This window comes from Segatella copri (assembly GCF_009494835.1).
Classification (GTDB): domain Bacteria; phylum Bacteroidota; class Bacteroidia; order Bacteroidales; family Bacteroidaceae; genus Prevotella; species Prevotella copri_F.
Genome location: NZ_VZBE01000055.1, coordinates 1 through 57,671 on the forward strand (window position 1 = coordinate 1; position 57,671 = coordinate 57,671).

At 44.2% G+C, this 57,671-nt stretch carries 48 protein-coding genes (1 of these 48 running past the window's edge); 26 read left to right on the forward strand and 22 right to left on the reverse strand.

Annotated elements, in window-relative coordinates; genetic code table 11:
* Positions 1–90: 90 nt before the first annotated feature.
* Positions 91–909 (reverse strand): hypothetical protein, encoded by an 819-nt coding sequence (locus tag F7D47_RS07365; RefSeq protein ID WP_153086073.1) that lies wholly within the window; start codon positions 907–909, stop codon positions 91–93.
* 296 nt (positions 910–1,205) lie between these two features.
* On the opposite strand from F7D47_RS07365, the gene F7D47_RS07370 reads away from it, so the two are divergent.
* The gene (locus F7D47_RS07370) at positions 1,206–2,114 is read left to right on the forward strand and encodes a helix-turn-helix transcriptional regulator (protein ID WP_153086074.1); all 909 of its coding nucleotides are present in this window, start codon (positions 1,206–1,208) and stop codon (positions 2,112–2,114) included.
* A gap of 97 nt (positions 2,115–2,211) precedes the next feature.
* Here F7D47_RS07370 and F7D47_RS07375 read toward each other — a convergent pair whose 3' ends face one another.
* Positions 2,212–3,873: an ATP-binding protein gene (locus F7D47_RS07375; protein ID WP_228113396.1), complete on the reverse strand. Its 1,662-nt coding sequence runs from the start codon at positions 3,871–3,873 to the stop codon at positions 2,212–2,214.
* A gap of 248 nt (positions 3,874–4,121) precedes the next feature.
* On the opposite strand from F7D47_RS07375, the gene F7D47_RS07380 reads away from it, so the two are divergent.
* Positions 4,122–5,255 (forward strand): AAA family ATPase, encoded by a 1,134-nt coding sequence (locus F7D47_RS07380; RefSeq protein WP_153086076.1) that lies wholly within the window; start codon positions 4,122–4,124, stop codon positions 5,253–5,255.
* A gap of 137 nt (positions 5,256–5,392) precedes the next feature.
* Here F7D47_RS07380 and F7D47_RS07385 read toward each other — a convergent pair whose 3' ends face one another.
* Together F7D47_RS07385 and F7D47_RS07390 are read right to left on the reverse strand one after the other, a co-directional pair.
* Positions 5,393–7,120, reverse strand: coding sequence for an alpha-amylase family glycosyl hydrolase (locus tag F7D47_RS07385; protein WP_153086077.1), 1,728 nt, complete (start codon positions 7,118–7,120; stop codon positions 5,393–5,395).
* A 66-nt stretch (positions 7,121–7,186) separates the two neighbouring features.
* Positions 7,187–9,289: a glycoside hydrolase family 97 protein gene (locus F7D47_RS07390; protein WP_153086078.1), complete on the reverse strand. Its 2,103-nt coding sequence runs from the start codon at positions 9,287–9,289 to the stop codon at positions 7,187–7,189.
* Positions 9,290–9,504: 215 nt separating this feature from the next.
* On the opposite strand from F7D47_RS07390, the gene F7D47_RS07395 reads away from it, so the two are divergent.
* Positions 9,505–11,148 (forward strand): DUF6377 domain-containing protein, encoded by a 1,644-nt coding sequence (locus F7D47_RS07395; RefSeq protein WP_153086079.1) that lies wholly within the window; start codon positions 9,505–9,507, stop codon positions 11,146–11,148.
* A 96-nt stretch (positions 11,149–11,244) separates the two neighbouring features.
* Here F7D47_RS07395 and F7D47_RS07400 read toward each other — a convergent pair whose 3' ends face one another.
* The 6 genes from F7D47_RS07400 to F7D47_RS07425 all read right to left on the reverse strand — a co-directional run bounded on the left by F7D47_RS07400 (position 11,245) and on the right by F7D47_RS07425 (position 19,096).
* Positions 11,245–12,525, reverse strand: a complete 1,281-nt coding sequence (locus F7D47_RS07400; protein ID WP_153086080.1) for a C10 family peptidase — start codon at positions 12,523–12,525, stop codon at positions 11,245–11,247.
* Between the two features lie 34 nt (positions 12,526–12,559).
* Positions 12,560–13,477, reverse strand: a complete 918-nt coding sequence (locus F7D47_RS07405; protein ID WP_153086081.1) for a hypothetical protein — start codon at positions 13,475–13,477, stop codon at positions 12,560–12,562.
* Positions 13,478–13,514: 37 nt separating this feature from the next.
* Entirely contained in the window at positions 13,515–15,242 is a 1,728-nt protein-coding gene (locus F7D47_RS07410; RefSeq protein ID WP_153086082.1) for a RagB/SusD family nutrient uptake outer membrane protein, read from the reverse strand.
* 44 nt (positions 15,243–15,286) lie between these two features.
* A complete protein-coding gene (locus F7D47_RS07415; RefSeq protein WP_153086083.1) occupies positions 15,287–18,493 on the reverse strand; it encodes a SusC/RagA family TonB-linked outer membrane protein in 3,207 nt (1,068 codons plus the stop codon).
* A gap of 185 nt (positions 18,494–18,678) precedes the next feature.
* Entirely contained in the window at positions 18,679–18,903 is a 225-nt protein-coding gene (locus F7D47_RS07420) for a BRO-N domain-containing protein (RefSeq protein ID WP_228113397.1), read from the reverse strand.
* Positions 18,878–19,096, reverse strand: a complete 219-nt coding sequence (locus F7D47_RS07425; protein WP_153082918.1) for a hypothetical protein — start codon at positions 19,094–19,096, stop codon at positions 18,878–18,880. Before F7D47_RS07425 ends, F7D47_RS07420 begins: the two co-directional genes overlap by 26 nt.
* Positions 19,097–19,230: 134 nt before the next feature.
* Here F7D47_RS07425 and F7D47_RS07430 point away from each other — a divergent pair, with 134 nt between their 5' ends.
* The 4 genes from F7D47_RS07430 (at position 19,231) to F7D47_RS07445 (ending at position 23,718) form a co-directional block, all read left to right on the forward strand.
* Positions 19,231–19,911 (forward strand): hypothetical protein, encoded by a 681-nt coding sequence (locus F7D47_RS07430; RefSeq protein WP_153086084.1) that lies wholly within the window; start codon positions 19,231–19,233, stop codon positions 19,909–19,911.
* 228 nt (positions 19,912–20,139) lie between these two features.
* On the forward strand, positions 20,140–21,354 hold the full coding sequence (locus F7D47_RS07435) for an ATP-binding protein (protein WP_153086085.1): 1,215 nt from the start codon (positions 20,140–20,142) through the stop codon (positions 21,352–21,354).
* An 18-nt stretch (positions 21,355–21,372) separates the two neighbouring features.
* Complete coding sequence (locus F7D47_RS07440; protein WP_153082921.1) at positions 21,373–21,762, forward strand: nitroreductase family protein; 390 nt, start codon at positions 21,373–21,375, stop codon at positions 21,760–21,762.
* Between the two features lie 12 nt (positions 21,763–21,774).
* Positions 21,775–23,718, forward strand: coding sequence for a MutS-related protein (locus F7D47_RS07445; RefSeq protein WP_153086086.1), 1,944 nt, complete (start codon positions 21,775–21,777; stop codon positions 23,716–23,718).
* Positions 23,719–23,788: 70 nt separating this feature from the next.
* Here the strand turns inward: F7D47_RS07445 and greA are convergent, their stop codons facing one another.
* Entirely contained in the window at positions 23,789–24,253 is a 465-nt protein-coding gene (gene greA, locus F7D47_RS07450; protein WP_006848453.1) for a transcription elongation factor GreA, read from the reverse strand.
* A gap of 156 nt (positions 24,254–24,409) precedes the next feature.
* On the reverse strand, positions 24,410–25,540 hold the full coding sequence (locus F7D47_RS07455; protein ID WP_153086087.1) for a 5-methyltetrahydropteroyltriglutamate--homocysteine S-methyltransferase: 1,131 nt from the start codon (positions 25,538–25,540) through the stop codon (positions 24,410–24,412).
* 223 nt (positions 25,541–25,763) lie between these two features.
* Between F7D47_RS07455 and F7D47_RS07460 the strand changes: the two genes are divergently transcribed.
* From F7D47_RS07460 to F7D47_RS07470, 3 genes are all read left to right on the forward strand, one after another.
* The gene (locus F7D47_RS07460) at positions 25,764–26,240 is read left to right on the forward strand and encodes an Lrp/AsnC family transcriptional regulator (protein WP_117695577.1); all 477 of its coding nucleotides are present in this window, start codon (positions 25,764–25,766) and stop codon (positions 26,238–26,240) included.
* A gap of 11 nt (positions 26,241–26,251) precedes the next feature.
* Complete coding sequence (locus F7D47_RS07465; RefSeq protein ID WP_153086088.1) at positions 26,252–26,950, forward strand: M15 family metallopeptidase; 699 nt, start codon at positions 26,252–26,254, stop codon at positions 26,948–26,950.
* 458 nt (positions 26,951–27,408) lie between these two features.
* Entirely contained in the window at positions 27,409–28,575 is a 1,167-nt protein-coding gene (locus F7D47_RS07470) for a DUF3810 domain-containing protein (protein ID WP_228113398.1), read from the forward strand.
* 145 nt (positions 28,576–28,720) lie between these two features.
* On the opposite strand, the gene F7D47_RS07475 is transcribed toward F7D47_RS07470, so the two are convergent.
* Genes F7D47_RS07475 through F7D47_RS07485 form a run of 3 tightly spaced genes read right to left on the reverse strand, consistent with a single transcriptional unit; the run spans position 28,721 to position 30,225 of the window.
* On the reverse strand, positions 28,721–29,218 hold the full coding sequence (locus F7D47_RS07475; RefSeq protein ID WP_182429290.1) for a hypothetical protein: 498 nt from the start codon (positions 29,216–29,218) through the stop codon (positions 28,721–28,723).
* Between the two features lie 33 nt (positions 29,219–29,251).
* Positions 29,252–29,638, reverse strand: coding sequence for a hypothetical protein (locus F7D47_RS07480; RefSeq protein ID WP_153086089.1), 387 nt, complete (start codon positions 29,636–29,638; stop codon positions 29,252–29,254).
* Between the two features lie 47 nt (positions 29,639–29,685).
* Positions 29,686–30,225, reverse strand: coding sequence for an RNA polymerase sigma factor (locus F7D47_RS07485; protein ID WP_117586395.1), 540 nt, complete (start codon positions 30,223–30,225; stop codon positions 29,686–29,688).
* A 463-nt stretch (positions 30,226–30,688) separates the two neighbouring features.
* Here F7D47_RS07485 and F7D47_RS14755 point away from each other — a divergent pair, with 463 nt between their 5' ends.
* The 7 genes from F7D47_RS14755 to F7D47_RS07520 all read left to right on the forward strand — a co-directional run bounded on the left by F7D47_RS14755 (position 30,689) and on the right by F7D47_RS07520 (position 35,158).
* Complete coding sequence (locus F7D47_RS14755) at positions 30,689–31,087, forward strand: A1S_2505 family phage non-structural protein (RefSeq protein WP_194252626.1); 399 nt, start codon at positions 30,689–30,691, stop codon at positions 31,085–31,087.
* Between the two features lie 29 nt (positions 31,088–31,116).
* Entirely contained in the window at positions 31,117–31,824 is a 708-nt protein-coding gene (locus tag F7D47_RS07495; protein ID WP_153086091.1) for a hypothetical protein, read from the forward strand.
* Positions 31,818–32,645: an ADP-ribosylglycohydrolase family protein gene (locus F7D47_RS07500; protein WP_153086092.1), complete on the forward strand. Its 828-nt coding sequence runs from the start codon at positions 31,818–31,820 to the stop codon at positions 32,643–32,645. The genes F7D47_RS07495 and F7D47_RS07500 overlap by 7 nt, the downstream gene beginning before the upstream one ends.
* Positions 32,646–32,704: 59 nt before the next feature.
* Entirely contained in the window at positions 32,705–32,920 is a 216-nt protein-coding gene (locus tag F7D47_RS07505; RefSeq protein ID WP_153082927.1) for a DUF3791 domain-containing protein, read from the forward strand.
* Complete coding sequence (locus tag F7D47_RS07510) at positions 32,917–33,393, forward strand: DUF3990 domain-containing protein (protein WP_118190282.1); 477 nt, start codon at positions 32,917–32,919, stop codon at positions 33,391–33,393. The genes F7D47_RS07505 and F7D47_RS07510 overlap by 4 nt, the downstream gene beginning before the upstream one ends.
* Positions 33,394–33,405: 12 nt before the next feature.
* Positions 33,406–33,621, forward strand: coding sequence for a hypothetical protein (locus F7D47_RS07515; protein WP_022120289.1), 216 nt, complete (start codon positions 33,406–33,408; stop codon positions 33,619–33,621).
* Positions 33,622–34,342: 721 nt separating this feature from the next.
* Positions 34,343–35,158: a hypothetical protein gene (locus F7D47_RS07520; RefSeq protein WP_153086093.1), complete on the forward strand. Its 816-nt coding sequence runs from the start codon at positions 34,343–34,345 to the stop codon at positions 35,156–35,158.
* Between the two features lie 437 nt (positions 35,159–35,595).
* Here F7D47_RS07520 and F7D47_RS07525 read toward each other — a convergent pair whose 3' ends face one another.
* The gene (locus tag F7D47_RS07525) at positions 35,596–38,757 is read right to left on the reverse strand and encodes a glycoside hydrolase family 2 TIM barrel-domain containing protein (RefSeq protein WP_153086094.1); all 3,162 of its coding nucleotides are present in this window, start codon (positions 38,755–38,757) and stop codon (positions 35,596–35,598) included.
* A gap of 13 nt (positions 38,758–38,770) precedes the next feature.
* Positions 38,771–40,945, reverse strand: coding sequence for a TonB-dependent receptor (locus F7D47_RS07530; RefSeq protein WP_228113399.1), 2,175 nt, complete (start codon positions 40,943–40,945; stop codon positions 38,771–38,773).
* Positions 40,946–42,098: 1,153 nt separating this feature from the next.
* On the opposite strand from F7D47_RS07530, the gene crcB reads away from it, so the two are divergent.
* The 9 genes from crcB to F7D47_RS07575 all read left to right on the forward strand — a co-directional run bounded on the left by crcB (position 42,099) and on the right by F7D47_RS07575 (position 51,778).
* Positions 42,099–42,479, forward strand: a complete 381-nt coding sequence (gene crcB / locus F7D47_RS07535; RefSeq protein ID WP_144151266.1) for a fluoride efflux transporter CrcB — start codon at positions 42,099–42,101, stop codon at positions 42,477–42,479.
* A 224-nt stretch (positions 42,480–42,703) separates the two neighbouring features.
* Positions 42,704–43,312 (forward strand): DUF6621 family protein, encoded by a 609-nt coding sequence (locus F7D47_RS07540; RefSeq protein ID WP_022120293.1) that lies wholly within the window; start codon positions 42,704–42,706, stop codon positions 43,310–43,312.
* 37 nt (positions 43,313–43,349) lie between these two features.
* Positions 43,350–44,591, forward strand: a complete 1,242-nt coding sequence (locus F7D47_RS07545) for a saccharopine dehydrogenase family protein (protein ID WP_006848470.1) — start codon at positions 43,350–43,352, stop codon at positions 44,589–44,591.
* A 19-nt stretch (positions 44,592–44,610) separates the two neighbouring features.
* The gene (recA, locus tag F7D47_RS07550; protein ID WP_022120294.1) at positions 44,611–45,642 is read left to right on the forward strand and encodes a recombinase RecA; all 1,032 of its coding nucleotides are present in this window, start codon (positions 44,611–44,613) and stop codon (positions 45,640–45,642) included.
* Positions 45,643–45,972: 330 nt separating this feature from the next.
* On the forward strand, positions 45,973–47,877 hold the full coding sequence (dnaK, locus tag F7D47_RS07555) for a molecular chaperone DnaK (RefSeq protein WP_117586402.1): 1,905 nt from the start codon (positions 45,973–45,975) through the stop codon (positions 47,875–47,877).
* Between the two features lie 198 nt (positions 47,878–48,075).
* A complete protein-coding gene (locus tag F7D47_RS07560) occupies positions 48,076–48,930 on the forward strand; it encodes an HAD family hydrolase (protein ID WP_022120297.1) in 855 nt (284 codons plus the stop codon).
* A 171-nt stretch (positions 48,931–49,101) separates the two neighbouring features.
* Positions 49,102–49,461: a hypothetical protein gene (locus tag F7D47_RS07565; RefSeq protein WP_118190275.1), complete on the forward strand. Its 360-nt coding sequence runs from the start codon at positions 49,102–49,104 to the stop codon at positions 49,459–49,461.
* A gap of 130 nt (positions 49,462–49,591) precedes the next feature.
* Positions 49,592–50,338: a peptidylprolyl isomerase gene (locus F7D47_RS07570; protein ID WP_022120299.1), complete on the forward strand. Its 747-nt coding sequence runs from the start codon at positions 49,592–49,594 to the stop codon at positions 50,336–50,338.
* Positions 50,339–50,458: 120 nt separating this feature from the next.
* Positions 50,459–51,778: a DUF4861 domain-containing protein gene (locus tag F7D47_RS07575; RefSeq protein WP_367379482.1), complete on the forward strand. Its 1,320-nt coding sequence runs from the start codon at positions 50,459–50,461 to the stop codon at positions 51,776–51,778.
* Between the two features lie 34 nt (positions 51,779–51,812).
* On the opposite strand, the gene F7D47_RS07580 is transcribed toward F7D47_RS07575, so the two are convergent.
* The 5 genes from F7D47_RS07580 to F7D47_RS07600 form a co-directional block, all read right to left on the reverse strand.
* Positions 51,813–52,709 carry a DMT family transporter gene (locus F7D47_RS07580; RefSeq protein ID WP_153086096.1) on the reverse strand — a complete coding sequence of 299 codons (897 nt, stop codon included), beginning with the start codon at positions 52,707–52,709 and terminating at the stop codon, positions 51,813–51,815.
* Between the two features lie 192 nt (positions 52,710–52,901).
* Positions 52,902–54,056 (reverse strand): family 16 glycosylhydrolase, encoded by a 1,155-nt coding sequence (locus F7D47_RS07585; protein ID WP_153086097.1) that lies wholly within the window; start codon positions 54,054–54,056, stop codon positions 52,902–52,904.
* A 93-nt stretch (positions 54,057–54,149) separates the two neighbouring features.
* Entirely contained in the window at positions 54,150–55,541 is a 1,392-nt protein-coding gene (locus F7D47_RS07590; protein WP_153086098.1) for a hypothetical protein, read from the reverse strand.
* Between the two features lie 72 nt (positions 55,542–55,613).
* Positions 55,614–57,140, reverse strand: coding sequence for a RagB/SusD family nutrient uptake outer membrane protein (locus F7D47_RS07595; RefSeq protein ID WP_153086099.1), 1,527 nt, complete (start codon positions 57,138–57,140; stop codon positions 55,614–55,616).
* 28 nt (positions 57,141–57,168) lie between these two features.
* A protein-coding gene (locus tag F7D47_RS07600; protein ID WP_153086100.1) for a SusC/RagA family TonB-linked outer membrane protein crosses the window boundary here: on the reverse strand, positions 57,169–57,671 show its 3' end. Its footprint extends 2,758 nt past the window's final position; only the last 503 of its 3,261 coding nucleotides appear in the window; the start codon falls outside the window, past its right edge; the stop codon is at positions 57,169–57,171.

Below are 57,671 nucleotides of genomic sequence, written 5' to 3' on the forward strand. Positions count from 1 at the left end.
GCTTATTTTAACACAAAAAAGCTCTCAAAAATTTGGTGATGTCTTAGGAATCATGAGAAGACTCATTATCACTATTAAGATGAACTATTATTACTTTAAGGCACTCGCCTCAAAACATTTATTATTCATATGACTACTCCAGTATCCAGGACGTGCTTTCTCAACACTAATCATAGCTTTGAATAATTCAAGAAAATACATAGACATACTTTCTTTTTCGTCACCATCCTTATAGTTTTGAGTTCTTGATGGGTGGAACATATCTATAAATGGATATGATTTACCATCTATCACCAACTCATATATCTTTACCGGGTTATAGCCATCTCCACCATAAAGCTCCTCTCCCCAATCAAACAGATTGTCAATTATGTTGTAGCACACATCACCACCCAAGATGACAGAAGGGTTACAGAATCGAATCTGCTCTTTCAACACTTCAATTCCTTTCTTTGCATACTCCTTTAAGTCACTTCGCACTGAGCGCTTTTTACCATCAGATTTCTTAATGTTGATATAAGCTGCATCAGAAAGGTAATACACTAAATCATCATTGTCAGATTGGTTTACAAAGTCTATTACCTCTTTCTCTGAAACTTCATTAAAACCTTTATTTGACAATAGATGAATCAAACTAAGATATTGACGCAGATGACTACGTAATGTTATCTGGTCTTTGAAAGGAATAATTCCTTCTCCAATCTCTTTTGCAATACCATCTTGATTGAGACTATACGATTTCTCATCATAAGCCTCTCGGTTCATTATCATCACTTTGAACGGAGTTGAAGCATACTTATCAGGGAAAATGACTCCATCTCTAATCGTATATGAAGCATCCTTAAAAATACTATTGTACAAAGCCCATAGCTTATCTTCCCACTTATTATATTCTAAAATATTTTCCATATTTTATCTAACTTCGCAACACTATAATTTATATTCTACAAACACCCAAGCTGCAAAAAACTGCCTAGGATTATGCCATATCAGAAATTTCTCTAATCTTAGTGCTACATGAATAGAATAGCAAAACTCTGAATGACATGGCAAAATTACAAATAAAATATGAAAATTGGCTGCACAGGTTCGTTTTTTTTCGTAAAACGATGAAATAATTGAAATCTGCATGAAATAAATCTATCTTGTGCAACATATTTTCCTACTTTTCCGTTATCTTTGTATCCAAATAAAAGAAACAGAATATGGCTATCAATCAATTGAACAAATATGTCTGGCTCGTGGAAACCATCCATCGGGCTAGAAAAAGGGGCGGCATCACCTTAAAGGAAATCCAAAGCAGATGGAAGGATTCTGATCTCAGCGAAGGAACGGAACTCTCTCGCCGTACCTTCATCAACAACCTCCATTCCATCGAGGAACTGTTTGAAATCAGCATCAGCTGTGGCAGCGGATACCGCTATTACATTGAGTATGGTGACTGCTTCGAGGAAGGAAGTGCCAGAAGCTGGATGCTCAATGCCTTCTCCCTCAATGCCATGGTTGGCAACAGTCACAAGCTCAAGGAGCGTGTACTCTTGGAAGATATGTCTTCTGGCAGAAACTATCTGGAAGACATCATCAAGGCGATGCGTGACAACCGCGTCATCTCCATATCCTACTATAGCTTCAATACAGAGGAGTATCATGAATTTGATATTCATCCTTATTTCGTAAAGGCTTTCAAGAAGCGTTGGTATGTGGTGGCTTACAGTCCTGGCACAGATGACATCAGATGCTATGCGCTCGACCGTATGGAGAATGTCACTATCTCTGAAGAAACATTCAAATTGCCAGAGGATCTGGATCCTGCTGAATATTTCAAGGATTGCTTCGGCATCATCAACTACGAGGACTCTGAGGTGCAAAAGGTGGTACTCAAGGTGGATGCATTCCAAAGCAACTATATCCGCAACCTTCCTCTCCATACCTCACAAAAGGAAACGGAGCGCACAGATGAATATTCTATCTTTGAATACCATCTGAAGCCTGAATTCGATTTTGAACAGGAGATATTCTCCAACATGGATACCATGGAAGTATTGGAACCTCAATGGCTAAGGGAGGATATTGCCGAAAAATTGAGAAATCTCACAAAGAAATACCAGATTTAATCAATTAAGAAATATCAGATACAATCATCTGAAACTAGGAGAAAAAGGCGGCAAATACATTTTTCGTATTTACCGCCTTTCCTTTATGGATGATGCATCAGAACCCAACCTTTCTCTTGGGGGTTCTTCCTTCCAGCCTTTCACTATCGCAATACCCGACAAGAGATTTGAGCATATCCGCCGGTTTGCCATGCAAAATGGATTGGATGGTATAATGACGGGCAATGTTCTCAATCTCTCCACCACTGAAATCATATCTGGCGGCAAGGAAAGAAGCATCAGCATCATTCAAAGATGGTATCATCGTTTGCCAAATCTGTAAACGCCCATGCAAATCAGGCTTTTCAAACTTCACTTTATAAAGGAAACGACGCTCGAAAGCCTTGTCCATATTCTCGGCAAGATTGGTTGTGGCAATAAGAATGCCATCAAGCAGCTCTATCTCCTGAAGAATGATGTTCTGGATATTGTTCTCCAGTTTATCCACAGCCTTCTCTGCACCCACCATACGCTTACCGATGATGGCATCTGCCTCATTGAAGAGCAGAATAGGAGTCTTTGCCGATTGTTTCACCATCTTTCTGTAATCATCAAAGATACCCTTGATGTTCTTTTCGCTCTCCCCTACCCACATACTCTTGATATCCGAGATGTTAACCTGTATAAGGTCACGACCCGTTTTTCTGGCTATCTGAAGAACCGTCTCCGTCTTTCCGGTACCTGGTGCACCATAGAATAGGCAGGCAAAGCCACTTCTGAAATTGGTTTCCTTCAAGCGGTCTCGAATACCCTGGAAATTCTTTTCATCCAAAAGAGCTGCGAGTTCTTCTACCAGTTTACGTTCCTTATCGTTGTAAAACAGCTGTTTAGGCTTGATACTCTCAAAGGATAACATGCCACCTTTAGGACGGGAGCCTCGCATAGCAGAAAGGTTCATCTCCGAAAAGAGCAGCTTCTTAGCACTGTCTGTAATCTTAAAGGATTCCCTGTCGGCAAAGCCGTCATCGTTGGTATATTCTATGAACTTTTTCTGCAAGAAACGATGATTGCCTTGGCTAAGGTCTCGCTTAGCCCATCGCCAGACCGACTCACCTTCCTCATAGATGAAATCCAAGTCATGGCAACGGATGTCATCATCGCCATCAATAACAAAGAGTGTACACAGCAAGATGAAAAGCGGAAAATCTTTATTCTCCACATTTATATCATACAATGCCATTGCCTTGACAAAAGCCAGGTTGCTATTCATGCCAACCAGTGCTCTGAGTTTCTTTCTCAAAACCTGCTTGTTCAGTTTTTCGCAGCGGCATTTCGAGAAAAGTTCATCAAACTTATCAAACAATTCTCTGGCTGTGAATTCATCCACATCGGAAGGAATATAGCGCCGATTATGCTGGAATGCCTCCATCACCTCCATCGGGATGCTATAATTGAGTCCTTCAATCCGACTCTGACAGACATATTCCTTATCGATAAGTTCCTGAGTTTCGTTGGAATATCTGAGCAATGTAAGGATTCTGCAATCCAGGTATTCCGTCAAATCAGAAAACCGGATATGGGTATCATAACATCGGTCGGCAAAGAGCGCCATAAGGACACTTGCTCGCTTGGAGATACACAGTTTATCGGAAACAAAACCAAGATATGGATCTGCTTTCTGATAAAACTCTTCTCCGAGAGAAGACCCTTTAGCCTTCTCTACGATTATCTCGAAGGCCTGGAGCAAGTCCATCTGCCCCACATCTTTCTTATCTAACATTTGCTTAACCATCATCATACGACATTAATACATTCATTTTTGGATGCAAAATTAAGATGTACCTATGAAAGTTGGTTTCACAGATTGAGAAAATTTTCTTCTGTGCAGCTATTTTGATGGATAAGCACAGGCAAAATACAAGTTTTAAAAATTATTAGGAAAAGAAGTGGCGATAGTTACATAAAAAAGTACTATCTTTGCATTTCATAAAATATGTAACATAAAACATGGAATAGATATAAAACATTATGGAACAGCTGAATAACCCATTTGTTATCTACGGATATAAGGGAGCAGAATACTTCTGCGACCGCAAAAAAGAGACGGAAGTCATCATGAAGGCTTTGCAGAATGAGCGTAACATCGTGCTCATCTCTCCTCGACGCATCGGAAAGACGGGACTCATACACCATGTCTTAGAGAACATCAGTAAGCAGGAGCCTGAAACGCATTGTTTCTATCTCGACATCAATGCCACAAGAAATCTGAGCCAATTCATCCAATTATTGGCAAAGACGGTTATCGGGAAGGTTGATACTTTCTCACAAACTGCCATGCGCAAGATTACCACTTTCTTTGCCGGCTACAAGCCTACGATGTCGTTTGATGAGATGACGGGAATCCCTACGTTCTCGATTACGGTTTCGCCAAGCCAGAGCGAGGATTCTCTCAAACATATCTTCGAGTATCTGAAACAATCGGAGAAACGAATCTATATTGCTATCGATGAGTTCCAGCAGATAGCCGAATATCCCGAAGATGGCACAGAGGCTCTGCTGCGCTCCTACATCCAGTTCTTGCCGAATGTATATTTCATCTTTGCAGGCAGTAAGCAGCACATGATGACCGACATGTTCCTGTCGGCAAAACGCCCATTCTATCAGAGTTCGCAAATTCTCAACCTTCCTCTCATCAACAAGGATGAGTATCATCGTTTTGCCAACAGATGGATGGGAACCCGGAATCTAACCATGGAGCATGATACCTTTGCCTATCTATATAATAAGGTGGATGGTCAAACCTGGTATATTCAGGATATTCTGAACCGACTCTATCAGAACGGAAAGGAAATTACGACAGCGGAAATTGATGATGTAACCCTGGAATTGGTGAACGAACAGGAAGTGGCATTCGTGAATTACTACGATTCCCTTACAGACAATCAGGCAGCCCTTCTATCTGCCATTGCCCAGGATAAGGCTGTCACCTCCATTCTTTCGCAGGATTTCATCAGCCGCCACAACTTGCCTGCTGCCAGCAGCGTGAGTCTTGCTCTCAAGACGCTGATCAATAGAGAATTCATCTACAAGTACAATGGCAGCTATATCATCTACGACCGCTTCTTCGGGATGTGGTTGAGGAAGAACTGTGCTGGAAATTAATCATTGCAAAAAAATCCGAAACAGATAGCTGACAACGCTTCTGTTTCGGATTATCTTTTTGTATTCTTTCTTATTCTTCCTTAAAATCCATGCGGATTCTGATATTTAATAAAGCTAGCAATAATCATGTTCACAGGTTACTTAGCCACCTTGAATACAGCGGCACTAATGCCTGAAGCCTTGATGGCATCGGTCTTCTTACCTGATTTATATACAACCTTGCCTGTAGAAAGAACAGAAACTGCCTTGCCACCTACAGAGCTGATGTTGAGAGAGGCTGCCTTGGCACCAGGATTCACGACAACAACATACTTCTCCTCACCCAAAGTGCGCTCATATACCATCGGATATTCCTGACCCTTCTGGTTCAGGAGCTTCCAATCGCCCTCATTGTCAAGAGCCTTGGCTGAATGACGCAAAGCGGTCAGCTTACGGGTATATGACAACAGAGAATTCTGATCTCCCTGCTGAGCTTCAACGGTCAACTTTCCGTTTTCCGTATCTACAGGGAAATAGAGTTTATCAGGCGCACTCGTTGAGAAGCCGGCATTCTTGCCCTTGGTCCACTGCATCGGAGTGCGGGTACCAGAGCGTTCATTGCTACCCTCCTTGTTAGGGAGATTCATCTGATACTTCATACCAATCTCATCACCATAATAGATAAATGGAACACCTGGCATGGTGAGGAAGAAGGTCATCGCCACCTTCAACTGGTCTGGCGTGTTGCGGGTACCGATGTTAGGACGCTGGTAATCGTGGTTGGCAGATGGAACAGCGATGTAGCCGAGATTCTTGGTGGCATTGAAAGCCTTGGTATAGTTCTCGCTAAATTCCTTAAGCGAACCCTTGCCCTGCTTGTCGAAATAGCAGTTCTGATAGCTCTGCTCCCACTTGCCCCATGGAGTCTTGCGGTCAAAGAACAAAGAGGCATAGCCCTTAAGACCGAAATGGATGTAGAAATCGATGTTGAAGCCGGCAGGAATGGCTTGCTGCGGATTAGCCCACTCTGAAATCAGGACGGTCTCAGGATAGTACTTGTCCTTCCATGCACGCATCTCATTCCAGAGTTTGGAAACCTCCTTCTTGTCAGGGTCGTTCTTGATGAGCGATGACGCCATATCAACACGGAATCCATCCACACCCTTATCAAACCAGAAAGCCATGATGTTACGTATTTCCCTGCGAACAGCCTGTGGTCCAGGCGCATCTACGCTCTGCTCCCAAGGATGATTTGGGTCTGGATGAGCAAAGCCATAGTTCAAGGCTGGCTGGCACTCGAAGAAATTCTTCTCATAATACTTGGCACGAGGAGCATTCGCCTCCACATATCTGCCTCGGGTACTAGACTCCGGACTTGCCTCCTGATGGCGGGCTTCTATTTCTTTCTTCTCGCTCTCAGGAATATCGTTCATCCATATATAATAGTCGCTGTAACGCTGGTTAGGATCTTTCTCGGAAGACTCCTTAAACCAGGCACACTTGGTACTGGAATGTCCTGCCACCAGGTCGAGACAAACCTTCATGCCACGCTTATGGGCCTCATTGACCAATGTAACCAAATCAGTATTGGTACCGAATCGAGGATCCACCTTGTAGAAATCGATGACATCATAGCCACCATCAAACCATCCCGACTCAAAGATCGGATTGAGCCAGAGGGCGTTCACACCCAGCGACTTGATGTAATCCAACTTGGAAGTGATACCCGGCAAGTCACCAATACCATTGCCATCAGTATCCATATAGGAAGATGGATAAATCTGATAGAAAAGTGCATCACTCAACCAAGCTGGTCCCTTCTTCTGTTCTGCCTGAGCAGAAAGTGTGGTTGCCGCCAAGGCAGCAACCAACAACATTTTATTCATTCTTTTCATGAGCATCATTATTAATTCAAGAAAACTTTCTTTCATAATAACTCAAAATCCTGCATTTTATTGCGCAAGAAGGCTAATTGCGAATCCGCCACCTGCAACGGAGTTCAACTTCAAGACAGACTTGCTGGTTACAGTCTTCTTGGTGATGACATAAGCCTGCGGATTGGTCTTGTAATTGGCATTCTTTGCATCCTGATAGATGGTAGCCACATACTTCTTGCCCTTCTCGAGGAAATCGAGCTTTACGGTAGACTGATGAGCCTTCATGCCCGTAACGCCACCGACAAACCAGTTATCAGAACCCTTTGCCTTGCGGGCAGCGGTGATATACTCCATTGGTTCAGCCTCCAGATAGATAGACTTGTCCCAATCTACAGCCACATCCTTGATAAACTGGAAGGCATCCATGTGCTTCTCGTAATTCTCAGGGAAATCGGCAGCCATCTGCAATGGACTGTACATCGTTACATAAAGTGCCAACTGACCGCAGATGGTAGAGTTGCAATGAGAACCATTGGCGCAATCCATTTCAAAGATACCCGGTGTATAATCCATCGGACCACCCTGCAGACGGGTGAAAGGCAAGATGGCGGTATGTCCCGGTTTGGTACCTCCGAAAGCCTGATATTCAGTACCGCGAGCACTCTCGTTGCCAATCAGGTTAGGATAAGTGCGGCAGAGACCGGTAGGACGCACTGCCTCATGTGCATTTACCATGATGTGATAATCGGCAGCACGGGTTACGGCATGCAGATAGTGATTGATTTCCAACTGACTGTAGTGATGCTCGCCACGAGGAATGATGTTGCCAACATAACCGCTCTTCACTGCATCGTAGCCATAATCCTTCATCAACTGATAAGCTCTGTCCATATACTTCTCGTAGTTCATTACAGAAGAAGAGGTCTCATGATGCATGATGAGCTTCACACCCTTGGAATGCGCATACTCATTGAGCGCCTTGATGTCGAAATCAGGATATGGAGTCAGAAAATCGAATACCTTTTCCTTCATATAGCCACTCCAGTCTTCCCAACCGATGTTCCATCCTTCTACCAGGACTGCATCGAAACCATGGGCTGCAGCAAAGTCGATGTAACGGCGCACATTGGCATTGTTGGCAGAATGCTTGCCCGATGGCTTGGCATGTACATAGTCGGTTCCATCCAACTTCACGGTAGGATAATCATGGGTATAAGCCCACTCACCCTTACCGGAAATCATCTCCCACCATACACCTACGTACTTCACAGGATGAATCCAGGAGGTATCCTTGATCTTGCAAGGCTCATTGAGATTGAGAATCAGGTTGGAAGACAACACCTTGCGGGCATCATCTGTAATGACCATCGTACGCCAAGGACTCTTGAACGGAGTCTGCATGTATCCCTTCATACCCTGTGCATCAGGGGTAAGCCAAGAGGTAAAAGTCATGGTCTTGTCATCCAGGTTCAGATGCATGGCAGGATAATCTACCAGGGCAGCCTCATGCAGGTTGATGTAGATACCATCATCAGTCTTCAACTGGAGTGAGGTCTGTACACCGGTATCTGAAAAGACAGTCTGCGAGAGATTGCTGCTGACAGCAGCATGCAAAGCTGGACGGATGCCCGACAGACGGGTCTTGGTGTATTCATACTCCTGGGTATCGTAATCACCCGGAATCCACCAGGCGGTATGATTGCCCGTCATGGCAAATTCTGTACGCTCTTCCTTGATTGTAAAGTAGTTGAGATTGCCTTTCTGAGGGAACTCATAGCGCAATCCTACTCCATCGTCATAAACACGGAAGCGGACGTTCATATAACTGTCTGTAGAATTCTGCTTTAACTCTACCAGCATATCATTATAATGATTGCGGATAGACTTGTTCTCTCCCCAAACAGGAGTCCAGGTCTCATCGAAAGTGGAAGTTTTCTCATTGATGACACTAAAATCAGAAAGCAGATCCTTGCCATCCTTGCCGCCCTTGGCGAGCTGATAACCCAGACGGCTAGGCTTGATGATAGTCTTGCCCTGATAGGTCACACTATAGGTAGGCACAGTGCCATCCAAGGTGAAGTTCACCTTGATTTGTCCGTTAGGAGAAGTGATGTCTCCTGCATCTGCAGAGATGCCAAAAGCCATCAGAAGGCTTGCGAGCAAAAAGAGTTTTTTCATATTTTTTGTTTAAAATTGTTTGTTGCTGCAAAAGTACGGCAAAAATCGATAAGTTGGTACGAATAGTAGGTTCTTGGTAGATTACCGCTATCTACCAACCTCCTCACCTCTCTGAATATCAACATTTTGCTAATTCTCAAAAAAAACGGCTAGTAGATGCGAGATTCTCTATGTTTTTTATTATTTTTGCAGCAGAATCTAAAAACATAGGAAAAATGAGACATCTTTTCGTTATAATCATCACACTGCTGATGCTACAGCCGATATACGTAAAAGCAGACAACAGCCAGCTCTACAAACAGCTGGATGCTGCCCTGGAAAAACGTGCGCATTATGTAGAAGTAAAAGAGAAAAGTCTGAACGACATCAAGCAGGGTGCCAAGTATGTAACCAGCAACGAGGACAAGCTCAAGCTTTACGAGCAACTCGCCAATGGATACAAAGCCTACGAGTATGATTCGGCGATGACTTACGTAAAAAAAGGCCTCGTTCTTGCCCAAAAGAGCAACAACATCTTATATCATAAAAGATTCCAACTTAGCCAAACCAGCCTGCTTATCACACGTGGATTCTATGCTGAAGCAAAAAACATCATGCAGAAGATAGAACCCAAGGAAGAAGATCCGCTTGACTATCAGTTTCAATACTATTATACACTTTACGGACTATACAACAACTGGTCAACCTATTGTGAGAACAATGAATTCAGCAAGATTTACGACCAGCAGAAAGTGGAATACCTGAAGAAAACATTAGAACTGTCGCCAAAGAAAGATGCATTCTATTACTACCTGCTGGGAGAGTTATACTATTACAGCAATCATTCCAACAATAACAAGACCATCCAATACTACAAAAAAGCACTGAGTATGGAAAAGCCGGACAGCCGTCTCCATGCCATGACCGCCTTTGCCCTATCCGAAATATACAAGAAATCCAACAACCAGAAACTGACGGAACATTACCTGCTGGTTGCAGCCATCTCAGACATCACTTCTGCCACAAAAGAAAACGTAGCCCTGCAAGACATCGCACTCTTCATCTACAAACATAAGACCAGAAGTCTGAATAAAGCCCAGGAATACATCAACCTATCCCTGGAAGATGCTTATGCATACAACAACCGGTTGCGCCGCATTGAGATTTCATCCAAATTGCAGATGATTACCAATGCCTATACAGATGACATCAGAGCCACCAACAGCATGCTCTACATCGCACTATCGGTCATTTTCCTGCTCTTGCTCGGAGTGGGACTTAGCAGTCTGTTCATCCGCAAGAAGAACAAACTTCTGAAACAGAAGAAAGACGAAATCACGGCTACATCGGCAAAAATGGAAGTTCTCAACAGCCAGTTACACCTCATCAACGACGAACTGAAGGACACCAACCAGAAGCGCGAGAGACTGATAAAGGTGTATATTGACCTGTGCTATAAGAACATAGAGAGAAACAGCAAACTGCGCACCTTGGCAGTAAGAAAGATCAAGGCCAACCAGAGTAAGGAGCTGCTGAGCCTCCTTTCTTCCTCAACCAATACAGAGAAAGAGAACAAGGAGTTTCTGACGGAATTTGACAAGGCATTCCTGTCTCTGTACCCAACTTTTATAACCGAGCTGAACAAGCAGCTTACAGAATCGGCACACATCCAGCTGAAAGAGAATGGAGAAATGCCCCCTATCCTCCGTGTGTGCGCCCTGTTAAGATTAGGCATTACCGAAAGTTCAAAGATAGCCGGCATCCTGTCTTATTCGCCACAAACCGTATACAACTACCGTTCCCTGCTCAAGAACAATGCCATCGACAAGGAGCACTTCGAAGAAAATGTGCTCAGACTCTGTATGGTTATCGCAGACTGATCGGAGAAAGAAAAAGATACCTATATTTATAACAAATCCCGACAGGCAACAACATACCTGTCGGGATTTTTTAATTATCTGCAATTGATGAGAAATCTACTTTACTATATATTTCTTGCCACCACGGATATAGATACCATCATGTTTCACCGGGAGCAATACCTTTCGGCCATTGATATCATAAACATCGGAACGGCAAGGCTTAGTAAAACCGGTAACAGGAGTTAAGCCGGAAGTCAAATCATAATTGATTTCACCATCATCAGGGCAATGAATAACCACCATTTCCTGATACCACTGATACTCCTCATCAACGGAGACACCATTATCCGTATACTCCAGAGGAAGGAGGCTCAAGTCGAAATAGCCATCACCAAAACCACCATAGCCCCAATTTACTCCTACGTTTCCATCAGCATCATAACCATCCAGCACAAAGGCATGGGAAGAAGTCTTGTCGTTTCCCTGCTTATTGGATGTACCGGCATACAGAATAGGATGCCCGGCGCTCAATTCCCGGTAAATAACCTTTTTCCAGGCTGCATCATCATAGTTATTGGTCTGGGGATAATCCTTATAGCCATAATACTGGGTAAGATAGCCGAAATGCTTCTTCATGCCAGCCGCAGCATCTTGCAAAGATGCGCCACTGCCATCAAGAGAATAATTCATACCAGCCACACAACCGCAATGAAACATCAACTTGGCTACGGCGGCAGCCTGTTCCGAACAGTAGTTATCACCCGAATAAGCAGGCAACATCTCCGTCCACTTATACTCTCCCATACTCAGCATAGCAGTACGTTTCTCATCGCCAATGCTATAAGAAGCGACACCCTTGCCACGGGATGGATACTGGTATACAGACATAATCTGTGCCATAGCCGTAGCCACGCAACCCACCCAGCAATTTTTGCCATTTACTTGTGGGCACTGGCTATTGAAAGGAGCATCCTGGCCCCATTTTACGGCAATAAGATGCTCAACACTCGACTTGCAACCTGCAGGGATAACCTGATAACCCGTAGAAGCAGCACGAAGTGAAGCGTCATTAATTCTAGCCAAGAACCAGCCCAAGGCAGGATTATCACCAAAAGTACCCTCGTCAGAATAACCTATCACAGCCTTGAACGCATCATCATTGGCGAGAACTACAAATCCGTTCCGGTTGCGTCCTACAACCGTATAAGCATCCGTCTGTCGCATAACCCGAAGGCTCTCACCTACTCCTCCACGAGAAGTTTTCCCGCCAACAGAAGGCAAACGCTCCCCCAGCACCTCACTGGCTATCTCCAATTTCTGCTGAAGGCTCCTTTCCTTTGCCTCAGAGCAAAGGAAAGAAGCCAACATCAGAGAAAATATAAGAATCTTCTTCATAAGTCCAAAATCTTTAGGAAATCATTCGGTATTTCTACCAAACGCCATACACATTTACAGACTGCTGCTCAACACTGGAATCTATATATCCATTCAGATAGATGTATTTCTGTGTGAAGTCTATATAAGAATAGGTACTATAGCTATATCCACCATACCACATGAAAGAGTTGATATTTACATCTCCTACCGTCCAGTTCCACAAATAGTCGCCTGTAGAAGAATCAACACCAGCTACGATATAGTTTTGCTTATAGGTCTGATAGTCATATATGGCAGCACCCTTTCCTTCCACAGGAACCAGTTCACCGGAGCAATCAGCCAGATTATCGGCATTGAAAGTGCCATTAATCTTGAAATAAAGATCAGCACCCGAACCCAACATATTGGTGATATAAAACTGATTGACACCTTCCAGCTGGTAGATATCAGAATAGGTAACAGGCAAATCTGTGAAACCTGCGTAATAGAACCGCACATTCTCCAGTACTTTCTTCCACTGAGAAACCAGCACCGTTGACTGCAGCACCGTGCTTCCATCCTGCTTGGTATAAGGATCGGCATAGGCTTCATCGACATCTATCTTGAAACCAAATTTCTTTTTAGGTGTCAAGCCCTTTACAGAAATGGTCAGCGTAGCCTCCTTCTCGCCCTGGGCAAACTCAACCGTAGCAGGCACCTGAATGGCAGTTGTATCAGTATACTCTACCTTGACAGGAACACTCGCAGCCTCAGCGGCTTCCTTACGGCAAACCTTCACATCAACGGTTTCCTGGTCTGGAGTAAGAATAAACTCTGCCGCATTGCCGGCATCAAAATACACTCCCATGCAATTGTCTGGGGCAGGATTGCCTGGCGCATAATCATCGTCATCGCTGCAGGAAGAGACCCCCAACAGGAGACCAGCCGAGATGGCAAGCCCCAAATATCTAAAAAACTTTATATTCTTCATTGTCAATTCCATTTTAAAGATTGAAAAATCTCCTCATTTACTCACTCTTTGCCTCTACCACACTTGTAGGGTCCGGATTCAGTTCCACAGCCGGATTAGAACTCTTCTCATATTCAGGGATATAACAATCCATCCACGGAGCCACGAAACCATACTTGGAATTCAAGCGGTGACTCTCCAGGAAGTTGGTACCCGTATAGGTACGGACAACAGCTTCCTTAAGACGCTTATAATCAAAATACAGCAGTCCCTCTCCCCAGAGTTCGATACGTTTCTGAAGCAGCACGGCATCTTCAAGTGATTCGATGTCTGTAGCCTGACACTCATAAGAGCCATCTGTATAGCGATAAGCATTCATGAAATCATTCAAGACGGTCTTGGCAGCATCCACCCCTTCAGTATGGGCAATGGCCTCAATATAGATGAGATACATCTCTTCTACACGCATCAATGGAATATCACACAAACAGCCCACATAGAGGTCAGACAAGTTACCTGAACCCGGATGATATTTCAGGTTGGTGTAAGCAGGCAGTTTAGCCCATTCTGCTCCATCCAGCAAGGTAGAATAGCCTGCCGGAACCTCGGTCTTGCCAGCATCCTCAGGGGCAACCCAAGTCTTCTTTCGCCAGTCGGCATCAGGTATCTGATTATAGAGCGAAGCACCTATCATACGGTAAGCCTTGCCATAACCACCCATGGAGAATGCAGTAGATTCAGAAGATACCGTACCCATCCAGGAATGGTACCAGCTGCCCAATTGCTCCTTTGTTCCCAGCGAAGCCTTCCATATCCAGGAAGAATTAGCAGTATTGAAACCTGTCTTCTTATTATACCATTCGCTCTGAGACATTGGCTGGCAACCGGAATTGTCGATGGCAGCCTGTGCGTATGAGGCAGCCTTGGCAAAACAGTCATTAACCGCCGTAATGCCCAAGGCATCATAGCCGTCAGCATCATTCTCATGAGCTAACTGGGCTGTCAGATCATCTGCCGAATCATAAAAACGAGAACCCAGTTCCAACCAGAAGCGTGCCTTCAAACCATCTACCACGCTCTCATCCGGCTGATCCTTGCCCGTACGCTTATAGCCCTTCAAGTATGCCTCAGCCTTATTCAGGTCGTGCAGGATGAAGCGATACATGGTATAATAAGGTACACGAGGATTGTTCTTACCCTCCTCGCCTGTAGTCTTCTCGGTCACGATAGGCACGGTAAGCCCCATTATCTTGGCTGCTTTGGCATCAAAGTCAGAGAATCCGGTCTTCTTGAATTCAAACATTCTTGCCATATCCAGGTATGCCAAAGCACGGTAAGCATAAGCTACACCGGCAGACGCCTTTGCTGATTCAGATGCTCCTTCCACATCGAGCGACGAGATGATACTGTTGGCATTGTTCACTAAGCCATAATAGTAGAAATAGGTGTAATTGAATGGGCTACGGAGTCCCTTACCATTCTCTATAGATGAGAAATAGTCGTAATCTGCATTGTAAACCGGAAAATCCTCTGTCATCACATCACGGATAATCATCTGGCTGGGATAACCGTTGTCGTAAGCCGAACCGTCGCCATACACACCACTTTTTACCATATAGGCACTCAAACCGGTCAGCAAGCCCTGCTGAGCCGTCTCAGACCCCTGCACCTGACTGCCTGTTGCATAATCCTTTGGCAGTTCCTCCTCCAGACAGCTCTGCATCATCAAGCATGAAGAGAGCACTACTGTGAACAGAGAAACCTTGCGAAATATATTGTTCATCATATAAAATTCTCCTTATCTATATAAAAATCTCCTTATCTAACAGTTTAAAATTGAAGTGTAATACCACCAGAGATGGTACGAACAAACGCATACTGCTCGTTGCTAGGTGAGCCGGTGAAACTTGTACGAGGGTCGAATCCCTTTCGCTTGCTCCACAAATAGACATTGTCTGCCGAACCATAGACACGAACCTTAGTCAAGCCCAAACGACGTGTCAGGCTCTTTGGCAAGGTATAACCGATATTGATGCTCTGCAGGTTGAGATAACTTCCATTAATCAGGAAACGGTCAGAAGATGAGCTTGCATCCGTATCATTATACTGGAGGCGAGGGATGTTGGATCCTCTGTTACTTGGAGACCAGGCATCCAGCATATCCTTATGGAAATTAAAACCTGTCCAGCTATCATGAGGAACACTCATCAGACTCTGATAACCTGAATCGTAAGACTTGCCGCCGATGGAATAAGTGAAGTTCACACCGACATCAATACCTTTAAACGACAACGATGTGCCAAAGCCACCATAAAGATCCGGAGTCGGGTCGCCACAGGCAAAGTAAGAGCCTTCCGACCATTTTGCCGACTTGCCCAGCGAACCATCTTCGTTCTCAACATACCATGTGGATTCTCCTTTCTCATTTACGCCTGCATATTTCTTCAATCTCCAGGTGTAGATAGGCAATCCTTCACCATAATAATAAGAACCGTTATGATAACCGGCATATCCGCTCAGCATCTCGTTCTTGTTCTCATCAAAAAGCTTCGTTATCTCATTGGTATAGTGGGTGGCATTGAGATTGATGTTCCACGCAAAATCCTTGGTGCGGATTACATCTCCTGCAAGATTCAGTTCTACACCACGGTTCACCATGTTACCCACATTAGAGTAATAGCCTGCATAACCCATTGACATAGGCACGCTGATGAAACAGAGCATGTCAGTGGTCTTGCGGTAGAAATACTCCACATCACCGGTCAGACGACCCTTGAAGAGTTCGAATTCAAGACCTGCGTTGATATTGGTATTGGTCTCCCAGGTAATCTTATCATTACCCTTTGAAGCAAAGGTCAGCGCCATGTCGCCATTCATGCTACCGATGCCGTAAGTATCCAGATAACGATTGTTACCGATGGCATCGTTACCCTGCTGACCGAAAGAGAATTTCACCTTCAGCATGTCGAGCCAAGACTTGGTGCCTGCCATCCAATCTTCCTTGGTCAGTATCCAGGCACCACCGAAAGAATAGAAATCGCCCCAGCGATGGGCTGGAGAGAAGCGGGATGAACCGTCACGGCGATAAGATACCTGGCCGAAATACTTGCCATCATAATCATACATGCCACGGAAGAAGAAACCTTCGGTGTTGTAATTGGTCTGATTAGAATATGTCGGCTCATTGGTAATAGCACCTGCCAACTCATGGTTTTCTTTGAAAGAGAACATGTTGGAACGGCCGCCATATACGTATTCATAAGTCTGCTTATAGTTCTCATGACCCAACAACAATGTCATGTTGTGCAGACCAAAAGAACGGGCATAGTTTACCAACTGCTGGAAGTTGACTGTATAATAACGGTAATGTCCTACGGTTACCTCACCATTAGGATAAGTCGTTGCACCAAATCCATAATAAGGCTGCTGGGTACTCTGATAGCGATATTCATAGTCATCCACCGTACCGTTCAAGGTAATCTTCAATCCCTTGACAAATGTTGGGGTAATCTCAGCAAAACCATTGATACCGAAAGTATTTCCTACAGAATGGGATGCCTGAAGCTGGTCATCCTTCAACTGGTTGACCTGAGAGAGTACAGGTCGATTCAAGCCTGCATTCATTCCGTTACCATAATCATATATCTTACCATTATCATCGGTCATGATATTGCCATTGCCATCTCTGAGATACAGCGGATAGATAGGAGCGATGGTATTGACCATGTAGAAGGTATTGGTAGTACTATTGTTTCCATCAGAATCTACCTCTGTGGCATAGTCTGTAACGGTATGGGCATAGTTTACGTTACCACCCACCTTCAGCCATTCATTTGCCTTATAGGTAGCCTTCAGGCGTGCAGTATATCGCTTAAACTGAGATCCGTATGCGATACCAGGGTTATCCAGATAGCCCAACGAAGCATAGAACTGGGAACTGTCGTTTCCACCATTCACATTCATATTATACTCCTGTCGGAGGGTGTTTCGGTAAGCCGCCTTGAGCCAGTCGTCCGGACTAATCGTATAGTCCTTTCCGTTATAAGAGATTTTATTGCCCAATGTGGCATTAGGATTCAGCTTTCCATTATCGCCAATGAGATACTGTCCCTCAGGCACATTGTAGCAGATATAACCCAATCCGCCCATTTCTGAAGAACCACCAATTGCGTTATTGGCAGCCACATGAGCCGCATAAGCTGACATACCCTTGCCATTGGTATAGTAATTATATAATGACTTATAATGTGTCTCATAATATTGACCGGGATCTGAAATCATATCATAAGTCTGAGAGCCACGGCTATTGCTGCCCCATTTGGCATCAACAGTGATGACGGTCTTGCCCACCTGCGGATTCTTGGTGGTAATCATAATGACACCATTGGCACCACGGGCTCCGTAGAGTGCATTACTTGCCGCATCTTTCAACACGGTAACAGATGCCACATCCGCTGGGTTGATGTCACTCCAGGAACCATAATAAGGTGCACCATCTACCACGATCAACGGATCCTGACCTGCATTGATTGAGCTGATACCGCGTACACGGATGGTAGGGGTAGAAGACGGATCGCCAGATGTATTTATCATCTGCACACCCGCTACCTGACCATTGAGGGCATCTACCACATTGGTTACCTGACGCACGGCAATTTTATCTGCATCCACTACGCCTGCTGAACCCGTGAAAGAGGATTTCTTCTGCTCACCATAAGCCACAACAATCACTTCGTCGAGCTGGCGGTCTTGAGAGTGCATGCTTACCTTCATACCTGGAGCCGCCTTCAATGTCTGGGAATCCATACCGAGATAGGTGATGACTATCGCCTCTCCTTTTTTAGCACTTGGCAAGCTGAACTTACCGTCAATGTCGGTCACGGTTCCGGTCTTGGAACCTTTCACCATGATCTGGGCACCTACTACAGGGTCTCCGTTCTCATCGAAGACCTGCCCCCCCACCTGTGCGGAAGACTGTGCCAGCACTTGCCCCGAAGCAGCCAGCAACAGGGAAGCAAATAAAACCTTCATTCTCATAATATCTGTCTCTTCTTATAATTATTATCTCTCTTTATCTTGAATACACCTCTTTATATATAGCTAGTTATCCTTTACAAGTTTTATATAAAATATGTATTCGGTTGCAAAGGTATAATAAAATCCATTAACCACCAAACAAAAATTCGAATATTTATGTTTTTGAGTTACAAAAAGTTACTTTCTTATCCTAAATCAATATCTAAATGCAATAACAAACATGGATAACCACCCGTCTTGCGAATCTGTGGCAGCACATCAGCCGTAACCCAGTTTTTGAACTTCACGGCAGTAGAAAGCTTAGAGCCGAGCACCAAAGCATAGAAACCGCTCTCGTTGACATAGAGCATCAGAGTACGACGCATCGCCTCGCTTCCATCCTTCTTAAAAGCTTTTGCCTTTACTTTCACTTGCTATGCGAAATAGACACAAAGACAGGATTAGTTGAACGGCAGGAATACCAGCTTCTTTCTCCAATGATAGCTTGCAGAGGAGATGACCTAGTCCAAAACGGGTAAAAAGTGCCATTAAATTGGTTCGCAATGAACTTTTAACACTTAATATGTTTGATAACTCAGAAAAATTACTTAATTTTGCTTTCATAACAGTTACTCTTTAAATCGTTGTTTTTTTGTTCTTTAGCGATTACAAAGATACAACTTTTTATCGAGAAACTGTTATTTTTACCCTATTATTTTGGGGTGGGAAACTTTAGTAAGATCATCAAATGTAGAATTATGGAAAGAAAAAGTTATTCTATAGATATAAATCGCATTGCACAATATGCCATGTATGCATATTGCATTTTCGCATTGTTTTCGCTGGCATTTTCTGTTTGCAGACAAGCGGGCTTATCCTTCAGAACAAGTCCCATCCTGATTCCAATAAGTCCCATTCTGGTTACCATCAAGCAACTGGTCTTGCAGCTCGCCCCTATAGCTTTATGGGGAATATTCCGTTACACGCTACCGGCAGGCGTAAAATTGCTACGACGCTGCAGCGAGTTGATGGTACTTTACTATGTGCTCTCATTCATCCTGGGCCAATGCTTCAATCTTCATCTCGTAACGATGATGCAGAACGGACAGATTACCCAAATGGCTTCCATACTCACCTGGACAGAAAGCACGATGGGCCTGATTTCCGTCATCGCCTCCCTGGTAGCCGGCTGTCATCTGTGCAGCAAACACAGGGGCAACATGCGCAAACTGGGCATAGCCCTTGTCCTGGTTTTCATGGTATGGCTGATATGCTCGAATCTACTCCCTGTAGCAGTGTTTTATCTGGCAGGTAACACCCAGCAGGCAGCCTTCACCTGCATGAATCTCATCAGTATGATAACCACAACATCGGCTTATATATACGCATACTATAGGATGTTTCGGGCAATAAAAACGATAGGATGTTTCGGGCAATAAAACCAAATAAATACAAATTCTCGGATATACAGATTACAGAAAGTGTTATCAGTTTTACAGAAAGAAATTTGCAATACGCTGCAAATTTCACCCAGAAGTACAAGAAATTTGCAATGCGCTGCAAATTTTCCGAAAAAGTTTCGTATATTTGCAGCGCATTTCATTTTTAGCAATCAAGATAGAATGCAAAATGAATAGCAAAGTGAATAAATAGAACATAAAGAGAATATGATAGAGCGTAAAGAATACATGAATCTCCTGGAGAAATGGAGAGACAAGAAGGCCATCAAGGTAGTAACAGGCATACGACGCTGTGGCAAGTCATCGCTGCTGAGAATGTTTAGGGAGAAACTTCTCTCGGACGGAGTATCTGAAGAACAAGTACAGAACCTCAACTTCGAGGATCTCGACAACGAACCGTTCCTCGACTATAAAATTTTATATGCGCACGTAAAGCAGAACCTGTGCCCAGACAAGATGAACTATCTCTTCTTTGACGAGATACAGATGGTGGAAAATTTCCAGAAAGTGATAGACAGCCTGTTCCTGCTAGACAACGTAGACATTTACGTTACTGGCAGCAATGCCTACCTGCTCTCTGGCGAAATAGCCACCCTGCTCACCGGAAGATACATCGAAATCAAACTCTTCCCTTTCTCCTTCCGAGAATTCATGCAAACGCAGCCTGCCCATACTTCCCGAGAGCTCGCCTATCGCCAATACATCGAACTGGGTTCCTTCCCATACATTCCCCAAATCTGCCAAGACAGAGAGATGGTGCGTGAATATCTGTCAGGTCTCTACAACACTATCGTACTGAAAGATATGGTGAGCCGCAAGAAGATAACCGATGTGATGATGTTGCAAAGTGTGGTAAGATTCCTTGCTGACAATATAGGCAACATATCCGTAATCAAGCGCATTAGCGACACCATGACCTCGCTGGGCAGAAAGACTACATCTCATACGATAGAAAACTACGTCTCTGCCCTCACCGACAGCTATATCTTCTACCCAGTGCAGAGATATGATGCCAAGGGTAAGCAGCTATTGAAGACTGGACAGAAACTTTATCTTGCCGACATAGGTCTGCGCCAAGTCATCAATGGCACCAAAGGTGGCGACTTGGGGCACGTACTGGAAAACATCGTGTATCTGGAACTAGCACGACGAGGCGGAGAAATCTATGTAGGCAAAGCCGGTGATGCAGAAATAGACTTCGTGGTAATCATTGGTGAACACAAGGCATACTATCAGGTATCGCTCAGCGTAAGGGATGAGACCACGATGCAGAGAGAATTGGCACCCCTGAAGTCCATCTCCGACAATTTTCCAAAATATCTGCTCACCCTGGACAACGACCCCGTCCAGTTTCATGATGGAATCAAGCAAGAATATGTGCTCGACTGGCTTATGGAATGCTATGATTCGCCTAAAAAATAAGACTCACATAGAAAAACAATGATGGAAAAGAATCAGATTTTTGAAAATATTATGAGCCGTACATCGGTGAGAAGTTATACAGACATGCCACCGCTCGCCATCGTGGTTTGCGGATGCCTTGACAAGACGCTGGAAGGCACAGAGCAGGAGTTCTGGATTCAAGACTGTTCGGCAGCCACGGAGAACATTCTGCTGATGGCTCACGGTCTGGGACTCGGCGGTGTATGGACAGCCCTCTATCCCCTGAAAGAACGGTACGAGGGAATGCAGCAACTGCTGCATCTGCCCAAAACGATGATTCCGCTCAATACCCTCATCATCGGATATCCGAAGAATCAGGCGGAAGCAAAGGATAAGTGGAAGGAGGAGAATATTTCCTATAATAAATGGATGGAGAAAAATTCATAATAAAGAAAAAGTATGAATATCAAGGAGAATTATCAACAATATGTAAGCCGATACGCTGCTGAGGTGGCTGCCCTGAAGCGTAAGAATACGGGATTTATAACGGGCGAGCTGCTGGCTTTCGGCGGCATCCTCGCCTTCCTGATCTGCTATTTCGCATTGGATGGGGATACACAGAACTATCTGATGGGGGCGGCGCTGTGCCTGATTGCCTATTTGGGAATCAGACGACTTGACGACAAGAACAAGGAGAAGATAGAGCATCTTTCGGCTTTGCTCAAGGTTTATCAGGACGAAATCAAGGCTTTGGAGGGCGATTTCTCGCCTTTCGAAACGGGCGATTTCTATCAGAATCCGCAGCATCCTTATTCCTTCGACCTCGATGTCTTCGGCAAGAGTTCGCTGTTCAACCGTATCTGCCGAACCATCACATCGGGCGGTTCGGAGGCACTCGCCAGGAATCTTACCCGGGAAACGCCTCTGACCATGGAGGATATCAAAAGAAGAAGGGATTTGCAGAAGGAATTGGCTGGAGAAGGCGAAAACTGGCGAATGGAATTCCTGGCACTTGGCGAAAAGAACAGAAGCCAGACTGTGAATGGCAAAATGGTGAATGGCAAGACGAAGAAGATTGATTCTGCTGCGGTGGTGGATGCGATGCAGAAGGTTTCGAAGATGGAGGTGCCGGCATGGTTTGGGTCTCCGATTTCGCTCGTTATCGGATGGCTGCTGATTATCGGAGTCATCGGTTCCGTGATTTTATCGATATGCGATATGGTTTCGGTGGATTTCGCCCTGTGGTGGGTATTGGTTCAATACATGGTGGTGTTCTTCGTCTGCAAGCAGACACTTGATAAGATAGACAGCAACGGCGGCAAACTTCGCCATCAGCTCATCGCCTATGCCCAGATACTTCAGCTTATCAACAGGCGCAATTTTCATAGCGAATTAGGCAAAGAGATGCAGAATTCCCTGGCAGATGCCCTGCCTTCCTTTGCCCAACTGGAAAAGATATTGAAGGGATATGACAGAAGAGGCAACTTCCTGGGTCTTTTCTTCACCGATGCCTTCATGCTGAGCGATTTCTTCCTGGTTCGCAGTTTTCTGAAATGGAAAAATACCTATATGGTGAAGATGGAGGAATGGATGCATATCATCAGCGAGATGGATGCGATGGTTTCGATGGCGGATTTCAGATATAATCATCCGGAGGCGGAAGAGGCGGAATTTGTTTCGGGAAGTCCGGAAGCAGATACAGATAGCGATGTTTCTGAAAATGCAGGAATCGGAAGTCCGGAAATCGTGTTCGAGGGAAAGAATCTCTATCATCCTTTCCTGGGTGCCAAGGCGGTGAAGAACGATTTCACCATCAAGGACGACAACTATTATATCATCACCGGAGCCAACATGGCGGGAAAGAGTACCTTCCTGCGTTCGCTGGGCGTGAACTATATCCTGGCAATGGCGGGTATGCCGGTGTTTGCGGATCAGCTGAAGATTTCACGTTTCAGATTGTTCTCGAGCATGAGAACCACCGATGATTTGACGCATGGCATCTCTTACTTTAATGCTGAGCTGATAAGACTGGAGGAGCTGCTGAAGTTCTGCAGGGAAAGTGCTGAGGGAAAGTGCTGCAAGGAAAGTGGAGAAGGCAATAAGGAGCCACTCCGAACGCTGATTATTCTGGATGAGATTCTGAAGGGAACGAATTCATTGGATAAGCTGAATGGTTCGAGAAAGTTCCTCGAAGCCATTGCCAAGCAGCCGGTGAGCGGTATCATCGCTACCCACGATCTGGAGCTCTCCAAGATGGAGAATGATGCATCAGGAAAATTCCACAACTATTGTTTCGAGATAGATTTAGGCACAGATGTTACCTATACTTATAAGATACAGAAGGGTGTGGCAAGAAACCAGAATGCCACCTTCTTGCTGAATAAGATTCTGGAGAAATATTAGAATAAAAAGAGAAACTCCCGATAGTTTGATCAGTTTCAAATTATCGGGAGTTTTCCTTTTAAAGAATACATTATAACTCCACGCTATCCAGGCGGAATTTGAGCAAGCCGGCTGGTACCTTTACCATTACCTCTTCACCTGCCTTCTTACCCAGAAGGGCCTTGGCGATAGGCGACTTGATGGAAATCTTGCCACTATGCAAATCAGCCTCGTGAGGATTTACTATGGTATAATTCATGCTGCACTTGTTGGCGAGATTGGTAATCTTAATCTTGCTCAACAAGCCAACGGTATCGCTCTTCAGGCGAGACTTGTCGATGACACGGGCATTCTCCAAGACCTTCTGCTTGAAGCTGATGCGGCTCAAAAGCTTGCCCTGCTCACGCTTGGCTGCATGATACTCGAAATTCTCACTGAGGTCGCCCTTATCGCGGGCCTCAGCTATCGCATCGCGAACGGCTGGCAACTCTACGTTAACCATGTGTTGAAGTTCGGCCACGAGCTCATCGTAACCTTCCTGAGACATATATTCCATTTTCTCTGATAATCTTAATGAATGATGTTTTTAATTTTCGGGGTGCAAAGTTACTAGTAATTCATGAAAACACCAAACATTTTTGATAAAAAGTAAATAAAAAAAGAGAAGATGTGCAGCCATGACAGACAACACATCTTCTCCCTGAATATATCATTATCCCCAAACTTCCTCGGAAATCTCTCTCACCAGATCTATCTTTGCCCACTGCTCAGCATCGGTCAGCTTATTACCAATCTCGCAAGAGGCAAAACCGCATTGAGGACTGAGACTGAGCCGATCGAGGGGGATATATCTGGCTGCTTCTCGGATGCGGGCGATGACCGTAGCCTTATCTTCCAGCACCGGAGATTTGGAGGTTACCAGACCCAGCACCACCTTCTTGCCATCAGCCACATACTTCAACGGCTCGAAACCACCCGAACGCTCATCGTCATACTCCAGATAGAAGGTATCTACATCTTCATGGGCGAAGAGATAAGGAGCTACGGCATCGTAGGCACCCTTGGTGGCATAGCAGGAATGATAATTGCCACGGCATACGTGGGTGTTGATAGTCAACCCCTCAGGTTTGCCCTCGATGACAAGATTGTTCACCTTCAGATATTGCAGGGCTTCCTGCTCAAGGGTGAAACCTGTGCCCACCTTAGCCTTCCAGTAATCGCTATCCACAATCATTCCCCAGGTGCAGTCATCCAGCTGGACGGTACGGCAACCGGCTGCATAAATCTCCTGGAAGAAGGTGCGGTAAGCCTGAGTAATATCCTCAATCAGTTGGGTGGTGTTAGGATAGAACTTGCGGGTATTCTCGGCATTCTTGCCACGGAACAGTTCGGCAAGGAACTGAGCCGGAGCAGGAACCGTCTGCTTTGCCTCGAAGATATATTCGCCATTGGCATCCAACTCCTCAAACTGCTTTACAAAGAGGAAATCCTTGATAAAAGGATGATTCTCGCCGGTAATCTTGCCGGTCAGTTGGATAGAACCCTTGGTTGTCTCCTCGCCATGGAATTGGTAGCCATGCTCCAGTTCGATATGCTCCACGCCATTGAATCCCCACATAAAGTCGAGATGCCAATAGCTGCGGCGGAACTCGCCATCGGTGATATAAGGCAGGCGATGCGCCTTCTGCTGACTGATGACCTCAGTAATCAGCCGGTCTTCTACGGCGCGAAGGTCGGTGGCAGAAATCTTGCCATCAGCAAACTTAGCTCTTGCTTCCTTCAACTCTGCAGGGCGCAAATAGCTGCCCACTGCCTCAAAATGTATATTTCTTACGTTGCTCATATTTTTATCTCCTTATTATTATTTGATGTGAATGACTCTTTATCCTGTCATTACCGATGAATGACGCTTTGCATCCGGAATTGCGGGTGCAAAGGTAAGAAGAAGAATTTTATTTGCCAAATATTCTCCGTAATTCAGAAAAATATACTATCTTTGCAGCGAATTAAGCAAATCAGCAGAATATTATTCTGTAAGAATCAGTAAAAACAGAAATAAAGGAACAATGACAACAGAAGAAAAACTTGATGAAACAGACATCAGAATACTGAAGTTACTGCAGCAGAATTCCCGACTCACCGTCAAGGAGCTTGCTGCAAGAGTACACCTCTCCCCTTCTCCCACCTTCGAGCGGCAGAAGCGGCTGGAACGCGAGGGATACATCCAGCGATATGGAGCCATCGTAGACCATCACAAGTTGGGGCACAACGTAATCGTGCTCTGCAATATCCGGCTCAAGCAGCATACCCATGACCTGATTCAGCAATTCATGGATACCGTGCAGACCATCGACCAGATAACGGAATGCTACAACACCACCGGCGATTATGACTTCCAGATCAAGGTATACGCCCGGGATATGAAAGCCTATCAGGACTTCATGCTCAACACGCTGGGAAACATCGACTGCATCGGAAGTCTGCACAGCATCATCGTGATTGGAGAAATCAAGGATTCGCATTATATTCCCGTAGCAAAATAAGGAGAAACGTGATGAAAGCAAAAAATATATTGATGATATGCCTGTTTATTTCCGGACTTTTCTGCCTCCCATCCAAGGCACAGCAGCCTGGAGAAAACGTCAGTTCTCAAACCATCAGAAAATTGGGCGAGAAGCATTTCTTCTCCATCTCCACTATTCCTGATGATATCTTCCGCCTGATGCAGGGCAAGACATACAAGAAGAACTGTACCGTGGCAAGAAGCGAACTGAGATACATAAGATGCCTGCACGTAGACAAGGACGGCAGAAACATCGTAGGAGAGATGGTGGTGAACAGGGCGATAGCCACAGATGTGCTCGATATTCTGAAAAAGCTCTACGAGGCAAAATATCCGATAGAACGGATGAGACTCATTGACTACTGGGATGCCGACGATGAAAGGGCGATGAGAGCCAACAACTCCTCCAGCTTCAACTTCCGCTTCATCTCACATACCCATACGGTATCGAAGCACGGAAGGGGACTGGCCGTAGACATCAACACCCTCTACAATCCTTACCACAAACGACTGAAGAACGGCAAGGAAGTGGTGGAGCCTGCCACCGCCCGTCCCTATCTGGACCGCAGCAAGAACCACGCTTATATAATAAAGAAAGGCGACCTCTGCTACCGGCTTTTCAAGGCAAAAGGATTCCGATGGGGAGGTGACTGGAAACACAGCAAAGATTACCAGCACTTCGAAAAATAGAAATGCAGGAAAGAACAGCCAGCAAGGAAAGGACATAAAAAAAGACTATGCCTATGTTACATCATTTCTTTAGTAACTATGGCATAGTCTTTTATTATCCTAACGATCTTTTTATATGTAACACTAATTTAATTCACCTGTTACAGCCTTTTTATAATACATTGTAACTAGCTGTACCAGACAGAATTATATTCTCTACGTTCATCGTCCTCATTATAGAGGTTCTCATATTCAAGGTTCATAGCCTCGAATGATTCCTGCGTCTGTTTCATAATAACTCCTCCTCTATTTATTAAGTTCAACTTTTAATATGGCAAAATTACTAAAAAAACAGATTTCTGATGTCAATATTTCAGAAAACTTTTGTATTTTTGCACCATCTCTGCACATCAGGGGCAAAAAGTGCAAAAAAGACAGCTCTGTTCAAGAGCCATGCAAGATAAAAAACAAGAAACAAGATGAAGATATTACATACTTTACGACTCGACAGAATGAAGTGGCGCCACTGGGTACTGCTGCTGTTGCTCATCCTCGTCACCCTTACCAAGATAATTCCTCTCTGGGGAGTTATCTACACCTATCGTGTTTATCCCGTTATCGGCACCCTTCTTTCGCCCATCTCAGGCATCTTTCCCTTTGCCGTGGGCGATATTTTCATAGCTCTCAGCATCGCCTGGGTCGTCCTCTATCCTATCTACGAGATTGGATTACGGAAGAAACTCGCCCGTCGGTTTATCTTTCTTGCTGCCAAGAGCGGCGGCTATCCGAAGAAAAAGGTGGTCTTCGGGAGGGTAATTGAATATCTGCTGTGGGTATATGTATGGTTTTATGCAGCTTGGGGACTGAACTATTCGCAGCCTGTTATCTATTATAGAGTTGGCATGCAGCCTGCTGAGGTTTCGAAAGAGAAGTTCAGGAAATTCGCCTACCAGTATGCTGACAGCCTCAACCTTTTGAGTGAAGAACGGAGAGGGAAGAGTGAAAAATCTGACAGTATCGTGGATGAAGATTTGAAGAATCGGGTGCGGGATGCGGTTCTGAAGGAATATAACAAGATAGGCTATCGGGAGGGCATCAATCCGCCTTTCAACCAGCATCCACATGCCAAGACGATGGTGTTCACGCCCATCAGTTCGATGTCGGGTGTAACCGGCAGCATGGGACCGTTCTTCTGCGAATTTACGCTGAACGGCGATATCCGGGCGCACGATTATCCTGCTACCTATGCCCATGAATTTGCTCATTTCCTGGGCATTGCTAACGAAGGAGAGGCGAATTTCTACAGTTATCTCGTCTGTACGGCATCACAGGATAAGGCGGTGAAATTCAGCGGATATTACCACATTCTGCCCCATGTATTATATAATGTATTCGACATTCTCGGCGAAAAGGAGGGTGAGAAATACCTGAAACATATCCGGCCAGAGATAATCAGGCTGCTGAAAAGCGACCGCCAATACTGGCAGGGCAAAAGATGCAAGGCACTGGATGCCGCCCAGGATTTCTTCTTCGAACTCTATCTGAGAGGCAACCATGTAGAAGGCGGCAGAAAGAGCTATGCCGGCGTCATCGGTCTGATTCTGGCTTGGGAGAACAAGCAGGAAAAATCTCTTATGAAAAGATGACAGAAATAATTACATGAGAAAGAAAAGACGATTGGCGCGCGTTCTTGCACCAATCGTCGTTCGCATATATTTGAATATAGAAAGTAATCTTTTTTCCTTGATAAGAGGACTAATATATTATTACGCTAAACATTTCTGCCGTTTTTTACTTCTGCTGTGCAGGTCCATGCATTCTTCTCGGACCTGGTCTTCCATCCTTACCCATTCCCTTGCGCGGACCTTTCTGGGCAAAGCGCTTCATCATCTGTCGCTCCAGTTCGTAAACACGCTGAATCTGCTGCTGGCTCAGGAACTGTGAATACTTCTTGTAGTATTTCTGACGGATGTTGAGAATCTTCTCGCTCATCTCGAAACGCTGCTTGATTTCCTGTTCGGTCTGAGCATCCGTTTTCATTTCGCCCTTCTTGTGATGAGGGCGAGGACCTAAAGCCCATACCTCTTTCTGACAATCAGTATAGGTCTCGATAAACTTAGCGTTGGTCTTTTCATCAAGCCCCAAATTACGAGAGATGTACTGAGCCTGCTTTTCAGCCAACTGTTCACGACTGAGGCGCTGCTTCTGGTTAGGCGTCTGTGCACATACACTTGTAGTAACCGTCATCATGGCGATGACCATCATTAAAATACCCAAAATTCGTTTCATAACTCTATCATTTTAAATTATTATTGAATCCGTTTAATTGTTGAGGAACACATCCTCCTGATATACAGAGAGAAGATAAGCCTGATCGGCAGAAGACAGCTGTGCGAAAGCCTGATCTACCTCCTGTATTCCGTTATTCACCTGTGAAGGTTGAGAAGAAGAGGCTGAGAAATCGATGTTGAGTACCAGGAGTACTGCCACCGATGCTGCCACTGCCATTGCAGTCGCCCATATCACCTTCATCAGAGGTCGTTTCTTCGGCTGTATCCTGGCAGGTGCCGGTTTGTCGTTCTTCACCTGCTCCAGGATATTGGCTTCCATCTCCTTGAAGAATCCTTCTGGCGTAGAATAAGGCATCCGCTTACCCACCTTGCCGAAGTCAAACTTCCCGGTTTTGTTGAAATCAAAATTTGTATCCATATTCTTTTCCATTTTGAATAACCATTAAAAACTCACAGAACTCTCACTTAACCGTTCGAATTCATGTACTTGATAATTTTCTCTTTGGCAACATGATAGCTTGCCTTGATACTGGCTGGCGTGGAATCAGCGACCTTCGCTATTTCGTCGAACCCGAGTTCATCGTAATATCTCATATTGAATGCCAGCTGCTGCTTAGGCGGAAGCGAGAGAATCGCTTTCTGCAGTTTTACTGCCACCTTATCATCGAAGTCGATATAATTATCTGCTGGGATGAGACTGACGCCCGTTGAATCTGATTCCAGAGAAACTTCTTTCTGTTTCCGTTTGCTGATGAGCCGCAGGGCCTCGTTGGTAGCGATGCGGTAAATCCAACTTCTCAGTGAGCAGTCGCCCCGATATTGATTGAACGAGCGATAGATTCTCACAAAAGTTTCCTGCGAAGCATCCTGTGCATCATCATGCGAAACCACCAATCGGCGTATGTGCCAGTAAACCGGTTCCTGATACTTCATCATCAGCATTCTGAATCCGTTCTCCGGGCATTCCTTCAGCGTATCCACTATGCCTTTGTCATTTACACTCATATTCGTTTATTTTCATGAACGTTACGATTATATGACCTTAAGAAAAGGGAAAAGTAAAAAGCGGGATGCATTTTTTTTCGATACCTGCTTAATTTTTCCTCCTTTTTTCTCTTTTAATATTATAGAGAAGAGAAAAAAGGGAGCTATTTCTCCGCTTTCTCAAAGAAAAAGTATATATTTGCAAACAGATTTAGAATATCGAATCGATATGAAGAAAGAAAAGAATTTTTCAGAAACTGATTTCCAGAAGAAGGCATTAGAAAGCTTATCGGACGATGAGATTCTGCAGGGCTTCAAGGATGCCGATGCCAGAATCGTGAGGGAGTATTACTACGGATACTGCCGGGTGGCTTATTGCATCTACGATAAGCGATACGACCTGCAACACAAGCCGGGCATGATGGCTTCAAGAATATGCAACGAGGAAGCGGCTGAAGAAAGTAACACATTAAATAATAGTAATATGGAAGATAAGAAGAAGGGAAGAATCACTCCTCGCTGGATTGATTCTTTGAAGGAAAACGAGATTTTTGTGTTTGGCAGCAATCTGGCTGGCATGCATGGTGGTGGTGCTGCCCGCATTGCCCGCCTGCATTTCGGTGCCGTCATGGGCAAGGGTGTAGGTTTGCAGGGCCAGAGTTATGCCATCCCTACGATGCAGGGCGGCGTGGAAACTATCCGTCCATACGTGGAGGAATTCATTATCTTTGCCCATCAGCATCCCGATCTTCATTTCCTGGTAACCCCAATAGGTTGCGGCATCGCCGGCTTCGAAGCCGAAGACATCGCCCCATTGTTCGAGAATGCAAAGGAGATGAAGAACATCAGCTTGCCGGAGAGTTTCTGGGAGGTGATAGAGTAATTTTCTGAAGAAAGAGTGGAAAATAGGTTTTGAAAAAAGCAAAAATCATGCAGAACTTGAAAGATACTTTAGAATCATTTTCCTTGAGTGAGGATACACGGAGAAAAATTCTGAACGAAGACCACCCATTCGGGAATCAGGGCACCCCATTCATCCCTTCTGAATTCAAGGAAATCGCTCAGATAGCTTTAGCCGGTCACTTCCTGGTAACTGCTGGAGTCCAACAGGTAACAGTACAACCCACATGTGTGGAGTTCTACTATCACGAAGAGGCCGAGGGTGGCATCAAAGACCCCATCGTATATCATCGCAACCCCAAGAGTGGTTCTCCCAAGAGCATCTTCAAGTTGGGCATTCTGCACAACCATGTTTCAGGAATCGACATCACGTTCGAGAAGGGCACCCATCCCGAAGATGCCATCAGGGCATCTCTGCTGATACGTGAGTTTTCTGTAGATGGAAACCCACCCGACAGTCGTTCCACCTTATTATATGATATGCTTTATTCGCAAGCCTCCATCTTCGATGGCTTCTCCATCAAATGGGTTGATGGAGAAGAAAAGGCAGAGGTAGAAGCTGATGTGCGCAAGAACGTGGCGAAATATGATGAAAACGGCCAGAAGATGCAGGCAAAAGAGCATCAGGAACTTCTCGACAAAGGGTTCACCCTGACAAAAGACAGGAAGCATATCCAAGACCCACGGCCATGGCAATTTAAAAAGAAAAAATTATGTTAGGAGCAATGATAGGAGATATTGCTGGCTCAAAATATGAGTTCAACAATACGTTTGATTATGATTTCGAGATGTTCGGCGAAGGATGCGACTTCACCGATGATACCATCTGTACAGTGGCGATAGCTGATGCGATACTGAACGGGCGAAACTATCAGGAAAGCCTGCTGGATTGGTGCCGCCGCTATCCTTCTCCAAAAGGAGCGTATGGCGGAAGATTCGCGGGGTGGATTCGTTCTCTTGATCCACAGCCATATAATAGTTTTGGCAATGGTTCGGCAATGCGAGTATCGCCGGTGGCTTGGCTATTCGATGACCTGTCGCAGGTTTTGGAAGAGGCAGAGAAAACGGCTCTTCCTACCCATAACCATCCCGAAGGAATCAAGGGAGCCAAAGCCGTGGCTCATGCCATCTGGCATTTCCGCAAGAGCAGATTCTCAGAAGAATCTAAGGAGTGTAAAGATAAGAATTCTAAAGAATCTGATGATAAGGCAATGAAAGCCTTCAAGGATATCGCCCGCAGCTATTACGAGGATTTCGATACACGAGATTATCCGAAAGGCAAATTCGATGAAACCTGCATGGATGCCGTGCCATTATCCTTCTATCTCCTCTCGCAAGCCTCATCCTTCGAAGATGCTATCCGCTTAGCCATATCTCATGGCGGCGATAGCGATACCATCGGAGCCATCGTTGGCAGTATCGCTGAAGCACGATTCGGTATTCCACAAGAGATTAAGAACAGAGCTATGGAATATCTGCCGGATGAGATGCAAGATGTATTGAAACAATTTGCAGGGAAATGCGAAATAAAGCCCAAATAATTTGGTGTTATCGAAGAAAAGTCTTAACTTTGCCCCATACATATTAAAAAAGTAAGATTATGCAAGAATATCAATTGGATTTCGTAACCTATTGCGTTGGCAACTTAGCCGACCGATTGAACATGAGTGCCAGTAAGGTATATAAGATGTTACGGTCAACAGATATCTTAAATGGCTATATGATACCCTGCTATGATGTGCTCCATACTTTCGGAAAGGAATACATCATGGACGATTTGATTAACTTGTTAAAGAAACGAGGAGCATTGAAATGAAAGTTTATCACGCATCAAAATTCATCATAGAATCACCAGACATTTATCATTCTCGTGATTTATTGGATTTCGGCAAAGGATTCTATCTGACATCACTTGTCGAACAGGCGAAGAAATATGCCCAACGATTTCTCTTTCAGGGCGACAAAGCATATCTTAACCAATACATCTTAGATGAAAACTTAGACAGAGAATATAAGATAAAAGAGTTTATTGGCTACAACGAAGAGTGGTTAGATTTCGTTGCTTTATGCCGAATTGGGAAACAAACAAATAAGTTTGATATGGTTACAGGTGGTATAGCAGATGATAAGGTATTCAATACCATAGATCTTTACTTCTCCGGTAACATCAGCAAAGAAGAAGCACTTAAACGCTTAAAGTTTATTCATCCCAATCACCAGATATGTATTTTAAATCAAGATATTTTGAACAAGCATCTGCACTTTCTTCAGTCAGATGAAATAATATAAGGAGGGACTTTCATGGAAGCAAACAAGACAATACTTCAAATGAAATATGCTCGCATAGTACCTATCTTTGCTGAGCAAACAGGTATTACGTTGGAAGATGCTCTAGATTTCTTTTATACTTCTTCTATTTATCAAATGATGAATGAAGGCATTGCTGATATGCATTGCAGAAGCGATGGATATTTGGCGAATTTAGTAAAAGAAGAGTGGAAAAATAAAATTGCATAGATTCCTAATTCACACTACAGCTTATTCTTCCGGATGATATGAGAGAAATATCGGCTAGAATAAAGTGTTGCAACTAGGCTCAGCAAAGCTGCTGACTGCAGTCAGCAGACCTGCCGACTAGGCTCGGCAGACCTGCTGAGCCTAGTGACAACTGCTGAGAAGGTATCTTCTGGAACCCGAGGAGTAATGTCTTTCAACCCACGAAGACGCTTGCATCAACCTATTGAGTTGACTCCTTTATCCCATCGAGCCGACTCCGTCATCCAGTAGAACCAACTCATTCTACTAAATCAATCCTATCTACAACCTTCTCCAGGCAGTTAATCATTATGATACTGCTTATCAGAAATCGTGGTCACAATAGCACTCAGCTTCTGCATTTTCTCCTCATTTATTTCCTGCACATAAAAGTTTTTTTTCGAAAAAACTTTTCTCGTGTGCGTATAAACTCGACACTAAATCTAAAAAGAATCTGATACAATACCTTATAGATACCCCAAAAATTACGTCCCGACGTAGACTTTACTACATGGCGACGTAATCTTTCCTACGTCCCGACGCAGAGATTCCTACATCGCCATGTAATTTCAAGGACAACGGGAAATGAAAGATGTATTAAAACAATTTGCTGGTAAATGCGAAATAAAGCCCAAATAATTTGGTGTTATCGAAGAAAAACTATAACTTTGCCACCAATAGAATTTATCAAACAATATAATTTATGACAAACCATGATTTTTGGATGTCCATCAGTGACATAATCAATGAAGGATTTACATCTGAAGGTCTAGCAAAATTAGATGATTATGCAGAACAATTCAGTACTGGAAAGATCTTATATAAACGATTTTCACCGTCAGAGCAGCTTGGCTGCGTTAAAGGGGGAACAATACATGTTATTGCATCCTTACTCGCGGGAGCAGAAGTTGGCACAGATCAACTCTCTGCGCCAGAGCACAGTTTCAAAAGAGAACAGCAACTTGGAAAGGTCCAAGAAAAACGCATAGAAAGTTGGGCTAAAAAGACAGGATGCTGGGTAGATGACACTAGCGTATACAACCAAACCTTGGGCGATAAATTAGCGCAAGGCGGTGAAGCTATTGTATATGATAACGGTAATTCTGTACTAAAAGTAATCGGCCTTGACTATTTCATACAGCCAATTTTTGCTTTGGACAGAATTTCGTTACACAATGCTTACTTTGAACAAACCAAGATGTTTGTATTGGGATTCGGTAGAAACTCTATGGGCGACTTTATGATTATTGTTACCCAAACTTTCTTTCAAGGTAGCCAAATGACCGAAGAAGACATTGAAGAGTATACGGAACGTATTGGATTTAAACTGGTGAATCCCAGAAATTGGACATACTCCACACCAGATATATACCTAAGTGATATGCACAACGAGAATGTTTTTCGTGGCCATGATGGAGTGGTTTATGTCATAGATTGCGACATCCGAATAAACACACCAGAACTAAAGGCTGGTGGCACACGAACTTTAACAACAGAAGTTGAATTTATAAAAGAATAAAGACATTGCAAGAATAGCTATATAGGCTATGATTAAAGAATTCAAGAAGAGAGGATTGATATGATAAGAACAAGGTGTTGCCACTAGGCTCAGCAAAGCTACTGAGCCTAGTGACAACTGCTGAGAAGGTATCTTCTGGAACCCGAGGAGTAATATTTTTTGCCTTCATAGTCAAGAAAGAATCCTTTTGTGCAGTATTAGAAAATAAGCGTTTTACAAAGCCATTTCCTGTATAATAACAAAATGTCCGCAAAACCAAATTCTTGGAATTGCGGACAAAAATGAATAGTTTTATATAATGTTAGAAAGTTGCAACATTATTAATACATGGTGTACCCTTGGCATCATCGATACAGTGAATGCTTTCACACGCTGTCCTAAAGGTATATACTCCTGGAGCAAAAGTCGAGATATTTCTCAGAGTGAGAACTATTCGGTTATCGTACAGGACGAATCACGAATTTGAATGCATAGTCCTGATAAGGAAGCATATATTTCTCAATAGGTAATGAGCCCCATGTATCGATACATCCCAATCCCATCTGTCTCTGACTAATGTGTACAGAGGTAAAGTCTCGTGGTACAAGGTCTCCAGAATGTTCTTGGTTCTTTACCGGTCCGCGGTAAAGATCTGAAGTCAGATAGTTCAGGCTTGAACACTCCATTGGCTCATTGGAGAAAAACTCCAGACCTTTATTGTCTTTTGTCAGAACCTTCCAATATCTTACCTGTGTCTTGTTGCCAGACTCCTGTGGACGGACGTATGGATAATACTGATCTTTTACCAACTGGGTATAAATGCCCAATCTGTCAGAATTGTTACGGTCTGCATAATTCTCGTTAGGACCCTTTCCGTAGAATTCAACTCTATCAAACTCCTTAGGCATCTGCAATTCCATTCCATAGCGTAGAAGATTTGGCTTGTTCTCCGCATCAGGATTTACCTTCAGATCTTGTTCAACAGTCAGTTCTCCATTATTATTCAATGTATAAGTAAGAGTCAGTGTAGACTCTGTTTCTTTGAGATACAACTCGGCAACAACAGAACCATTCTCCTTACGGGTAAAATTCTTCAGTTCCATACTTGGCTTATTCCATGCTGCACTTAATGTTGTCATATGTGAACCAAAATCGTTGTCTGTGCATGCTCTCCAGAAGTCTGGAGTCAAATCAAATCCTCTTACAAGCATCGGTGTTTTGTCAACATCCAAATAAGAAACAAGTCCTGTTGCCTTACTGATGGTAACATCCACACCATTGGCAGAAAGAACGAGATACTTGGCATGATCTACAGCCTTGACTTTGGCTGTTTCAGAGGTATTCAATACAGGGAACTTATAGTCGCTAATCACAAACTGCTGGTGGGCGATTTCTTCATCCTTACTTAGAAGATGTGAATCACTGTTCAATTTGTACGAAAGAGTCAGTGTCTTTTCCTTTCCTCTGTACTTCTTGTTAGCAACTATCTTTGCATATCCAGGAATTGCAATGGTCTTGCTTGTCTGAGGAAGAATATTGTATTTGCCAAGGTTGATTAAACCATTTGCCATACTTTTTCCCTCTACCTCTATTGAATATACGAGATTTACGTTATTCAACGGAACAAAGAAGTTCTCGTTGAATACAGAGACTTTACCCTTGACCTTGTTCTCAAGTTTGCTCCAGATGTTCTGATGGAAGTATTTCACTTCGTAAGCATGAGGATTTGGTCTTCTGTCCGGACTAACCAAGCCATTGTTGTTGAAGTTCTCGTCAGACATAGGGAAACGACCATAATCACCGCCATAGGCATAGATCTGATTACCAGTTATCTTGCTCTTGTCGCGCAGACCCTGATCAACAAAATCCCAGATAAAACCACCCTGATACTGAGGATACTGACGGACCAAATCCCAATACTGCTTGAATCCACCCATAGAATTACCCATGGCATAGGCATACTCCTGCTGAAGAAGAGGTTTGTCACAATAGTTCTTTTCCAGATATGCTCTACAACTGTCGTAATCAGCATACATAGGACAGAAGATGTCAGTCTTGCCAGCCTTCAGACCAGCCAACTCGTATGACTCAACAGGACGGGTTTCATCATGCTTGCCTGTTGAACATGCCATTTCGTATTGTACTGGACGAGAACTGTCATATGCCTTTACCCAATCGTAGGCATCCTCAAAGTTCTTACCATAACCTGCTTCGTTGCCAAGACTCCACATAATGATACAAGGATGGTTTTTGAGAACCTTCACATTGTGCATGTTACGCTCAATATGTGTCTTGTTGAACAACTCATTTTTAGCCAGAGTCTCTTTAGCAAATCCCATTCCGTGGCTTTCCAGATTTGCCTCAGCCATGACATAAATACCATATTCATCACACAAATCATACCAGCGTGGGTCATTTGGATAGTGGCTGGTGCGTATAGCGTTGATGTTTAATTGCTTGGCAACCTTTATGTCACGAATCATGTTCTCAACACTGACAACATATCCTCCATCAGGATCTATCTCATGACGGTTCACACCCTTGATAAGAACAGGCTGTCCATTTACCAAGAGCTGTTTTCCCTTGATTTCGATCTTTCTAAAACCGACATTTTGGCGAATGACTTCCAATACTTTATCTCCATCCATCAGTGTCGCTCTGAGTGTGTACAAATTCGGTGTTTCTGCTGTCCATTTGGCTACATTCTGAATGGTTGACTCTACAGTTGAACTGCCACCCTGTAACTGTTGCTTTCTTTCAAAAACCGTATTGCCAGTTTTCTTGTCTATCAATTCTACCAGAACATTCTTTCCATCACATGATTCTGTAGAAAAATGAATGGCAAAGATACCGTCTTTATAATTATCGGACAAGGAAGAGGTTACGTTCAAGTCCTTAATATGTGACTTCGGCTGAGCATAGATATAGTTCTCTCTGGCAATACCGCGAAGTCTCCAATAGTCCTGATCCTCAAAATAAGAGCCATCGCACCATCTCATCAGCTGCATGGCTATCAGATTCTCTTTTCCTGGTTCTACATATTTAGTGATGTCAAATTCCGCAGCAACCTTATTGTCTTCAGCATAGCCAACAAACTTTCCATTTACATATAGGTTGATATTGCTGGAAAATTCGCCGATGTGCAGTATTATATTGTCACCATTCCAATTCTCAGGAATTACAATCTTACGTCGGTAAGATCCGACGTAGTTGCCAAGATCCTGCACATAAGGAGGATTTGATTCCCATTCATTTTCCCACTCATATCTATAGTTGGTATAGACTGGCACGCTATAGCCATTCAACTCCCAACATCCAGGAATTGGCATCTTACCCCAATTAGAATCATCAAGATTGAGTGAATAGAAATCTAAAGGACGCTCATTGGCATTCTGCACCCAATTGAATTTCCAAATTCCTTCAATAGACAAGAATCTCTTTGAAAGCTTCTTGTCATTTCTGTCAGACAGTTCCTTATTCTCATAGCCGAAGAAATCAGAAACAGGCTCGTTACGATTGATGTTGTTCACCAAAGGGTCATTCCATGGTTCTGTCTTCTGGGCATATACATTACCTGACAAAGCCATAAAAAGTACCATAAAATTGCATAATTTATTCATAATCAATAGGTATTTATAGTTTTACACTTGCTCCAAACTCAACAGTGAAAGGACGAAGATAGCGTCCGGACATTACGTAGCCATTGAATCGCTTGGCTTCTTCCGGACCAATAAGCTCTGAGCCGGATATTGTACCGCTGGCACCTTTTTGGTTCAGGAAGTTGACTACACCAAGGTTGAATGATAATTTGTTGGTAGCATTCCATTTCACACCTGCGAAAGTTTCCCAATGGCCGTTAAACCAAAGGGCATTTGAAAGGTTAGCATACGTTTTTCCAAAATATCTGAAACTGCCCCATACAGTCATCTTATCCTTGTAAAAGGTATAACTTGGGTCAAGCTCAATCAGTATCTGTGGTATTTCCTTGACAATGTTACCAGTGGCGTTTAAGTCTGCGGTCTCACCATCATCAAACTTTACTGTCACAGAATAGTCCTTGTATGTTGGTTTCTGATAAGTAAAGAGGGCATGAAGATGCGCACCCTTGAATGGATCAAGTTCCACATTGGTTGTCCATCCAACAGTCTGAATGCTATAATTTAATGATGTTGTCTTTGAAATACTAGTGCCAGGTTTGGTTATATCCTGCTGGTCTGTATTGTTCGTCTTCTGAATCCAGGTTATCATTGATGTAACATCAATCCACTTATTGCGATAGTATATACCGCCACGGAGCAATGGAATGCGGAGACGCAGGTCCTGTGGTCCCATATTGGCATAATCTGTCATGCGAGGAGAGCGTTCCATTTGAGTGAAGTCAGCGGTGAGTCCCATACCTTTATAGAAGGACCATGTAGCCGAAACTGTAAATGCATAATTGAGCTTATTCTTTGTTCTGTGCTGTGGTGTAATGGTTACACCGTCTGCATTGGTTGCACCGACATACATGTCTGCAAATCGTGCATACGGCAACTGGTCTACAGACATACGACACCACTCCAAGCGTGCACCATAGAAGAAACGAAGGCTTTCAATAGGACGCCATTCGTCTGTGAAATATCCTGCTAACTTATTCTCATTACCGTTAGCATAGTCTGTTGAAATCTCATTGAACCCATAATAAGTTATTCTTGCAGTCGGGTCTGAAACCGTGGAATGTGATAGAAACTCTGGATACTCCTTTACACTGGCATCCCATTGTGTTGACGCAGACCAGTAGTTTAAGTCAAAGTTCCACTCGTTGAGACCTATTTTAAGATTATGCTGGCCATAGTTTCTCATCACCTCAGAGGTGAGAAGGAAAGATTTTGCCTTTGCAGTATGAAACCAGATTCTTCGACCATCCATCATACCTGTATAAAGCTTTCCATTCTTGTCATAATACGTATTCGTATTACCCTCAACCTTTCCATCTTTGACATTCATGATGGAACTGCCGCCAAAGTCGGCATAGTTAGCATCAGCCCAGGTATATTTAGCCTTTGTATCCAAGTTCCATGCATTACCTAAATCCCATTTGAATAATACAGCAAATTCGTGAGATTTGTTCTTGTTCCAATCATTGATAGTAGTGTTTTTCACTTCACCTGTCTTCATATCACGGTACATGAAGTTCTGAGAAGCTGGAACGTATGAAGATGTACCCAATTTAAAGCCATCCAATTCTGTCACATTACCATCAGTGTGATAGATAAATGGTGCAAAACAGGTTACGGTACCCATACGCTGACTGTTTGAGAACTTGTAGAGAAAAGACAACTGACCTCTGTTTCCCCAATGCTTTGTCAGGGCACCCTTATAAATCTGGGTACGGTCATTATAGTTGGTAAACTTCAAGTCAAAGGTTCCTGGATCAAAGTTTTGATACATATTCAAAGCATAAGTCCAGCCTTTAGCCAGAGGTCCTGAAACGTTCAAATCAAACTGATGCATACCATAATGGTTGCCTTTGTAATTCAAAATACCCTTGAACGTATCACTGCCTAAGTCGCTGAAACTGTTCACTGAATAAGCAATGTTTCCTGTAGCTATGGCTGATTCCTGCGGGTTCATCAATCCTACTTCAGCCAAGCTTCCGTCACTTCTCCAATGAGCAGATAGAGGATGGATGTAAGAAGAATAAACGACAGGTAATCCGTTCTCGTACACATTTACATCTTCACTTGGAAGACCTATCTGAATGTAACGAGGTGCATTGGCATCGGATGCATTGAGCATCACATTGCGTTCTGCTTTCTTTTCTACCATTGTAGTGTCTGACTTCTCTTGAGCACTACAAATGCTTGGGATGACCACGCAACAAGATAAGAGTAAAAGTTCTCTTCTCATGACTTTAAAACATTAAAAACGCTAAATACATAATGGATTTATTTCAACCATACATGCAATTACGCTTTATGTCCGTTGCACCTATACGGACCAAATAAACTACTGAACACATACATAAGGGAAACGGCGTTGGTGCAGTACGAGCTACTCAGTCAAACAATCCTGAACTCCTAAAACATCCTATACAAGCCAGTAGTGGAATACACTTTGTTACCTCTAAGATAATTATGAAATTTTACTATACGTTATATCCTACTAATGGAACTATTCTGGTGTAGTTGATAATAAGTTTGCTATTTTAATAATCTATTGGGCGGTCTATAACTGCCTTGTATATTCCTGATCCTGGTTTGATATTATTTTGATATTATGATATTATTTAGATATTTTATAGAATCCAAGTGTGTGTATAACCAAGTGCGCTTGTAAACGCCATTTCCAATATGCTTGTCCTTCCCGTCTTTCTCACTCGGCATTCGTCAATTAAGGTAAGGCGTGAAAACGATTGCAAAGTTAAGACTTAAATCTTACCCCCCCAAAAAATAACAAATATTATCAAATTTTAATGATAATGACCGGAGCGTTTATCAGATTTCAATATATTCTTACTTGTTGGCACGAATCTTTAATCTGTAGCCCTTTAGAAGTAACATCTGTTTTTACGTTATTTGTTGCTTATTTGTTTTCATCTCTGCTCTTTTTCTCAACCTGCGGCGCAAGTTCAAGCTGTATTTTTCGGTCCAATGCAGCCAGACAACAAGCCCAAGGCACTTACTGGATACGTTATCGAAGATACGAAACAGCAGAGTCTTTTCTAACATTGCATATTTCACATGAGGATTTTGTCTCAGCAACCATCCAAGATATATAGATGGTTGCCAAGCCTCTGTGTCTCTTATATAAAAACATTAATAAGCAAGAAGAACTATTCCCTGCTTCTATTTATCCCTTAAAAGAAAGAATAGAGGGAAAAATTAAGAAAAGGATTATCTTTTTTCCAAAAATTTTTTTGTCAGTAGAAATAAAACCCGTACTTTTGCACCAAATTATTATACATATATTATATAAGGAGATGAAAGAAGTATTGATAGTAAGCATCGGCAGCTTCTTCGGAGGCGGCATGAGATATTGGATTTCAAAGTTGGTGCAATCCTGCACGGTGATTGCCTTTCCGTTCGGAACGATGGCGGTAAATGTGGCGGGATGCCTCATCATCGGGTTCCTCTCGGGATTGAACTGGCGGGAAGGGGGATGGATGTCGCCATCTGCCAAACTGCTGCTCACCACGGGATTCTGCGGAGGATTCACTACCTTCTCTACCTTTATGAACGAGGGAGCAGGACTGATGAAAGAAGAGAATTATGTCTATATGATGCTCTATCTCTTCGGAAGTCTGGCGCTGGGACTTATCGCCGTTCTCGCCGGACATTATCTGGCGAAGATTATCGCATAAAAGACTTCGGAGAACAGAAAGAAGAAGAGCCCGGATTGCCGAAAAATATACTGAAGATAGTATTCCATCAGATGAAGAAATGATGAAAATACTATCTTTTTTATTATTTTATATTTCCAAAATGCCTTAATTACGAAATTTATTCGTAAATTTGCAGAAATAATCTGCATTCGACAATTTGAAAGCAAGCTTTCATCATGCTCGTTTGCTTAATTTTTGCACCAATGAATACATTAGATACAAACAACATAAAATGGAGCGAGAATGTAATTATCGCTGATGCCGACTATATCGACCGAGTGGCTTTCGACCTGATAGTCAACTTCGAACGAATGATTAACCGTCGCATCCAACCAGCCGATATGGCACAATGGGCAGTCTGCATTGCCCTTGACGGAGGTCTGAGAGAGGGCGAGCACGAGACACAGGTTGTGCTTATCCACGACAAGCAATCGATGGCGATGAAGAACTTCCGCCCTGCCAACTATGAGAAGGATCTGAACGCTCAGGCTTTCAAGGATGATAAGCTCGGAGAATTCATCATCTCTTCTTATCCTACAGAGGAGAAGATGGTAGGCAAGGATGACTTCCTCGTAGATGTGGCACGCACCGTATGCAACGCCAAGGAGGTGAAGCGAGTGATGGTAATCCCAAATTCTGAGGATGGAGATGCTTACGACCGACTCCGCGAGATACTCCGTAAGGTAGATGACGACGACAAGCGCATCACCCTCTTTGCCATGCAGCCCATGCCAGGCGGCAACTTCAGACAGGAGATTCTCGGTTATTCGCTCATGAATGCCCTGGGGATTTCGGCAGATGAAATAAAATAAACATTAAAATAATAAACATAAAAAAATAAGATTATAAATGAGTAGAGTACTTATGATTGGCGCAGGTGGCGTGGCTACCGTGGCTGCCTTCAAGATCGTCCAGAACCAGGACGTTTTCACCGAGTTTATGATTGCTAGCCGTCGCAAGGAAAAATGCGATAAGCTGGTTAAGGATATCCATGCCAAGGGCTACAAGATGGATATTCAGACAGCTGAGGTGGATGCCGACGACGTTGAGCAGTTGAAGGCTCTCTTCAATAGCTACAAGCCTGAGCTTGTCATCAACCTCGCTTTGCCTTACCAGGATCTCACTATCATGGATGCCTGTCTGGCTTGCGGTTGCAACTACATGGATACCGCTAACTATGAGCCTAAGGACGAGGCTCACTTCGAGTACTCATGGCAGTGGGCATACAAGGATAAGTTCGAACAGGCTGGTCTCTGCGCTATCCTCGGCTGCGGTTTCGACCCAGGTGTATCAGGCATCTTCACCGCTTATGCAGCCAAGCATCACTTCGATGAGATTGAGGTGCTCGACATCGTGGATTGTAATGCCGGTAACCATCACAAGGCTTTCGCAACCAACTTCAACCCAGAAATCAATATCCGCGAGATTACCCAGAAGGGACTCTGGTATAAGGATGGCGAATGGATTGAAACCGACCCTCTCTCTATCCACAAGCCTCTCACCTACCCTAACATCGGTCCTCGCGAGAGCTATCTGATGCACCACGAGGAGTTGGAGAGCCTGGTGAAGAACTACCCTACCATCAAGGAGGCACGCTTCTGGATGACCTTCGGTCAGCAGTATCTCACCTACCTCGACTGCATCCAGAACCTCGGCATGAGCCGCATCGACGAAATCGAGTACGAGGCTCCATTGGCAGATGGTTCAGGCAAGACAGCCAAGGTGAAGATTGTTCCTCTGCAGTTCCTCAAGGCCGTATTGCCTAACCCACAGGATCTCGGTGAGAACTATGACGGCGAAACATCTATCGGTTGCCGCATCCGTGGTAAGAAGGATGGCAAGGAGCGCACCTACTACGTTTATAACAACTGCAAGCACCAGGAGGCTTACAACGAAACCGGTATGCAGGGCGTAAGCTACACCACCGGTGTGCCAGCCATGATTGGTGCCATGATGTTCCTCAAGGGCATCTGGAAGAAGCCAGGCGTATGGAACGTAGAGGAGTTCGACCCAGATCCATTCATGGAGCAGTTGAACAAGCAGGGACTGCCATGGCACGAGGTGTTTGATGGCGATTTGGAAATTGACTAAACTTTAAACTAAATAAGATATGGCAAAAGAAATGCAAGAGGGAAAATTGAATCCCAATGAAGGCAAGCTGAAAGCTCTTCAGGCAGCCATGGCAAAGATAGAAAAGGACTTCGGTAAGGGCTCTATCATGAAACTCGGCGATGAGCACGTTGAGAACATCGAAGTTATCCCTACAGGCAGTATCGCTCTCGACAATGCACTGGGCGTAGGCGGTTATCCTAAGGGACGTATCATCGAAATTTACGGTCCGGAATCTTCTGGTAAGACAACATTGGCTATCCACGCCATCGCAGAGGCGCAGAAGGCTGGCGGTATCGCTGCTTTCATTGATGCAGAGCACGCTTTCGACCGTTTCTATGCGGCTAAATTGGGCGTTGATGTTGATAACTTGTGGATTTCACAACCAGATAATGGTGAGCAGGCGTTGCAGATTGCAGACCAGCTGATCAGTTCTGCTGCTGTAGACATCGTAGTTGTTGACTCTGTAGCAGCCTTGACTCCTAAGAAGGAAATCGAAGGCGATATGGGTGACAATGTAGTAGGTCTTCAGGCTCGATTGATGAGTCAGGCTCTCCGCAAGCTCACTTCTACCATCAGCAAGACCAACACTACCTGCATCTTCATCAACCAGTTGCGCGAGAAGATTGGTGTAATGTTCGGTAACCCAGAGACAACCACCGGTGGTAATGCTTTGAAGTTCTATGCATCAGTGCGTTTGGATATCCGCAAGGCAACAGCCATCAAGGATGGCGATGAGGTAGTAGGTAACCTGGTTCGCGTAAAGGTAGTAAAGAACAAGGTTGCTCCTCCTTTCCGCAAGGCTGAATTCGACATCATGTTTGGCGAAGGCATAAGCCGTGCCGGTGAAGTATTCGGTCTGGCTGTAGCCAACGATATCATCGAAAAGAGCGGCAGCTGGTATAGCTATGGCGGTTCTAAACTCGGACAGGGTGCCGATGCCTGCAAGGCTTTGCTCAAGGATAACCCTGAACTTCTCGATGAACTGGAAGCTAAGGTTCGCGAAGCACTTGCTGCTAAGGAACAGAAATAAAGCCAGATAAGGTTTACACCTTATTATATATAGGAGCTTTATCTGAAAAGAAAGATTTCTCAATCATATTACAGGAATCAAGATAGGGAGAATGCGACATTTTATCGCCTCCCATATCTTGATTCCTTTTATTTTGTCAGCATTATCTGACACCTTGTCAGCCACTTTAAATTTTACAATCCCTTGGCACATGCTTTGTTATGACGAAAAGCGTGAACGCTGAATAGAGAGGTTCCCGACAGATGCATATCTTCGGCAGACTTCCATTAGCCAGCAGTTCATGAGATAAATAACATATTAATAACGATAAAAATAAAAAAAGATATAATTATGGGAAAAGTAATTGGAATTGACTTGGGTACCACAAACAGTTGTGTTGCCGTTTTCGAAGGTAGCGAACCAGTTGTAATCGCTAACAGTGAAGGTAAGCGTACTACTCCATCAGTAGTAGGTTTCGTTAAGGATGGTGATCGCAAGGTAGGTGATCCTGCTAAGCGTCAGGCCATCACAAACCCTAAGAACACTGTATATTCTATCAAGCGTTTCATGGGTGAGACATACGCTCAGAGCCAGAAGGAAGCTGAGGCAATGCCTTACACAGTAGTAAACGAGGGTGGTTATCCACGTGTTGAAATCGAGGGTCGCAAATATACTCCACAGGAGATTTCTGCAATGGTTCTCCAGAAGATGAAGAAGACAGCAGAGGATTATCTCGGTCAGGAGGTTACAGATGCAGTAATCACAGTTCCTGCTTACTTCTCTGACTCACAGCGTCAGGCTACTAAGGAGGCAGGTCAGATTGCAGGTTTGAACGTTCAGCGTATCGTAAATGAGCCTACAGCCGCAGCTTTGGCTTACGGTGTTGACAAGGCTAACAAGGATATGAAGATTGCCGTATTCGACCTGGGTGGTGGTACATTCGATATCTCTATCCTGGAGTTCGGTGGCGGCGTATTCGAGGTACTTTCTACCAATGGTGATACTCACCTGGGTGGTGATGACTTCGACCAGGTAATCATCAACTGGTTGGCTGATGGCTTCAAGGCTGAGGAAGGCGTAGATCTCCGCAAGGACCCTATGGCTATGCAGCGTTTGAAGGAGGCTGCTGAGAAGGCTAAGATTGAGTTGTCAAGCTCTACATCTACCGAAATCAACTTGCCATACATCACAGCCGTTGACGGTATGCCAAAGCACTTGGTTAAGACTTTGACCCGTGCACAGTTCGAGCAGTTGGCTCACAACCTGATTCAGGCTTGCTTGGTACCTTGCCAGAATGCCGTTCGTGACGCTAAGCTCTCTACATCAGATATCGACGAGGTTATCCTGGTTGGTGGTTCAAGCCGTATCCCAGCCGTTCAGACACTCGTTAAGAACTACTTCGGCAAGGAGCCTTCTAAGGGTGTTAACCCAGATGAGGTTGTTGCAGTAGGTGCAGCTATCCAGGGTGCCATCCTGAACAAGGAAGAGGGTGTTGGTGACATCGTATTGCTCGACGTTACTCCATTGACTCTCGGTATCGAGACTATGGGTGGTGTGATGACTAAGCTCATCGATGCCAATACAACTATCCCTTGCAAGAAGAGCGAGGTATTCTCTACAGCAGCTGATAACCAGACAGAGGTTACCATCCACGTATTGCAGGGTGAGCGCCCAATGGCAGCTCAGAACAAGAGCATCGGCCAGTTCAACCTGACAGGTATTGCTCCAGCTCGCCGTGGTGTTCCTCAGATTGAGGTTACCTTCGATATCGATGCCAACGGTATCTTGAACGTTTCAGCTAAGGATAAGGCTACCGGTAAGGAGCAGAGCATCCGCATCGAGGCTTCATCTGGCTTGAGCGAGGACGAGATCAACCGCATGAAGGCTGAGGCAGAGCAGAACGCTGCTGCTGATAAGGCTGAGCGCGAGAAGATTGACAAGATGAACCAGGCTGACAGCATGATCTTCACCACCGAGAACTTCCTGAAGGATAACGGTGATAAGATTCCTGCAGACAAGAAGCCAGGTATCGAGCAGGCATTGCAGCAGTTGAAGGATGCTCACAAGGCTGGTGATGCTGCAGCTATCGATTCAGCTATCAACAACTTGAACACCGTCATGCAGGCTGCTTCCCAGCAGATGTATCAGGGCGGCCAGCAGGCAGGTCCTCAGGGTGCACAGGGTGGTCAGCAGGCACAGGGCGGCAATGATGGCGCTCAGGATGTACAAGACGCTGATTTCGAAGAGGTTAAGTAATACAGATTAATATTATAATAAAGGCGTACAATGCTCAGAAATGAGTTTTGTACGCCTTTTTTGTTTCATTATATTTTTTTATATCCCAATAGTTTGCTAATTCGCTGAAAATTATGTATATTTGCAAATTAAGGGAGAAAAACATCCCCGAAAGAGATAGACAGTTTAGGGTAAATATAAAAGAAAGGAGAACGAGATATGGCAAAGAAGAGACCACAGGTAGCGCTGGTTTATGATTTCGACGGCACACTGTCACCGGGCAATATGCAGGAGTTTGGATTCATACAGGCTACAGGCAAGACAAAAGACGAGTTCTGGGAGAAAAACAGAAAGTTTGCAGAGGGTAAGGATGCCAACGGCATTTTGACCTATATGTATCTGATGCTCGACGAAGCCAAGAAGAACAATATCTCGCTCACCCGGGAATCTTTTCAGAAATTCGGCAAGGATGTAGAACTGTTCCGCGGCGTAAAACAATGGTTTTCGCTCGTGAATGAATATGGCAACAGTATCGGACTGGACGTAAAGCACTACATCAACTCCTCGGGACTGAAGGAGATGATAGAGGGCACACCTATCGCCCAGGAATTTGAGAACATCTACGCCTGCTCCTTTCTCTACAACAAGGAGGGAATCGCCTATTGGCCAGCCGTAGCCGTAGACTATACTACCAAAACGCAATTCCTCTTCAAAATCAACAAGGGTATCAAACAGGTGAGCGACAACAGAAGAGTGAACCAGTATATCCCCGACGAAAAGCGCCCTATCCCTTTCCCCCGAATGATATACTTCGGAGATGGAGAAACCGATGTGCCTTGCATGAAGATGGTAAAGGAACATGGCGGTCACTCGATTGCCGTATATGATAACGAGGATAAACAGAAGACTGCCTGCCAGCTTGTTAAGGAGGGACGGGTAAACTTCATGTGCTCTGCCAACTACAGCAAAGGAAGCGTGATGAATATCATCGTAAAGAGAATATTGGATAAAATCAAAGCCGACTTTGAATTCGACCGTCTGATAGAGCTGAACCAGAAGAAGGCATGGAAGTGATTTAAAGGTAAAAGGGTAAAAAGGTAAAAAAGTAAAAAGATAAAAGGGTAAAAAGGGCAAGAAAGTAAAGGGAGAAAGAGATTCTTTTGTGAATTCCTTGAAACTTTTCTTGGTTTTATCGAGGATTATGCTTAATTTTGCACGCAAAAATAATAATATCAAATCATATTAATGGGAAGAAACAAATACTCAGCAGGAGAAATCAAGGAAATCGGCAAGTTGCTGCGCCTCAAGAACGCAGGCAACCGTTTACAACAGAAAATGATACGCCACGACCTTCGCGTGGATTATGAATTCAATATCTCTGACTTCAATGAGCCTGGCAAGGCTTTCGGAGAAGAGGAGTTGCAGGCAGCCATCAAGCGTGGCGCCATTCAGATTCTCGACGATGCCACCATCGAGGCAATGAAGGCTAAGCGTGCAAGAGACAAGGCTCGCGACGAGGCAGAGAGACAGAAGGAAGCTGTAGCCAGCGGTGAACAGACCGACTGGCAGGAGGCTATGAAGGAGTGGAATGAGTATTATAAATAATTCTGAATGTTGATTGTTAAATGTTGAATTGCACAATGGGCTATGCTAGCCAAAAGCAAGATATAACTCAACACTCAACATTCATCACTCAACATTCAACACTCAACATTCAACATTTAATTAAACGATTATGGCTAAAGTATTGATAAAGACATCAGAGGGCGACATCAAGGTACGCCTCTACGACGAGACACCTCAGCATCGTGACAACTTCTTGAAGTTGGCAAAGGAGGGATATTTTGACGGCACTCTCTTCCATCGTGTCATCAAGGATTTTATGATTCAAGGCGGCGATCCAGACAGCAAAGGCGCTCCTAAAGGCAAGATGCTGGGCACAGGTGGTCCTGACTATACCATCCCTGCCGAGTTCGTTTATCCACAACTTTTCCACAAGCGTGGAGCCTTGAGCGCAGCCCGTTTGGGAGATGAGGTAAACCCAGAACGAGAGAGCAGCGGTAGCCAGTTCTATATTGTATGGGGAAAGACCTACAAGCAGAATGAACTGAAGCAGATGGAGAAGCAGATGGGCATGCAGATGGAGCAGAACATCTTCAACCAGCTTGCCAAAGAACATCATGATGAAATCATGAACTTCCGCCGCAACCGCGACCGTGAGGGGCTGATGAAACTCCAGGATGAACTGGTGGATGAAACCAAGAAGCGCTGCAAGGAGCAGGGCTATCCTAAGTTTACCGAAGAGCAGCAGAAGGCTTACACTGAAGTAGGCGGAACACCTTTCCTCGATAACCAATACACCGTTTTCGGTGAAGTGGAGGAAGGACTTGACATCGTAGAAAAGATTCAGAACTGCGAAACATTGCGTGGCGATCGCCCAAAAGAGGATGTTTCTATGCAGATTTCAGTCATTGAGGAATAAGAAATTTCCATAACGCTCCGCCGGACAGTAAATCCGGCGGAACGCCTAATAAAAACCTGAACAAATATTATATAAGTAATATCAACTATTCATTCGTATTACACAAAAAGACAAATCAATATGGAAAAAATGAAAAGCAAAATGGTAAAGAGCATCATGATGCTCTTGGCATTGGCAAGTTCTAACTACAGCTATGCACAGCAAGCTACCATCACAGTAAGCAATCCTACAGCTGCACAGCGCACTGAGCTCATCTCCCTCAGCATGAGCGAGATAAAGGCTAAATTGGGTAATGCTACACCTAAGAAAGGCGAAGCTTACATCGTAAAGAACAAGAAAGGTCAGCAAATCGGTTCACAGATTACTTATGACGGTAATCTCCTGATTGATGCCAGCGTACGTCCACATGGCTCTGCCACCTATTATGTAAGCATTGGCAAGCCTTATCCACAGAAAGTTTGGGCTACAGGAGCGCTCTATAAGATGCGCAAAGACGATCTTGCCTGGGAAAATGACCGTTGTGCTTATCGCGTTTACGGCCCTGCCCTACAGCGCAGCGGAGAACGTTCTTTCGGTACCGATATCTGGGTTAAGAATACACCGGATAACGTGGTTTACGACCGATACATCAAGGATATGAACGGAAATATCAAGGGCGATAAGATTGATGCAAAGGCAAGAGCACTTGAGAAACTGGCTAAAAACGAAAAGAATAAGGCGAAAGCAGCAAAACTCACAGAACAGGCTAAGGCTCTGTGGGCAGAATCACGTGAACTGGATATCATCACCTCCTTCCATCTGGATCATGGAAACGGACAGGATCCGTATCGTGTAGGCGCCACACTCGGTTTGGGCGCTCCTAGTCTGATGGTTGGCAAGAATCAGGTATTGCCTTACTGCTATAAGGATTATAAGATTCTGGACAATGGTCCTCTCCGCTTTACCGTAGAATTGACTTACAATCCATCTACCGTAGGCGATATGAAGAATGTGGTAGAACACCGTATCATCTCGCTCGACAAGGGCAGCAATTTCAACAAGATGACCGTATGGTATGACGGACTGACTACCCCTACCGATTTTGCTACCGGTTTCCCTATCCACGAAGAGGATACCGAAACCAAGACTTTCGCAAAGGATTATGTAAGTTATGCCGATCCAACAGACAATATCGAAGTAAACAATTCGCAGGTTTACGTAGGCGTTCTCTTCCCTTATGGTGTTGACAATACCTACTACCAGCTCTTCGATGAGAAGCACGATGGTGCTACCGGTCATGCACTCGGCTTGAAACGAGGCTTGAAAGACGGAGAAAGATACAGCTACTATTTTGGTGCAGCCTGGAGTAAATATGATGTGAGAAGCTATGCAGAATGGCAGATTCGCATCAAGGACTACCTCGATGCACTAAGAAACCCACTTAAAGTTTCCTCTAAATAGAGGAAACTTTTTTTTATTCCGACTTCGTCATTTTTTATTCCGACTTCGTCATTCTATCCGCAATATACATACCTGCCAGGATGCAGCAGGCACCTGCCAGGAAGTAAGGAGTAATCTTTTCGTCCAATACCAGAGAGGCGAAAATCATAGTGGTGATAGGATTGAAATAAACCCAGTTGGTAGCTTTCACGGCACCCAGCTTAGAGATACACCAGTTCCAGGTAAGGAAACATATCATGGATGCCAAACAGCCCAGAAACAAGAGATTACCCACCACCTGAGGTTTCGTAAACACATCCCATGCCGGCCAGCCAGGGATGATAAGATAATAAGGCAAGATGGTAAGCACACCATAGAAGAAGACCTTGCGGGTAATAAAAGCTGCGCCATAATCGCCCGATACCGATTTCATCAGGAGCGAATAGACAGCCCAGCTCATACATGCCGTAAAAGCCAAGGCATCACCTACAGGCGACAGATGCAGCACGAATCTGCCATTCAGTACCACGATAATCATACCTACAAAAGCGAGCAGAGAGCCCAACAGCTGTACCATGTTGATGCGCGAAGAATGGCGATAAACCAGACGAACCAGCAAGGTAGCAAAAAGCGGACAGGAACATACGATGAGCGATGTATTGGTAGTTGTGGTATAATTCATCGCCTCGTTCTCGCTCAGGAAATAGAGCGAACCGCCCGTAATACCCAGCATCGCCATTTTAAACTCATCCTTCCAGCTATCAGCAAACATCCGCTTATGATTCACCATCAGCATCATCATGTATGCGATACTGAAACGGAGCGTAAAAATCTGTGCTGGCGAAAGTCCGTTCAGCATCAGCACCTTGGTAGATACAAAGGTGGTTCCCCAGATGGCTACGGTGACAAAAGCCACAAGATGATATAATAAATTACTATTATTCTGTTTCATTCTATTTTCCTGATTTTTGAAATTATGCTGCAAAATTATAACTTTTATTCGAAATGAGCAAATTGTAAGCAAGAAAAGCAGAAAAAGACAATAAAAAGAGCGAAATTAGAACAAAAGAAAAAGTCTTAGGAGTAAGTGCAGATACGACTTCTCCTAAGACCTTATTATTTATATAGTTAAAAAAATCAAGCCTTATTTTTTCTGGAATACTCTCACGTAATCCACTTCCATCTGAACAGGGAGGGCGCTTTCGTCAACACCCTTCATGCCGCCCCAATCACCGCCCCAAGCCAGGTTGAGGATAACATAGAATGGTTTATTGAAAGGCCATGAACCCACATCATTTTTACCATCATTGTTGAAATTGAGCAGTTCCTTACCATCCACATAGGTCTTGATATAATCAGGAGTCCACTCAAGGCGATAAACGTGGAAACCGTCTTCAGCACCCGCAGTCTGGCGTTCCTTAGTAATCTGAGTTTTCATCACGTGATTAAACTTCTCAGTATGGAGCGACGAAGAAGTATAGTTAGGATTAACGCCTACCTCTTCCATAATATCAATCTCGCCACATTTAGGCCAAGGATTTGCTCCGAAATCATTGTTGCAAGGCATCATCCAGAAAGCAGGCCATGTGCCCTTACCTTTAGGCAATTTGATGCGAGCTTCGAAGATACCGTAAAGCCAGCCCTGGGTTTCGTGAGCATATACGCGACCCGAATAAATCTTGCCGTTGCTGCCCTTGAAACAGTTGATGTAAAGCCGGTTATCTGCAATTTCTGTTACGCGTTTGCCATCAGCAGAGCCATTCACATAATTCTGAAGTTCATTATTCACCCAGCCCGACTTCTGCACCTCATGACGCCAGTCGGTACTATTCAACTCTGAGCCTTCATTAAACTCATCATTCCAAACCAGTTCGTAACCTTCCGGAATCACCATTTCGCCCCCTTCAATAGGAGTAACCTGTTTTCCAGCCTGATGCACTGGCACCGATACCTTCTTATCCTCTAATGAAATCTCGACACTTCCGTCAAGAGCTACAGACGATTTATTCTCTTCCACATCTACAGTTACCATACCCATAGCTTTGTTATTACCGCTGGCACTCACTTTAAACCAAGGGTATACATTTGCCGTAGGACCTTCTCCAGGGAAGGATGCTCTCGCTTCCCAACCTCCTTCAGAAGCCACAATCATGATTTTATAAGTACCGCCTTTGGCAGGAACATCTATGCGCGTAGGAGAGCAGGATATCGTCACCTCTCCATCGCCGTCAGAAGAGCTGCTGCTGCAAGAAAGCAGCATAAGCGAGAGAAGGAAGGAAAATATTTTCAAGAATTTCATGTCATTTAAAATTTAGAAAGGGAGCCACTCCTACTTACTTATTTATAGGAGCAGCTCCTGTATAATTCTATATAAACCTATAAAACCTAAAGCCTATTTCACAATCAAAACGATATCGCTGACAGTTATTTCTGCATCCTTAGGAGCACCGGCAAAGTCCATTACAAGTTTTATTTTGGCCATATCTCCAGGATTCTTACCTTTAATCACGGCATCATCATAACGGACAACATATTCACCTTGTATATCAGTATACATATCAGCAAACAAGAAGCTATCATCATTGCCTGTATCACAAAGTTTAAAGGTTGCAAGAGGTAACGGAGCAGAAGTTTTTACTTTACAAGAGAAATCAACTTTCTGTCCCATCTTGATAGCGACAGGAACTTCTGTCAAAGCCCATTGTGCGTGCCACTGCTCAGCTGGAGTTTCTACAGGTATCACGATAGAATGCTTGTTACCCTCATGCTTGACAACAGGAGTACACTCGATAGGTGCCCATCCTGCATCACCAAACCAATTGGTGTTTACGAATGACTGATTCTCATCTACATCCTTCCAAAGGTTTCCAGCTGTATTATAGTCGAATGGCACCTTCAATTCTACCGGAACCACAGTACCGTCATCGTTGGCATGATCTTTTAACACCAGACTTTCTATCATGATTTCATCATCAGCCTGATTTCCACCAAAGTCGAATACCACCTTCAGGTTTTGAATATCCTTACCTTCGAGGTCTGAGCCGAAAATACACTTAGGCTCTCCTGCCTCAAGACCGGTATTTACATCCTTAGAGTCAAAGAGAATGATGTCATCACCACCTGCGCCAGAATCACAAAGTTTCACTTTAACGGCATTATGTCCCTTGGCAGATGTAATGATGCAAGAGAAGTCATAATGCTTATCTGCGCTAGTAGAGATACCTAAGTTTTTGAAAGGAACCTGAGCTTGCCAACGCTCGGTAGTTGCCTTAGGGAGCTTCAATGTATAGCATCCCTTGCTGTAGCTACAAACCGGGTCAGCAATTTGGGTCCATCCTGGAGCATAATAGCCAGCAGAAGGTTTTTCAGGGAAGGTAATTCTCTTGAAGAGATTAAACTCACTATCCTCTACGAAACCTGCGAAGCCATTCATCTTGGTTTTCTCCACCGTGAATTGCTTCTTGACGCTCTCCTTGCTAATACCATTGCGATTCTTCACAAAGCACTCCACATCGTAAGTACCCTTCTTGCGATAATACTTAGAGAGGTTGAAAGCAGAAGAATAGGCACCATCTATCACCCATACCGGGCTTACTCCCTCTGCACCACCAAAAGAAAAGTTGGCTGTGTTGGTCTCTTGGTCTACATCAATCTTGAAGTTGTCGGCAAAGTCGGCTACATTAGGCAACTCACCGTTGGCACCAGAGAACTCCTCTGCAGAACATGCGCTGAGCATCAATCCACCCAGAAGAGCATAAGCCATATTTCGAAATATCTTTTTCATATTGCTGAAATCTTAAAGTTAATATTTTATTAGGGGGTAGAGGAAACTATTGTTCCTCTACCTTAATAAGTTTTAATAATTATTCTGAACCAAAGCAGGATCAGAGTCAAGCTCTGCCTGAGCAATTGGGATATACTTCTTAGATTCTGTCCAAGAATTGGTACGATAGCCATACTCATCTGGCACCAATACGCTGGCAGCCTTGCCTGTACGAACCAAGTCGAAGTAACGCTTACCCTCACCCACAAACTCCAAGCGGCGCTCATTGATAACATCATCCAGAGTTACGGCTCCAAGCTCTGCGATTCCTGCACGGTTGCGAATCTTATTCACATAATCCTTAGCCTGATTAGCATCGCCACCTGTCTCCAACAAAAGCTCTGCAGCATTGAGGTAAGCCTCAGCCAAGCGATATACACGGAGATTGTTATTATAGTTAAGGTTATTATCGAAACCTGCGTCAGCATTGTTCTCTGTGAACGGACGATACTTGGCCAGCCAAAGACCAGTATCCTCATAACGTTTGGTATATTTCACGCCACGACAGTCCCATACAGTAGCATCACGGCGCTTGTCGTTGTCAGCAAACAGAGCATAGGTTTCGGTACGAACAGGTAGGAATCCCCAACCGTCACCGCCTTGGTTCCAACCATCGCCACCAGGCCAAGAGTTTGGAGAAATCAAGGTAGGCAATATTGTACCACCAATAGCCAATGGTGAATTCCAACCACGCTCGTTGTTACCATCCTCATAGTTTACTTCCCAGATGCTCTCCTTGCACCATTCGCCGCTCTCTTTCCAAATAGAGGCGTAATCGTCTACTATATCATAGTCACTCTTGTCGGTGATGAGCTCCTGCATATACTGGAGAGCCTTAGGATAGCGAGTCTTGTCATTCTGAAACATCACCATCTCGGCATACATCATATAGCACATGGCCTGCGATATTCTTCCACAGTTGGCATCGTCCCAACGCATTGGCAGGACCTTGGAGTCAATTACAGCCTCAAGCTCTACTATCAATTTGTCATATACTTCATCAGCCTTGAGCTGTGGGGCTGTGTAAGGAGCAGACAAGTTCTCCAGATAGAAAGGAATATTGCCGAAGTAGTGCCACAAGTTATTGTAGAAATATACACGGAGGGCTCTACCCTGCATCTCATAAGATGCCCTGTTGGCAGCAGTGAGATTAGCCTCTGCCCAGCCCAAATACTTCAAGAGGTCATTACAACGCTTGATGCCTGAGTAGTCCACTGTCCAAAGTGAGCTAAGGGTATTGCTGGCATTTGCCTCATAGTTGGCAAGCATGTGCCAGTGCTGTTGATCGGTTTTGTTAGAACCGCCTACCCAGAAGTTATCGCCCATTATCTCGGCATCGATATTGAGAGCATTATACTGTCCCAATCCCCAGTCTGGCCAGTGGATAGGATCGTAAGCCGCATTCAGAGCCTCATTGATATGGGCATCTGTGGTATAATATTCTTCGAGGTTTTCACCTGATGGGTTCTCCACCTCTAGGAAGCTGTCGCTGCAAGATGTGTTTGCCAGTGTCATACTGGTTGCCAACACTCCTAAAGCTATATATTTTATTGTCTTCATAATAGTCTTTATTTTAAAGGTTCTTATTTTAGAATGAAAGGTTTACGCCGATGGTGTAGGTGCGAGCCTGTGGATATACACCATAGTCTACACCGAGAGAAGTTCCACCTGATGAGATTTCAGGGTCGAAGCCCCAATACTTGGTCCAGGTAATCAGGTTCTCTGCCATCACGTAGAAACGCAAGTGACTGATAGACAACTTCTGTGTAAGCTGCTTTGGCAAGGTGTAACCCAAAGAGATGTTCTTCAATCTCAAGTAAGAGCCATCGCAAATATAGAGGTCAGAAACCTGCCAATTGGTAGCATCGCCATTCTTCAGGATAGGATACTTATTGGAGGTACCCTCACCAGTCCATCTGCCGAGCATCCAAGTAGGGAAGTTGCCAGAGAACACATCTGTACGATAGGTAGCATCAAATACCTTATTACCTGTTACACCCTGCAAGAAGAGGTTGAGATCGAAACCCTTCCACTCAGCATTGAAGTTGAAACCGAAGGTCCATGAAGGTGTACCATTACCGATGTTGGTGC

Excerpts from the sequence above, each read along its gene's own strand:
- F7D47_RS07520 (WP_153086093.1), top strand. The coding sequence starts at position 34,343 with ATGACAAACCATGATTTTTGGATGTCCATCAGTGACATAATCAATGAA.
- F7D47_RS07570 (WP_022120299.1), top strand. The coding sequence starts at position 49,592 with ATGGCTAAAGTATTGATAAAGACATCAGAGGGCGACATCAAGGTACGC.
- F7D47_RS07390 (WP_153086078.1), bottom strand. The coding sequence starts at position 9,289 with ATGAAAAAACTCTTTTTGCTCGCAAGCCTTCTGATGGCTTTTGGCATC.
- F7D47_RS07505 (WP_153082927.1), top strand. The coding sequence starts at position 32,705 with ATGCAAGAATATCAATTGGATTTCGTAACCTATTGCGTTGGCAACTTA.
- F7D47_RS07500 (WP_153086092.1), top strand. The coding sequence starts at position 31,818 with ATGTTAGGAGCAATGATAGGAGATATTGCTGGCTCAAAATATGAGTTC.
- F7D47_RS07585 (WP_153086097.1), bottom strand. The coding sequence starts at position 54,056 with ATGAAATTCTTGAAAATATTTTCCTTCCTTCTCTCGCTTATGCTGCTT.
- F7D47_RS07590 (WP_153086098.1), bottom strand. The coding sequence starts at position 55,541 with ATGAAAAAGATATTTCGAAATATGGCTTATGCTCTTCTGGGTGGATTG.
- F7D47_RS07370 (WP_153086074.1), top strand. The coding sequence starts at position 1,206 with ATGGCTATCAATCAATTGAACAAATATGTCTGGCTCGTGGAAACCATC.
- F7D47_RS07455 (WP_153086087.1), bottom strand. The coding sequence starts at position 25,540 with ATGAGCAACGTAAGAAATATACATTTTGAGGCAGTGGGCAGCTATTTG.
- F7D47_RS07515 (WP_022120289.1), top strand. The coding sequence starts at position 33,406 with ATGGAAGCAAACAAGACAATACTTCAAATGAAATATGCTCGCATAGTA.
- F7D47_RS07510 (WP_118190282.1), top strand. The coding sequence starts at position 32,917 with ATGAAAGTTTATCACGCATCAAAATTCATCATAGAATCACCAGACATT.
- F7D47_RS07380 (WP_153086076.1), top strand. The coding sequence starts at position 4,122 with ATGGAACAGCTGAATAACCCATTTGTTATCTACGGATATAAGGGAGCA.
- greA (WP_006848453.1), bottom strand. The coding sequence starts at position 24,253 with ATGGAATATATGTCTCAGGAAGGTTACGATGAGCTCGTGGCCGAACTT.
- F7D47_RS07435 (WP_153086085.1), top strand. The coding sequence starts at position 20,140 with ATGATAGAGCGTAAAGAATACATGAATCTCCTGGAGAAATGGAGAGAC.
- F7D47_RS07460 (WP_117695577.1), top strand. The coding sequence starts at position 25,764 with ATGACAACAGAAGAAAAACTTGATGAAACAGACATCAGAATACTGAAG.
- F7D47_RS07445 (WP_153086086.1), top strand. The coding sequence starts at position 21,775 with ATGAATATCAAGGAGAATTATCAACAATATGTAAGCCGATACGCTGCT.
- F7D47_RS07425 (WP_153082918.1), bottom strand. The coding sequence starts at position 19,096 with ATGAAAGCAAAATTAAGTAATTTTTCTGAGTTATCAAACATATTAAGT.
- F7D47_RS07530 (WP_228113399.1), bottom strand. The coding sequence starts at position 40,945 with ATGGTAGAAAAGAAAGCAGAACGCAATGTGATGCTCAATGCATCCGAT.
- F7D47_RS07430 (WP_153086084.1), top strand. The coding sequence starts at position 19,231 with ATGGAAAGAAAAAGTTATTCTATAGATATAAATCGCATTGCACAATAT.
- F7D47_RS07485 (WP_117586395.1), bottom strand. The coding sequence starts at position 30,225 with ATGAGTGTAAATGACAAAGGCATAGTGGATACGCTGAAGGAATGCCCG.
- F7D47_RS07465 (WP_153086088.1), top strand. The coding sequence starts at position 26,252 with ATGAAAGCAAAAAATATATTGATGATATGCCTGTTTATTTCCGGACTT.
- F7D47_RS07375 (WP_228113396.1), bottom strand. The coding sequence starts at position 3,873 with ATGTTAGATAAGAAAGATGTGGGGCAGATGGACTTGCTCCAGGCCTTC.
- F7D47_RS14755 (WP_194252626.1), top strand. The coding sequence starts at position 30,689 with ATGGAAGATAAGAAGAAGGGAAGAATCACTCCTCGCTGGATTGATTCT.
- F7D47_RS07475 (WP_182429290.1), bottom strand. The coding sequence starts at position 29,218 with ATGAAACGAATTTTGGGTATTTTAATGATGGTCATCGCCATGATGACG.
- F7D47_RS07595 (WP_153086099.1), bottom strand. The coding sequence starts at position 57,140 with ATGAAGACAATAAAATATATAGCTTTAGGAGTGTTGGCAACCAGTATG.
- F7D47_RS07540 (WP_022120293.1), top strand. The coding sequence starts at position 42,704 with ATGAATACATTAGATACAAACAACATAAAATGGAGCGAGAATGTAATT.
- crcB (WP_144151266.1), top strand. The coding sequence starts at position 42,099 with ATGAAAGAAGTATTGATAGTAAGCATCGGCAGCTTCTTCGGAGGCGGC.
- F7D47_RS07405 (WP_153086081.1), bottom strand. The coding sequence starts at position 13,477 with ATGAAGAATATAAAGTTTTTTAGATATTTGGGGCTTGCCATCTCGGCT.
- F7D47_RS07440 (WP_153082921.1), top strand. The coding sequence starts at position 21,373 with ATGATGGAAAAGAATCAGATTTTTGAAAATATTATGAGCCGTACATCG.
- F7D47_RS07525 (WP_153086094.1), bottom strand. The coding sequence starts at position 38,757 with ATGAATAAATTATGCAATTTTATGGTACTTTTTATGGCTTTGTCAGGT.
- F7D47_RS07575 (WP_367379482.1), top strand. The coding sequence starts at position 50,459 with ATGGAAAAAATGAAAAGCAAAATGGTAAAGAGCATCATGATGCTCTTG.
- F7D47_RS07395 (WP_153086079.1), top strand. The coding sequence starts at position 9,505 with ATGAGACATCTTTTCGTTATAATCATCACACTGCTGATGCTACAGCCG.
- F7D47_RS07400 (WP_153086080.1), bottom strand. The coding sequence starts at position 12,525 with ATGAAGAAGATTCTTATATTTTCTCTGATGTTGGCTTCTTTCCTTTGC.
- F7D47_RS07470 (WP_228113398.1), top strand. The coding sequence starts at position 27,409 with ATGAAGATATTACATACTTTACGACTCGACAGAATGAAGTGGCGCCAC.
- F7D47_RS07560 (WP_022120297.1), top strand. The coding sequence starts at position 48,076 with ATGGCAAAGAAGAGACCACAGGTAGCGCTGGTTTATGATTTCGACGGC.
- dnaK (WP_117586402.1), top strand. The coding sequence starts at position 45,973 with ATGGGAAAAGTAATTGGAATTGACTTGGGTACCACAAACAGTTGTGTT.
- F7D47_RS07480 (WP_153086089.1), bottom strand. The coding sequence starts at position 29,638 with ATGGATACAAATTTTGATTTCAACAAAACCGGGAAGTTTGACTTCGGC.
- F7D47_RS07365 (WP_153086073.1), bottom strand. The coding sequence starts at position 909 with ATGGAAAATATTTTAGAATATAATAAGTGGGAAGATAAGCTATGGGCT.
- recA (WP_022120294.1), top strand. The coding sequence starts at position 44,611 with ATGGCAAAAGAAATGCAAGAGGGAAAATTGAATCCCAATGAAGGCAAG.
- F7D47_RS07565 (WP_118190275.1), top strand. The coding sequence starts at position 49,102 with ATGGGAAGAAACAAATACTCAGCAGGAGAAATCAAGGAAATCGGCAAG.
- F7D47_RS07545 (WP_006848470.1), top strand. The coding sequence starts at position 43,350 with ATGAGTAGAGTACTTATGATTGGCGCAGGTGGCGTGGCTACCGTGGCT.
- F7D47_RS07410 (WP_153086082.1), bottom strand. The coding sequence starts at position 15,242 with ATGATGAACAATATATTTCGCAAGGTTTCTCTGTTCACAGTAGTGCTC.
- F7D47_RS07580 (WP_153086096.1), bottom strand. The coding sequence starts at position 52,709 with ATGAAACAGAATAATAGTAATTTATTATATCATCTTGTGGCTTTTGTC.
- F7D47_RS07385 (WP_153086077.1), bottom strand. The coding sequence starts at position 7,120 with ATGAATAAAATGTTGTTGGTTGCTGCCTTGGCGGCAACCACACTTTCT.
- F7D47_RS07415 (WP_153086083.1), bottom strand. The coding sequence starts at position 18,493 with ATGAGAATGAAGGTTTTATTTGCTTCCCTGTTGCTGGCTGCTTCGGGG.